Below are 57,671 nucleotides of genomic sequence, written 5' to 3'. Positions count from 1 at the left end.
AAACGGTAGAAATCTCCGCCGCAGACACAACTGGTCTTGTCAGATATTGGGAGATGATTGATGCGATCGCACCTGATAATACAGCAATAATTCCCGTCCCCCATAATAAAGATGTTTGATATTGTTTGAGGGTAATTTCCGCCTTTTGCCAATCTGCGGCGCTGGTTGACTTGGCTTGGTTAATTTGCTGAGTTATCGACTGGCTGCCAAAGTAACTAGCTGCCCCGATACCGAATACTGGTAGGATGGTCAGAGCGATCGCCCAACCCGTGACTTTAGATTTTAAACTCCAAGGCAAAAGCGACTGGGGACGGCGAGAAGAATTGTTGTAATTTGTACTGTAGCGATCAGCCTGATTGTGATAATTACTGGCTGTGGGGTTTTCAACTTCAGTAGTAGCAATATTATGATTGATTTTCTTGGTAGAAGGCTGAGTCATGGATAAAATTTTTCCTAGTATTGATGGGATCTGCCATATAAATTGGTGATGAAGTGGCAGGTATAGGAACCAACCCTGATTGAGAAAACAAGCTTACTGGGAATTCAGATGATACTGTTTTTGTCAATGAATAATTTTGCTAAATTTTTAAATATGGGAGTCAAATTTATCAGTTCAGTTAAACAACTTGCCTAATACTAAATTAAAAATTCTGTTTAAAATTGTACTTTTTTTACCTCTGAGTGATGGCTATCGTCAAATTAATAGGCTTAATGACTCAAAAAATTACCTAAAAACCCGATAAAGAAATGGCAATGCGAAAACCTAAAAGATTGCCACGACCATCTTGAGGATTCCAGCTACGATAAGCAGAGCGACATAACCGAGAAGAGCTTTTCCAAGAGCCGCCGCGAATCACGCGAGATTTACTATCATCATCAGATAGCCACACACTACCATCCACCGGTGCGCCTTGATAATTTTCGTGCCAGTGATCTCCGCACCATTCCCAAACATTACCGTGCATATCGTATAACCCAAAACCATTGGCGGGAAAACTACCAACTATGGTTGTTTGCCGATAATTTCCTGGTTCAGCGCCATACAGAGAACTGTTGTTATAGTTAGCCAAGCTAGGTATAAGTGTTTCACCAAAATAAAAAGGTGTAGTGGTTTTGGCGCGACAAGCATATTCCCACTCAGCTTCGCTTGGTAGGCGATATTTTCGCCCCGTTTTTTGACAAAGCCTAGCACAGAATTCTACTGCATCTTCCCAAGAAACTTGCTCAATTGGGCGATTTGCGCCTTTAACACTAGCTGGTGCAGGATCGAGGTGGCGGTTTATCAAGGGAAGTGTAGCCACTGCTTGCCATTGAGCTTGGGTAATAGGAAATTTACTGATAAAGAAGGGTGGAATTTTCACAAGATGCTGGGGACTCTCGGTATCAAATCGTTCTGGTTCATCATCTGGAGAACCCATGAGAAATTGTCCCCCAGGAATAGACACCATTGCCAAGGTAATTTCATGATTTAAATTTTCGATGTAGCATTGAGCCGAAGCAGAATGACGGTTAACTTCATAAGTCGGTTTGGCAACCAAGCCCCTTTTTTCCGAAATATGCGCTATTTCAAACTCAAATTGTTCTAGGGGTAAGAAGACTGTTTCTAATTCTGGTTCCAGACTTAATTGTGATTCTACTGGTGGGTTGGGGTTGCTTGATGCAGATAATACAGCCGGGAAGGGTAATTTTTGAATGGCGGTGAATGCTTGCAATGCTTCAGTTGCGGATGGATAGCGCGAAGTGTAGCGATCGCATATCATGGTTTCGAGAATATCTGCTAGGGAATCACTAACTTTTACATAGTCCCGCCAAAGAGTTTTTCCTGTATCGGCATCTTCTTGCAGCAGATGGGGAGAAATACCTGTCAAGGCTTCAATGGCCATCATCCCTAAAGCATAGATGTCGCTACATAATCGCGGTTTACCTTTAGCCTGTTCTGTGGGGATATAACCAGGAGTTCCAACCACCACGCTCGTGCGAATCATTTTATATATATCAATGGATATACTTCCTAGTTCCCTGACAGAGCCAAAATCAATCAAAACAATCTTACCGTCGTGTTTGCGGCGCATAACATTTTCTGGTTTGATATCCCGATGAATGACGTTATTTTGATGCACAAATACCAAAACTTCTAAAATGTCATGCAACAACTTCGTGACATCAACTTCTCTCATTTGCCTTTTCGGCACAATTTCTTTTCGTAGGGTATGTCCTTCCACATATTCTTGGATAATAAATAAATCATTATCAATAGCAAAATGAGCCAGCAAGCGGGGAATTTGGGGATGTTCCCCCAACTTTTCCAAAATTACTGCTTCTTGCTCAAACAATTCCATAACTCTAGGATGGGTGTGCTTTGGCTTCAGTCGCTTGACTACACATACAGGTTTGCTAGGGCGTTTATGATCCTTTGCTAAATAGGTTTCACCAAAGTTTCCTTCACCTAGTTTTTTGATAATTTTGTAGCGTTTATCTAGTAGTTCGCCGATGAAGTCCATACTTATTTGTCAAGCCCAGAGGGGAGTGAGGCATAACTAAACTCAAAAATTAGCTGATTTATAGAATATTGAGATATGTCTAATAAAATAAAATTGTTATGTTGTCAATTTCTATCTAATTGCATATTCCTGTGGTTAAAATCTTAGTTAACTTTTAACGCCCTGATTCTATCATTCTCTAAGCGAATAAGAGCATAACTTATTTATATAAATACTAGAACTATTTAACTGAACCACTGACACTCATAAATAACTAGTTTTGCAGATGATATAATTATAGTCAGAAATAGGGAACAGTCTGAAAAGTGCCTTGATGTATGTATTTGATGATTAGGTTATGTTTTTATTTGACTGGCAACTCGAAATAAATCGACACAAATTAACCTAGACATTTAAACAGAAAATATTTTTTTTAGCTCAAGGAATGTGGACTAGAAATTGAATCAGTCTCAGCAATTTGGATGCAGAAATTTTATGCACAGTACTCCAACATAAACTTTTCTGTAATTGTGTATAGATGTTCATTTAAATGAGATAGTGTTTGTTCGGCGATCGCTTTTGGTACGCCACGATAATATGCTTGGGCAATACCGCCGGTAATACAAGCAATGGTGTCACTGTCACCACCTACAGAAATAGCATTACGAATCGCATCTTCGTAATCGGTAGATTCTAAAAAAGCGATAATTGCTGGAGGGACGGAACCTTGACAAGAAACATCGAACTTGTAAGTCGGTCTAATTTGGTCAAGGGTGATTTCTAAATCGTAGCCACAAGTATTTTGAATATAAGATTTAATCGCAGGTTTATCATAGCCTGTACGACCCAGAAATATTGCTGCTGCTGTGGCTTGAGCGCCTTTGATACCTTCAGGATGATTATGGGTAACGGCGGCACAGTGTTGAGCGGCTTGGAGTACACTATCTAAGTCATTCAAAGCAAATCCTATGGCACTAACTCGCATAGCTGAACCATTACCCCAGCTATTGTATGGCTCATTGTCGTTAGAGTTTGCCCAAGTTCTAAAAGTACTACCATAACCAGCGTAGGGATAGCGGCGGAAATAAGACTTAAATTGGTCAATGTATTGACTGCTGTCTAGTAAGTCAGCACCATCTAGAATCATCTCTGCCACTGCCACTGTTAGCACAGTATCATCGGTGAAACGACATTGCCTGTCGAATAAGGGAAAATCTTTGGTTTTAATATTGTTGACCTCATATACCGAACCAATAATGTCACCTGCGATCGCTCCTAGCATACTGATCTTCTGGAATATTCTTTAATTTATGTTTTTCCAGCCTTACGACAGCATTGTAATCTGCTACTCCTTTTTGCGATCGCTTACTTTTATCAAGCAATACATTACCCTGTGGCCAATGGACTGGGAAATTTCCTCTCTGGATAGGTGCAATATAAATCTTTCCGGGGAACTTACCCAACTCATTTTGCAACAACCGCCCCCGGACATTGCAGAGATGGATACCATCTACCATCCCATCTTTCATTCTATTTGTGCCTACAGCGCCGCCATCATCCACACCCCAATTGAGGATATTCCCGACATAAGGTTTTGACTTAATTTTCAGCATTGCCCACCTGACTTTCAGAATAATCAAGTAGCTGGTGCAAGATGTAATGTATGGTAGGAAACTTAAACCCAGAAATGACTATTCACTGGTAATTAAATTATAACTTTTGATAGATGTTAATTAATTTACTCACTGGTAGACCTAATATTTAGAACTATAAGTGTTTGTCTCTTTTGATATATAGCTAATCAGCAAAAGTAAATATAAAATTTAATTATCGGCTAGAATCCTACTTAACTTACTATTACCCACGGATAAGCACTAGATATATTATCAGTGTTTATCTGCCTTTTTATAGATAATTTTCTTCTAATAAAAATAAACAATATTTGAGACCTGTCAAAAATAAGATTTTGCTGAGATAGTCAATTGTCAGAGCGATAAAATGTCAGAATGCTATCGTAAAAGCAAACTTATTTTCTCAAATTTGAGGAAAGTGCTATGACTACTACATTGACAGAGGCTAATTCTATCGAGTCAGTGTTGGGTAAAGAAGCAGAAGACCTGCTGAATTACAAAGCTAAAGTTACTCAAGATTTATTGCATTTACCAGGGCCAGACTTTATAGATCGAGTCTGGCTTAATAGCGATCGCAATCCTCAAGTTTTGCGTAATCTGCAACAACTTTATTCTACTGGTCGTTTGGCAAACACAGGCTATCTCTCAATTTTGCCTGTTGACCAAGGTATCGAACACTCGGCTGGTGCATCTTTTGCACCAAATCCCATATATTTTGACCCAGAAAATATTGTTAAATTAGCAATAGCTGGTGGTTGTAATGCTGTTGCAACAACTTTGGGAGTATTGGGTATTGTCTCACGCAAATATGCTCACAAAATTCCGTTTATTGCCAAAATCAACCATAACGAACTCTTAACCTTTCCCAATCAATTTGATCAAATATTATTTGCTAGTGTTGAGCAAGCTTGGAATTTAGGTGCAGTAGCAGTAGGCGCAACAATTTACTTTGGTTCTGAACAATCAACCAGACAAATTCAAGAAATTAGCCATGCTTTTGCACGCGCCCATGAATTAGGGATGGTGACAATTCTGTGGTGTTACTTGCGGAATAATGCTTTTAAACAAGATAAAGATTATCATCTTGCTGCTGACTTAACTGGACAAGCAAATCATTTAGGCGTAACCATTGAAGCCGACATTATTAAACAAAAATTACCTGAATTTAACAATGGTTATGGTGCAGTTGTGAAAGCCACTGGTCAAAGTTACGGCAAAACAGATGAGCGAGTTTATACAGAATTAACCACTGATCATCCTATAGATTTAGCTCGTTATCAAGTGCTAAATTGCTACGCTGGTAGAGCCGGATTAATTAATTCTGGTGGCGCATCTGGTAAAAATGATTTTGCTGAAGCAGTACGCACTGCTGTCATTAATAAACGGGCGGGTGGTACAGGATTAATTTCTGGACGTAAAGCTTTCCAACGCCCGTTTGCAGAAGGAGTGAAACTATTTCACACCATTCAAGATGTTTATTTATCACCAGATGTAACTATCGCTTAAAGTTACACAATTAGATCATAAATTAAGGAAGGTGATCAATATTCACCTTCCTTTTTATATATGCACAATTAACCTAGAGGAAGACGTTAGCTTAATAAGTATTTTTTACCATTTAGGAATTTGTTTCAGACATAGGAGAAAATTTTCCCATGTTAAACATTCAAAGCGTCCTTGTTCAATTAATTCGCAAAATAGCTGTGTTTATTTTAGCTGGGTTAGTTGTCCTGATGAGCTTACCTAGTAATTCTGTGCTGGCTGAGGGTTATTATTCTGCTCAAAATCATAGTGTAGAAAGAGTCCCACCTTATTACACTGCTAAAGACCGGAGAATAGCCATTACTGAGTCTAGTAAACCTTATTACGCTACTAAAGAACGTCCACAGAAACAAGCTACAAGAAATTACGAAGATTCTCTCAAAACTGGTAAGCGGGAACATGAAGTGCGGCTGAGAAATTTAGAACCTAAAAATCGGTAAATAAAGAAAATAGAGGCGTGAGTATTCACGTCTCTAGTAGAGAATTAGTTAAATTACCTAAAAACTTAAGATAGCTAAGTAAAAAGCACCAATAAATATAGCAGTCCGATTTAATTTTTGAAAAAATCTAAGTAGGGGAACATGAAGTACGATCGCCTATCACGTTCGTTCAAAAATAAAATATAATTACTATAGAATAAAATTATACTTCAAATTAGATTATTAATTAAGTGTAACAAAAATACCTGAATTGAATAATTCACCATATCTGTAGATGGATTTTGCCTAAAAATATTGGCAATATCATAAAGATAATTTGATAAATCCTTAACGCTTTCTCAATGGAAAAGAAATAGATGCAGGAACTTCTACAGTAACTAGTTAAGCTCCAAATTTGCAGTTAAGAAGTAATTTTATGCAAACCACTTCTTAACTATGTAATTTCCAGATATTACAACATAAGTAGTAACAAAAACATGGTCAGTACTTTGGCATTGTCAACAACATAAAAATTGAAATTTTCCTAACTTTTTGCTCTAATAAGGTTAAGATCAGTTCAACTATTACGTCAATTACTGCTTGTGATAGTGTTTCAGTTTATGGATGAGATAAATATAGGTGTCAGGGCGTTCGCCATGAAAAAGAGAAACGCTATACCGACGAATTTAATCTCTTAAAAGCTAGAAACACAAAGTATTTTGAGAGCTAATGCTGCTCGCTGCATTTACCTAGTCGTAGCTCAGAAATTTCCTAAGTAGACAAGAAAGACTTTTGGCAAAGTGATATCTTCTATGAATAAATATTGTCGTGATCAAGCTAGAGACGAACTTTGGTTAATGATGGGGGCTGGAGCAACAGCAGGAATTGCTAGTGGAGTTTCTATTATTGGTGCATTCACCTTTCAAGCTAGTTTAGCGGGTGTACAGGCGGCTGTGGTAACTCGAATTGCTCAAGTTTATGATGTTAATTTAATTCCTGCTAGTGGTGCTGGAGCAACAGCAGCTGCAATCATCGCAATGGGTGGAGGACAATTCCTCTTTGAGATGGGTGGTATGATAGCAGGATTGATTCCAGGTATTGGACAAGTTGTTCAACCTGCGATTGGGGCTACTGCGGTTAAGGTATTAGGTGAAGTTGCTATTACTTATTTTGAGAATATGTATCCTAACAAAATCTATAGCCAAAAAACCTTGTAAGCCCTCTGTTTTATCGAAACAGAATACATACGTTAGTTGCACAGAATTAAATTCTGAATTCTGACTCCTGAATTCTGTTTTGATAAATTATTTGCACGATAGTTGTTAACTTAAAGATGAATGACTAGTAAGCTAAATAAGCGATCGCATTTAGCTTCTTAAGACCAATGACACTTATCCTAGCCTTAGATTTTGGTGGTACTAAGTTAGCCGCCGCAGTGACTCAACTTGGTACGCGTGAATGGTTGCGTTATGAACGTCGTCTCTCGCCCATAGACGGTAATGCTACCACTGATTTAGCAATTATGCGATCGCTCATTCATAGTTTGCTGCAAGATACAACTCCCGATGTAATTGGGGTAAGCTTTGGTGGCCCTGTGGACTTTACTACCGGAACTGTGCGACTCTCTCATCACGTTCCTGGCTGGGAAAATCTACCTCTCAAGGACTTGCTAGAAAAAGAATTTGCTATATCTGCCATTGTAGATAACGATGCTAATATTGCGGCTTTGGGCGAACATCGTTTTGGCGCTGGTCAAGGATACGATAGCTTGTTTTACATCACCATCAGCACTGGTGTAGGCGGTGGTTGGATACTCAATAGTAAACCTTGGCGTGGGAACGCAGGTATGGCTGGTGAAATTGGACACATAGTTGTTAACCCTGCGGGGCCATTGTGTTTATGTGGTAAGCAAGGATGTGTAGAACGGTTAGCATCAGGCCCTTATATGGCTCAAGATGCTAAAGAATATTTATTAAAAGAAGCAAATCAATTACAAGGTAAACAATTACGCACCTTGGTCAATCACAATTTAGATTTGATCACTGGACAAATCATCAGCGAAGCAGCTACTCAAGGTGATGAGTTAGCAATCAATATTTTGCAAAGTGGTGCTAGAGCTTTAGGTGTGGGTATTGGTAATGTGGCGAATTTGATTAACCCACAACGATTTATTTTAGGTGGTAGTGTGACGAAAGCCGGAGAAATTTGGTGGAATACTGTACAAAAAACCGCTCGTGAAACAGCGTTACCAGAAATAGATTTTGAAATTGTTCCTGCTGCGTTGGGTGATGATGCACCACTGTGGGGCGCTGTGGCTTTGGCGGAATCAGTATTAATCTCTAAATAATTTTCTCACAATTCTCAAAGGATTTCCTAATAAAGAGAAAATATGACAAAAGCCAGGAAAAAATACTGGCTCAATTTCCACATCCGACATAATTCTTTCCAGTTCTCCATCACTCAGCGGTTCTTCCCATAATCCATGTTCTACAAGATTATTAGCATGAAAAATTATGCGATCGCGCAAAAAATTTAACTGCTCATCTCGTGGTGCTGCGGGAACTCGAATCGTCAAGGGAAAGTTGCCAAAAAAAACTACTACCTTGCCTACGTGATGTTTCTGCATATTATTTATTTTTTTTAACTATTTTATGATGTATTTTGCATAGTCACTATTTTCTTATAACTTTGTTGCATTGTCTTAGCCTCATCATAAATACTGATCAAGCTCTGAAGATAGTCATTTTAATTAATTGGTAAAAATTGCCACATTCTGATCCCTGAATTAGGGAAAAATCCAGGTTATCCAGAATTTATCGTTAATTCCTGCTGCTAACGGCTGAATTTAATTTAATAATCTTACAAGACAGATGATTTATTTTCTGTTTCTTGAATAAATGATTCAAACTGACCATTAGGTGTCCATTGAATAGCCCCATCTCGCCCTGTAAAAAAAACTTGTGTGGGGTTTTTACTCAGTTCTGAAATAATTTTCGGATCAAGGTTTGTAGAAGTAGCGATCGCTACTTTTGGTTGAAACAACTTGATTAAATCTTTCAAAGATTCTGGACTACACCACAATACTTGCGGACTAGGTAAACCTCCCACCTTAGCTAGTCTTTCAATTTCTTGAGGTTCAACATCACCTACTAATAGCCAAGTTTGATTTTGAATTTGTAAATATAAAACAGGTAATTGCTCTTTAATTAATTGAGCAACTGTTAAACCTGTAACTACTTGTTGTCCTGGTATAACAGTTTGATAGATACCTTGATGCTTTTGAATTTCTTGTTGAATTTCTTGACTAGCAAGACTAGTTTCTGGTTTGAGAGAGTATTTATAGAAATTCTTGATGGGGAGGCTTTGCATTACTTCCAACCAAGCATTATTCTCTCGATTATCAAAATCACTCGCGATCGCCCATTCAATTTTATTCACACCTTGCTGTTGCAAAAATGGGACAATTGTGTAACGTCCTGTACCCTCATCACCACTATTAATTAAGGTGACATTACCTTTATCTTGAATAACTACAACTGGTTCTGCACCAGCTTCTAAGACTGTTACTCGAAATAATGTATTTGCCGAATGCCAAGCTGGGACAAGTACTAAACCAAATATCATTAAACCAGCAAACCACCAGCGTTGTTGCCACCACTTAATTAAGCAAGTGAACAGAATCAAGGCGTAAACTGCTAACATTTGCCAAGTTGAGATACTCCCTACAACTAAGGAATTTCCTGGCAAGTTACTAAAAAATTCTACTAACTGAATTAGCCAATCACTAGGGTAGTTAAGTATGCCAGCTATTGTACTACCAACGCTAGAAGATGCTAATGCAGCGATTGCACTAATAATTCCCCCAATACTAATTACGGAAATAAATGGGGTAGTAATCATATTCAGCAGCAAACTGTAAGCAGGGACTACGCCAAACACCGAAAGTTGGATAGGTAAAGTCCAAATTGTCGCCGCTAAAGGTACAGCAATTAAAGATGCGATCGCAGGTGGTAGCCAATTCAGTTTTTCAGTTATCGCTGGTACAGTAACAATTAATCCTAATGTGGCTAAAAAACTCAGTTGAAACCCTAAATCCCAAATCCATAACGGGTTAAATAACAATAGTAATGTGGCGGCTAATAATAGCGACCCAAATTGTTTTACTTTCCGATCTAATAACAAACCAACTAAAGCTGCACTACCCATAATTACGGCTCGTAGTACCGCAGGTTGAAATCCTGATAAGCTGAGAAAAATAATTAAACCTAAAAAACCGCAAATAAATTGAGTGGCTTTATTTGTCCGTTTGGTTAACTGTAATATTACACCCAAAATTAACGAGGTTTGAAACCCAGATGCAGCCAAAGCATGAGCCATTCCAGCTTTGACAAATAAATCACGAATATCGTAGGATAAATCAACAGCTTTGCTACCTAAAACCATCGCACTTACAAGTGGCCCAGCGGGAATTCCTAAACTTTGGACTTGCGATTTCAAAATTCGCTCCCGAATTTTCCACCATCCCCATGTATTCTCATCATTGACAATATTTATTTGCCTTCCTATCAAACCAGCAAATGATCCTTCCTGCTTGAGATACTTTTGAAAATCGAAAGCGCCAGGGTTAGAAGCTGCTTTTGGTTTATATAAAATTCCAGTAACCGCAATTTCTTGTCCAGGATGTAACCCAGTCGCTTGCAGTAAAGGTAAAGTTACATACAACTTACCCGTAACTCCTTTCGTGACACTGGCTGGGCCATTACCATTTTTTACTTCATCTAACTGAGTTGCGGTTAACCAAAATTGTCCGCGTTGACTGCGAGTTAAGCGAGGACTACTTTCTACTTGGCCTCGAACAATAAATAATTGTTCTTGATTTGCCACGCTATCTGCTGGCACAAATTGACTAATATCTTTTACACTTGGTTGTGGCGATCGCCATTGCAAATACACAGTCGCCAGTAATCCTACCAAACCAGCAATCAGCCAGACTCGCGGATGGGGAAATGATTGCCAAATATTGGGTGTAGACTTACTTTTGCTTTCTTGTGGCTGAGGTGGTGTGGTGCGCTTTCTCAAAAAAACTGCTCCCAGTATCGCCACAATTAAAATCCAAACCCCACCCCAAGGAACTGCTGTCAACAACAACCCGAAAATATAACCAAGGCAAATAATCACACCACTCGTCTGAATCATAAGACAATTCAAATTCTCAACTGGGCAGCACTCAAGAAAAATCTTGATGCTTGTTGGTGAAGTATAGTTTATTAGATTCATACAAACAAAGCCCGCAAATGCAGGCTTTGTTTGTGTTACTAAGTATGATGGGTTAAAAATTACAACTACACTACAAATATATACTCAAGTTAAATCAGCCCTAATACAGCGTGAACAACCAAAAGCCCTAAGATTCCGCTACCTAAATAGGCGTGAGTAGTGCGTAAAGCAGGTTTACCACCAGCAAAGCCAGTAAACGAAATTACACTATTAATCAAGAGCAATATTAGTACAAGAGAGCCAGTCCAAAAATGAGGACTCTCAAAAATTGGGTGATTCTGCATCACTAAAGACAAAACTCCACCAGGATAACCAGCCGCTAAAAAGAAAAACATCCACGGTGCAAGTAGACGATGATTCATCCGGTTTTTAAAGGAATCATCTTTATCCTTCGCCAGCCTATATCGCCAACCAGTCCACCCGACGTAGCTACCCATGACAACCACAACAATTCCCATCATTACCGGATGTCCCCATTCCACAATAGGCTGAGGTATTCCCAGAGAACGAAACCAAGCAGCAAGAGGTTCTAAGGCTTCGCTAACGTTAATCATATATACTCAAATTTTTTTAAGGATTACAGTAACTTTTTTAGCACAATTTTAAGTATTGTAAATAATAATTAATTTTTTATAAGGAGGAGGGCGATCGCACTTTATCTAAACTTCAGTTGCGCTTGAAACTTTTGATAAGCTTCATTATACTTATGCACTTGTGGGCAAATCTAACTAGTCTTTCAAGTTAGCGATCCCCTGCATCTGGGCATTTTACTTAATTAGGACTTACGCAAAACATCTCTCAAACTCTCATTCCTCCGTGAACTCTGCGCCTCTGCGGTTCGTTCTTCCGCAGCCTGTGCGTAAGTCCTGTTCATCTCAATATTGATATAGTCATATCAATGATATTAGAAATTTTTCTCCGTCGTTTTTACTTACTTTGGAGCAATTATGCAACCAAAATATGCTGTAACTTTAAAAAATCAATAATATTGCTACGGTCTGGTTCTGTCCATGTTTCGAGAAGTACTTTGACAATCTCTCTTGTATCGTGAGTATCTGCTTCTAATAAGCCAGCAATACCTAAACAAGAAATGGAAACTGTACCAATTGTTATAGCAGTCCGGTTTTTAGAATCGGATATCTGCTTTACAACTATGGGAATAAGTTTTTTATTCTCACCAGAAAGCCGCGCAAGAATAAACAATGCACGTCCCCTTTCCAACAACAACCCATTTTCGAGTATTTCTAATAATTTCGTAGTAGGAAGTTGATAGAATTCATCATTATGTAAAAAACTTTTATCTTTCATTTACTAAATATCTTTAACGTCTCTGTATCATTAATCCAAGAATTTTTGATCCAGTTATAACTTATCAGGCAAGCACCTACAAATCTAATACCAATTCTATGTGAGGCTGCATTTAATCTTTTATATCTTCTTTCTTTGTGTTCTTTGCGCCCTTTGCGGTTCGTTCTTTAATTCAGTGCATCTTCATACAGAATTGGTATAAGGCTTAAAATATTTTTCTGACCTCATAAGTTATTAGAAAAAAATAAATGTAGGTTGGGTGGAACAAAGTGAAACCCAACAATGTCAAGATATTTTGATTTTGGATTTAGTTCCTCAACCCAACCTTGTATCTTAAGACAAGTAGAAGAAGTCAGTTAAGTATAGATTTATGGAAAGGCTATAAGAATTTACTGATGTAATTAATGCTCAAAATCAAGTAGTGGTAAGTAGATTTCAGGTCATAGCATCGCCATTTAAACTGCGGTAAATATCAATACTCAACTAATCTGGTAAAAAATCTTCATCTAAACATTCATCCGTAGTAAATGGAGATTCTATAGGAAAAGTATCAACAAATAAACCAGTTTCATCACTGGCTTGCTTTCTAGCATCTTGATAACAATCAGTAAGAACTTCCTGAAAATATGGTTTTAAACTAGGACTATCCTTAAAAGTCCTTGTCAATCTGCGGCGATGTTCCCTGATAGTTCCTTTCCAACTATTAGAGCGTTTTTCTGGCTGATATTTGTATTTTAATAGGTGCATTAATAGAACAACTAAATTACTCTCAAGTGCGTGTTTTTCACTTCTCCCCATGCTTTCAATTTCTTCGATAAGATTTTCTAAATCAACATCAGAAAATCTACCTTCTTTTAGTTGTTTAGTAGTTGTCTCTATCCACAAATAAAAATCTTGGTTGTAAAGACGCGAGTTGGTAAAAACTTTTGATTGAGGCGCAGTCATCAGATTTTTCAACCTCTATAGGTTAAGTTCATAAGCTGTAAAGGTATTGTAGTAAAAGGATTCCTTGATAAAACAAACTTTATATGACCTCTGTTGATTCTAACAAGCATACAAAAGCCAAAGCCTTAAAACCCGGTAGCCGTCGCCCTGCCAAAGAACTGTGCAGTGAATGTGGGTTGTGTGATACATACTATATTCACTATGTCAAGGAAGCCTGCGCTTTTATCACCCAGCAGATAGACACCCTCGAAACCCAAAGCCATAGCCGTTCTCGCAATCTGGACAACCCCGAAGAACTCTACTTTGGTGTCCATCAAGAAATGATGGCAGCAAAGAAACAGCAGCCCATCGAAGGCGCACAATGGACAGGCATAGTCAGCAGTATTGCCATAGAAATGCTGAATCGCGGCTTAGTTGAAGGCGTTGTCTGCGTCCAAAACACCAAAGAAGACCGCTTCCAACCCATGCCTGTGATTGCCCGTACCCCAGAAGAAATACTAGCAGCACGGGTAAATAAACCAACACTTTCCCCCAACCTTTCTATTTTGGAAGAAGTAGAAAAATCTGGGATGAAGCGACTATTAGTAATTGGTGTTGGTTGCCAAATTCAAGCACTCAGGGCAGTAGAAAAGCAACTCGGTCTAGAAAAGTTATACGTATTAGGTACACCTTGCGTAGATAACGTTACCCGCGCCGGACTGCAAAAATTCTTAGAAACCACCAGCCGATCGCCTGAGACAGTAGTACACTACGAATTCATGCAAGATTTCCGCATTCACTTCAAACACTCAGACGGCTCCATCGAGAAAGTCCCCTTCTTTGGCTTAAAAACCAACAAACTCAAAGATGTTTTCGCCCCCTCCTGTATGAGTTGCTTTGATTACGTCAACTCCCTAGCCGATTTAGTTGTGGGCTACATGGGCGCACCCTTCGGCTGGCAATGGATTTTAGTCAGAAATGATACAGGCAAAGAAATGCTGGACTTGGTGCAAGATCAGATAGACACCCAGCCAGTCATGTCTCAAGGGAACCGCCAAGAAGCAGTACAACAAGGGATTTCAGCTTATGACAAAGGCGTAACCTTACCGATGTGGGTAGCGAAAATGATGGGCGTAGTCATTGATAAAATCGGCCCCAAAGGTTTAGAGTATGCGCGGTTCTCGATTGATTCGCACTTTACCAGGAATTATCTGTATGTAAAGCGGAATCATCCTGAGAAGTTAGAGGCGCATGTGCCGGAGTTTGCTAAACGGATTGTTGAGCAGTATAAGTTACCGGATTAATGACTCACGCAGAGGCGCAGAGGCGCAGAGAGTTTTTTAGAGGTTGTTTACTACGCGGGAGATTCCGTCTTTAATGAGTGTGACGTTGAAGTTGATGAGTAATCCGACTCGTTTATCAGCAAGACGGAGATAAGTAAGTAGTTGCTTTTTGTGTACTGGATGAACAACTTCTACTGATTTGAGTTCAACAATCACCCGATCCTCGACTATCAAATCAGCACGGAAGCCTTCATCCAAACACACACCTTCATAAAATACCGGAATTGCTACCTGTCGGCTAACCTTTAACTTTTGTCTCCGTAACTCAAAATCCATAACCGATTCATACACAGATTCCAGCAAACCAGGCCCCAAAGTTGTGTGAACCTTGTAAGCAGCATCCACCACAGCACCAGTAATCTCATTCTCCATCATCACTCTTTGCCTCTCACTCTCCGCGCCTCCGCGTCTCTGCGTGAGACAATCCTAACTCATGTAACTTCAAGCACTTCCAACTGCTTCAATCGCCGCCTCTAGTGCGATCGCCACATGAGTCCAATGAGTCCCCCCTTGGCAATAAACTATATAAGGCTCACGCAAAGGCCCATCCGCCGAGAATTCCAACGTACTCCCCTCAATAAACGTCCCCCCAGCCATTACCACCTGACTCTCATACCCCGGCATAGCATCAGGTACAGGGTCGAGATAAGAACCCACCGGAGAATTTTGCTGTACAGCCTTACAAAAAGCAATTAACTTTTTGGCAGAACCCAGCTTAATTGCCTGAATCACATCACCACGCGGTGCAAGGGGCGCAGGATTGACCGGATAACCAAGCTTGTCAAAAACATAACCAGTTAGAAAAGTACCCTTCATCGCCTCACCTACCATCTGCGGCGATAAAAATAAGCCTTGGAATAACAAGCGATTTTGGTCAAAGGTTGCACCACCATAACTGCCAATCCCAGGGGCAGTGAGGCGACAGGCGGCGGCTTCTACCAAATCAGCCCGACCAGCTACATAACCGCCAGCGGTGACGATTGTACCCCCCGGATTTTTAATTAAGGAACCTGCCATTAAATCCGCACCGACATGGGTGGGTTCTTGAGTTTCGATAAATTCGCCGTAGCAGTTATCAACAAAGCAAACAGTATCAGGATTTTGCTGTTTGACTAGATGCACAATCTTGGCGATATCCGCAATCGATAAGCTAGGCCGCCAAGAATAGCCGCAGGAACGCTGGATTAACACTAAACGTGTTTTGTCATCTATAGCATGGCTTAAAGCTGCCCAGTCAATAGATCCTTCATCAGTTAACTCCAATTGGCGGTATTTTATGCCAAACTCAATAAGGGAGCCTTGTCCTTGTCCCCGCAAACCAATCACTTCTTCGAGCGTATCGTAGGGAGAGCCGACCACTGCTAACATTTCATCACCAGGACGAAGTACACCATATAGGGCGCAAGCGATCGCGTGAGTTCCCGATACAAACTGCACTCGCACCGCCGCAGATTCCGCGCCCATTACTTCCGCAAAAACTTTATCTAAAGTTTCTCGTCCTAAATCGTCATGACCATAGCCACTTACTCCAGCGAAGTGGTGCGCTCCTACGCGCTGATTACGAAAGGCATCCAGCACTCTTTTTAGATTATGCTTGACCTGAGCGTCAATTCCAGAAAAAATCTCTATCAGTGCCTGCTCTGCTTGCCGCAGCTGTTCCAAGCTGTTCATTAACTTCCTCATTAATAAAAAATTATAAATATGCGGATTTTGCGATCGCGCAGATTAGGCTAAACAATTTCAATACAGGTTACTGCATGACAATTGCTACTTCAACTAAACCTCAAATCAATTGGGTAAATACCCTATTTTTCGTTGGTCTACACATCGGCGCTTTATTTGCCCTTGTTCCTAGCAACTTTAGCTGGACAGCAGTTGGTGTGGGTTTCTTACTTTACTGGATAACTGGTGGTTTAGGCGTTACTCTAGGGTTTCACCGCCTGGTTACTCACCGCAGTTTTCAAGCTCCCAAGTGGTTGGAATATCTCTTAGTGCTTTTCGGAACACTATCCTGCCAAGGAGGGCCAATCGAGTGGGTCGGGACACACCGCATTCATCATTTGCATTCCGATACTGACCCAGATCCCCATGATTCTAATAAAGGCTTTTGGTGGAGCCACATGGGTTGGCTAATTCACAAATGCCCGGCTCATGCTGACGTTCCTCGCTTTACCAAAGATATTGCCGAAGACCCAGTTTATCAGTTTTTAGAAAAATATTTCATTCTCATCCAAGTTGCCCTAGGTTTACTATTGTTATTTTTGGGTGGCTGGCCGTTTGTTATTTGGGGTATTTTTGTTCGCATTGTCTGGGTTTACCACTGCACTTGGTTGGTAAACAGTGCTACCCATAAATTTGGCTATCGTAGCTATGAATCTGGCGATAACTCAACTAACTGCTGGTGGGTAGCCGTACTAGTTTTTGGTGAAGGCTGGCACAATAACCACCACGCTTTTCAATACTCCGCCCGTCACGGTTTGGAATGGTGGGAAATTGACCTCACTTGGATGACAATCCAATTTTTACAATTATTTGGTCTGGCTACAAATGTAAAACTTGCAGACAAAAAACAGTAATTCGTTTATCATTTGTCATTAGTCATTGGTCTTCCAATGATTAATGACAAAGGAATTTCTGAGTAATCAAAATATCCACTCGTCAGTTATAAAAATAGTCTCCAAAAGCTACTTTCAGGTATGCTGCGGTAGCTAAAGTTGCTATAATCCAGAGCGTTAATGTAAAGAAATTTTGCTGCAAGTTACCTTTGGGCAACTTGGTGGAGGAGTTTGTCGTTTTTCGGGTTTTCATGACTACATCAATAATCAAAACGCAAGACATAAACAAAGACCTTAGTAATTCCCAACTGAGGCTAAAAGATATTATCAAAACTTTGCCAAAAGAATGTTTTCAGCAGAATCGTCGTAAAGCTTGGACACAAGTTTTCACCAATGTTTTGATGGTAGGTTTAGGCTACTATAGTTTGGCAATTTCTCCCTGGTTTCTCTTGCCTATTGCCTGGATTTTTACAGGGACAGCTTTAACAGGTTTTTTTGTCATTGGTCATGACTGCGGTCATCGTTCATTTGCCAAACGACGGTGGGTTAATGATTTAGTTGGGCATATATTTATGATGCCGTTAATCTACCCTTTTCATAGTTGGCGAATTAAGCATAATCATCACCATAAACACACCAACAAGTTAGATGAGGATAACGCTTGGCATCCCATCCGACCAGAAGTTTTTGCAAGTTGGGATAAAACTCGTCAATCTGCTTTTCAATTATTTATGAGAAAGCGTCTTTGGTGGGTAGGTTCCGTTGGACATTGGGCGGTTGTGCATTTTGATTGGCGCAATTTTAAAGTTAAAGACCAAGGAAGTATTAAACTTTCGGTTGCTGTAGTGGCAATTTTCGCAGCAGTTGTATTTCCTACTCTCATCGCTACAACTGGTATTTGGGGATTTATCAAATTTTGGCTTTTGCCTTGGTTAATTTACCATTTCTGGATGAGTACCTTCACCATCGTTCACCACACGTTCCCAGATGTTCCTTTTGATGAAGCCAGCAAGTGGAATGAAGCAATGGCACAGTTATTTGGCACTATTCATTGTGATTATCCACGTTGGGTAGAGTTCCTTTGTCACGATATTAACGTCCACGTACCTCATCACCTTTCTACTGCTATTCCCTCTTATAATTTACGGTTAGCTTACAGCAGCATTAAAGATAATTGGGGGGATTCTTTGCATGATGAATTGCAGTTTTCTTGGCCTTTAATGAAACAAATTACAGACCAATGTCAACTGTATGTAACTGATGTTGGTTATAAAACTTTTAACGAATATTACGCAGGCAAATAAGCCAAAATGCAGCTAAAATTTCTCTGATTAAATCTAAGCTCAGATAGATAGAGCAATTAGATTATTAGTCTGCAAATTAAATAGCTTCTGGCAATTCTTTATTAATTATTGTTCAGTGAATTGCCAGAGATTTTTACCTTGCTTTGTCTAAAAGCATCGCAGGTATTTCAGGGGTGCATTAACACCTCAAACAAATTTCGACTTTAAATATTTCATCAAAGAATCAAGTGCAATCAACTACCATCCCTTTTGACAGTTCTCATGCCAGTGAAGGTTCTGAGAATACAACTAAGCTGCCCTTTAGTCTGCAAGATTTAAAAGCTGCTATCCCAGAGGAATGTTTTCAACCCAATGTCAGCCAATCACTGTTTTATTTCTTTCGTGATGTTGTGATTGTTGGTTCGCTTTATGCAGTAGCTCATTACCTTGATTCTTGGTATTTTTGGCCTGTTTTCTGGTTAATGCAAGGAACTATGTTTTGGGCTTTATTTGTCGTTGGGCATGACTGCGGACATCAATCATTTTCTAAGCACAAATGGCTGAATGATTTAATTGGGCATCTGTCTCACACACCAATATTAGTGCCTTATCACGGTTGGCGCATCAGCCATAGGACACATCATAAAAATACTGGTCATCTCGATAACGATGAAAGCTGGTATCCTGTGACGGAATCTCAGTATAAAGAAATGCCTTTGGCACAAAAAATAGGCCGATATTATTTATTTTTATTGGCTTATCCAGTGTATTTGTTTAAGCGTTCTCCCAATAAAGAAGGTTCTCACTTTTCACCTAATAGTTCACTCTTTAAAGCATCGGAGAAATGGGATGTAATTACTAGTACTATACTCTGGATAAGTATGGTAGGTTTGTTAGGTTTTCTCACCTATCAATGGGGTTGGATGTGGTTGTTGAAATACTACGCTGCACCCTATATTGTGTTTGTTGTTTGGTTGGATTTGGTGACTTTTCTGCATCACACCGAGTCTGATATTCCTTGGTATCGTGGCGAAGATTGGACTTTTCTTAAAGGTGCAATTTCTAGTATTGATCGCAATTATGGTTTGGTTAATCACATCCATCATGATATCGGTACTCACGTTGCCCACCACATCTTCCTGAATATCCCCCACTACAATTTGTTAAAGGCAACTGAAGCAATTAAACCTGTGATGGGTAAATATTACCGCAAGTCTGAAGAACCAATTGGGCAATCTTTATGGCGTTCTTGTGTTAGCTGTCATTTTGTTCCCGATACTGGCGGTAAGGTTTATTACACATCCAACCCTAAATAAATTAGCCGTCAATTTACCAGTTTGAAATTATCAAAAAAAGCCCGCCTAAGCGGGCTTTTTTTTAGCTTAATAGTATATTGCAAAGCAGCACTCGTTTTTTATAGACACTAAAAATTTAGGGTAATATGTCATTAAAGCGAAATATACCGAAAAAGTTGTATGACTCTCACTATTAAAGATGTAGAAAGACTACAACAAAACCTACAAGAAGAACAGCACGACTACCAAATAGAACTGCAAGAAGGAAATATTCTGGTTATGGGGCCGTCAGATATTGAATCTAGTGAGATTGGTGCTGAGTTGATTAGGCTATTAGGTAATTGGATAAAACCGCGACAGCTTGGACGGATATTTGATTCAAGTGGTGGCTTTATTATGCCCAATACAGATTTACGTGCCCCTGATGTTTCTTTTGTAGCAGCAGCAAGATTAAAACGTACTGTGAGAGATTTTGCTGAGTTAGTACCTGATTTAGTAGTAGAAATAAAATCAAAAACAGATAGAATTTCTAAGTTAGAAGAGAAAGTTAAATTATTTTTAGAATTAGGTGCCAGAATAGGAATATTAATTAATCCAGATGAATTAACTGTGAGTGTATATCGCCCCAGTGGTGATATAGAAGTTTTATCTGGTGAAGATAAATTGACAATTGTTGAGTTATTTCCTGGTTGGGAAGTGGCAATTTATGAGTTATGGCCGCCTGTATTTGAGTAATTTTAAAAAACAATTGTTACTCTAAGATGAGAGCGATCGCCTGACATTTTAAAACCTCCCATTCCCTTGAATAATATGCTTGACTGTCGTCAAGGTTTCCAAGCTAATAAATCCGCGACGGTGGCCTTTTTGGTTAGACATACCTAAGAATACTGAATCTCCCCGTGAAGGGTTACGGGAAAACCTGGGGGAAGTGTTGATGTAGGTAGAGGCGCTGTTCACTCCTAAAGCAAACTGCCGACTTTCTTGATAAGATTCCGTCACGATACAGTCAGCATGACCGCTACTGTGTTGATTAATCCAAGCGATCGCACCTTCTAAGCTATCCACTAGTTTAAAGGCTACAGTCCTAGTTAAATAGGGGTTGCCCCATTCGTTTTCTTTGGCTAGTTGCAATTGGGGAAAAGCTTCGACTAACTCTGCATCACCTTTGATTTCAAAGCCTTTTTCTTTCAGGCTATTCCACAGCACCGATAAAGATGATGGCATAGCTTGGCGATGAATTAATACCTTTTCGATGGCATTCACAGGGTCTGGTTCACTTTGGTGGCTATCGAGAATCATCCAGCGTACCATCTCTAAACTGCTATTTAACGACCAGTAAAGGTAACAGTTGCCCATTGCGGATTTTAATACTGGGCAAGTTGCTTGTCGCATGACTTGTTGCACCAGGCTGGAACGTCCGTAGGGAATTACTAAATTGAGGTACTGGTCTTGGGTAACTAAATCTCGCACAGAAGCACCATGTTCGGCGGTGACTAGTTCAACACAGCCTCGTGGTAGTCCAACCTCTTCAATGGCATTTTGCAGTACCTCTGCGATCGCTGCGTTAGAATGACTGGCTTCTGTACTACCTTTGAGAATGATACTATTACCTGTTTTAATACACAAACCTGCGGCGATCGCACCTAAATCTGGAAATGCCTCATAAATAAAACCAATTACTCCCAAAGCCATTAATTGCGAGTAACTCTGGGAGTCTTCTGGTTGATAGTCAGCGTTCCTCACCCGCCGCAGAGGATCTGAGAGTTCACCCAAGCGTCGGAGTATTTCTACTGTGATCTCTAGTCGTTTTGGAGTGAGTTTCAGCCAATCTAAGATTAACTCTGGCACTGCCATTTCTTTACTGGCTTCTAAATCCAGAGTGTTGGCTTCTAAAATATCATCAAAAGAACTTTCCAGAGCCTGTGCCATCGCCAACACAGCCCGGCTGCGGTCTACTCCCTTTGTCAACCCCAACTTCAGGGAAGCCTGATAAGCGCGTTTAGCGCTTTTCATTGGTTCAGGGTAATCATTTATAACTTCAACGGTCATTGAGTTAACGTCGGTAGGTAAGCCAGACCATAAGTGCTGGCAGGATAGCTAATACTACTGCCACTATTGCCCAAGCAATAATGCTGGAACCTTTGGCTAATTTCAATGCTAATGGTAGCCAAATAATCACTAGCACAAAAATAATCCCTAGGGCGATGGGTAGATAGCTTTCTCCCATGCGTGGATGGACAATATGCCAACTATTTCCCGTCCAGCGCCAAGCCCGCTTGTAGGGATAGGTGGTCGAAAGTTGTTCTAGGACATATCCATTATCTTGGACAACAAAGATTTGCTGACAGCGATCGCAGCCAAATGCTTCTGTAAGGGTAATCGGAACTAACCGTCCCCTACGGCGGCAGGGACAAGGATATTCCTGGTTAAAGTCAATTTTTTCAGGTTTTTGAGGATGCACAAGCGTTCTACTAACTTGAGCGTGTTTTTCATAAGTTGGAGATTTCCCTTCCTTGCTAAATGCATCAGGAGTTGGGTAATCTCACAATCAACTGTTTCTATACATAGCGAAGTCAGGCAAATACTGCCATCATTAACAACAGCAATCAATTACCAATTTTCTGAAAATAGGCAGATCTGTCTGCTGTCTTGTGCTGTAGCTGGTAATCTTGTTTAAGGATTTCCGGCTCTATATCTATGGATTTCCAGGTAATGTAGTTCAGTTTTTTGGGCATTTATTGTGCTTACATATCTAATACAATTCTAAGCTTACGTGCAACTACTCTGAACACAAACCATTTGAGAAGGCTGTGTTCATCAGCCAGTAATTTTCTGAGAACACTTCCTAAATTCTACCTACCAAGTATTAAACAGAAAGCAGGAGAATTTTTCACCTTATTTTCATGCACTTGATAATTACAGAATTTCTCAATTGAGTAAAGTAGATCTTGATTGAGGGAAAGAGTCTAGTAGCGCAAGGCCGAAGTCAAGCTGTCAAAAAGCTGATAATACAAACTTTTTGGCAATTTGCAATGGGTAATTTATTTACGCCGTATTGTGCTATGGATTAGGGACTAGAGGCTTGTGTCGTGTGCTTCATATCGATGAGAATGGCTCTTTCTTTGCTCAAAAAAATTGTGGCTAACTTCTATTGCCAAGAGATGCTGTTGACCTGAGCAAACTTCTATGCCACTAGCCACTTCTGAATCTAGTGTAATCTACCAAAAACATAATAAGTTGAAAATGACCAATAATTATTTAGATGGTAGTTAACCTGTTTTTTGGTTATGAAAAACTTAGTTTGTTTTTAAAGCGGGTAACGCGATTCGAACGCGCGACATCAACCTTGGCAAGGTTGCGCTCTACCACTGAGCTATACCCGCAAACTTCACATTTATTATGTTGCCAGATATATTTTGATTTGTCAAGCCCTAAATTTTAGTCAATAGTCATTTGTCCTTTGTCTGTTGACGATTGACTCTTGACCATTGACTAGTGACTACTGACTGTTGACGATTGACTCTTGACCTTGAGCAGCAGGCAAAGATTGGGGATTTAAAGAGTACGACTCTGTGAGGTTAGAACGTAATTTCCGCATCAAACTAGCCATTTCTAAGGCATTCATGGCATATTCCCAGCCATGATTAGCTTTAATCCCTGCCCGTTCTAGGGCTTGCTGCATGGTGTCTACTGTCAAAATACCAAAAATTACCGGAACCCCAGTTTGAAAGCTGGCTGCGGCAATGCCTTTGGCTACTTCCGAAGATACGTAATCAAAATGGGGCGTTTGTCCTCGAATAACTGCACCTAAACAGATGATCGCATCATAACGCTGGGAAAGTGCTAGTTGACGGGCAACAATTGGCACTTCAAAACTTCCCGGAACCCAAACATAATCTACTTGATTACCGTGAGGGTTGGGGTCTACACCATGACGTTTTAAGCAATCTTGACATCCTTCCACTAGCTTTGCAGTAACTAGGTCATTAAATCGACCAATCACCACTGCAAAACGCAAGGGTTCAGTTTGAGTAAAAGTTCCCTCAAAAACTGCCATGACTGCCTCTTAATCAACTATACTCTTGCCAATATACATTTCTTCTTTGCAGATGGTTGAGATGAAGCGCACAATTATCGGAAAGTGCTGAGTGCTGAGGAGAGAAGCAAGTTGATTTCAGCGATATCTGTCAAAAATTAGAAAAAAGGTAAATAAAACCATTTACCTTTTTCCTTTGTTATTCACTTTGTCTTATTTTCTGAGACTCTTGTCAAGAACCTAGACTACAAAAAAGTTTAATACACCAACCAAAAGTACTAGGGCAATCCAAACTCCAGAACCTAGCCACAATAATCTTTTTGATTCAACCCAACTTTGTGGGGTAGCGTAGGCAACAGGAACGCCAACAACCAATACAAAAGATGTCAAAACAAGAGCGACTAAAGCAAACTGGAATATTATGAACATTTTTCTTTCTCCCAAGAAAGCGTAAGACTAAAGATAGAATATCCTAAAGGGCGACACTGACAGTTTTTCCTTATTTTTTAACCTAGCAGAAATTGTTACACTTTGGTCAAGAGTCGAAGGTCAATAGTCCATAGTCTAAATGTTGACTCTTGACTTGCGACTCTTAACTTTTGACTCTTGACTATGGACTTAATTCTTTGCCACACAACGGCTGATTTTGATGCTCTAGGGGCTGCGGTTGGTCTGACTTGCTTGCTACCGGGAAGTAAGATTGTGCTAACAGGCGGCGCACATCCACCTGTGAGAGATTTTTTGGCGTTACATCGAGATGAGTATCCGCTGATTGAACGACGGGCAGTGAATCCGCAAACAATTCGTTCGATTACTGTAGTGGATACACAAAACCGCGATCGCCTGGGTAAAGCAGCTGAATGGTTAGATTTACCCACCGTGAAAGAAATTGTAGTTTATGACCATCACTTAGGGCAAGAGGGCGATATTCCGGCGACGCAGTTGCATATTGCCCCTGTGGGGGCTTGCACAACTTTAATGGTGGAGCAATTACAACAGCAGGAAATTTCCCTCACCCCGTCCCAAGCAACGGTGATGGCTTTGGGTATCCATGTGGATACAGGTTCATTAACTTATGACTTATCAACCGCTAGGGATGCTCTCGCTTTAGCTTGGTTAATGCAACAAGGAGCCAGTTTATCAGTTATTTCTACTTACCGCGATCCTGGTTTATCACCACAGTTGCAACAGCTATTAACAACGGCATTGCAAGAATTAGAATATCTCTGCTTACGGGGTTATACGATCGCTTGGGTGATTTTAAAAACAGATGCTTTTGTGCCTGGGTTATCAAGTTTAGCATCACAATTAGTAGAATTAAGCGAAATTGATGCTTTATTGTTAGTCAATGAATATCCATTAGGGGAAGATGAATCAAGATTAACTGTGATTGGGCGATCGCAGATTCCTGGTGTAAATCTTAACTTGTTATTTCAACCCTTCGGCGGTGGTGGACATTCTCAAGCTGCATCACTAAACTTGCGGGGAGTTGATACACAAGCAACCTTAGAACAACTTTTACAAGGTTTAAAAGCCTCCATTCCCCATCCCCTCACCGCCAGAGATTTGATGTCTTCCCCAGTCCGCACCATTCTTCCAGAAACTACTATTGAAGAAGCACAGCGAATTTTATTACGTTATGGGCATTCTGGTTTATCTGTAGTTGATGCCCAAGGACAGTTAGTCGGCGTTATTTCCCGGCGAGATTTAGATATTGCCTTTCACCACGGCTTTAGTCATGCGCCAGTCAAAGGCTACATGACGATTAATCTCAAAACCATCACCCCAGATACTACCCTGCCACAAATCGAGTCGCTGATGGTGACTTATGATATTGGGCGTTTACCAGTGTTAGCAGATGGGCAATTAGTTGGTATTGTCACCCGTACCGATGTCCTACGAGAGTTACATCAAAACAGTGAGGAGTTTCAAGATATAAGTCCTCAGCACATAGCACATAGCACACAGCACACAGCACTTAACATACAATCACGTCTTGCACCTCAACTATGGCAATTACTCACTAAAGCCTCCCAAGCAGCAGAAAAACGTGGTTGGCATCTTTACCTAGTTGGTGGTGCTGTGCGGGACTTGGTATTAGCAGAAACCGCAGACCAATTAATGATTAAAGATATTGATTTGGTCGTAGATGGCTTTCATAAATCAGCAGATGTTGGTGCTGGGGTGGACTTAGCAAAAGCATTGCAAGAACTTTACCCAGCCGCACGGTTAGAAATTCATGGTGCGTTTCAAACTGCGGCTTTGTTGTGGCACAAAGATGCAGAATTAGATTCATTGTGGGTGGATATTGCCACCGCTAGAACAGAATTTTACCCTTACCCAGCCGCGAATCCTGAAGTTGAGGCGAGTTCTATTCGCCAAGATTTGTACCGTCGAGATTTTACTATCAATGCACTGGCATTGCGGCTAACTTCTCCCCGTGCTGGCGAATTACTCGATTTTTTTGGTGGTTTATTAGATTTACAAGCCAAGCAAATTCGGGTTCTGCACGCCAATAGTTTTATTGAAGATCCTACGCGCATTTACCGCGGTGTGCGTTTTGCTGTGCGCTTTGGCTTTGATTTTGAACCGCGAACAGAAGAGTATATTCGTTATGCCATTAATAGTGGTGTTTACGATCGCACTGCTCAACACAATCGCAAAACTCCGGCTTTGCAAACTCGGCTGAAAACTGAACTTAAACATATCTTAGAAGCACCGTACTGGAAATCAGCTTTGCAATTACTCGATAACTTACAAGCTTTGCAGTGCATCCATTCCACCCTCAACTTAGATGCGGAACTTTTACGTCAACTGCGGTTATTAGAACGCTGTCTGCACAGATTTGACCCCCAACTCACCCTTATCCACTGGCAAATGCGCCTAGAAGCTTTAATTGCCCACCTCAAACCAGAATATCGGGAAAAAGTCACCAAAAATCTGCAATTACAAGAAGATAGCATTCATCGCTTGCAAAATTTAGCCCCAGCGCAAGCAGAGGTTAGGGAATTATTACCCCAGTTGCAACGTCCTAGTCAAATTGTGCAGTTACTGAAAAAATATGACTTACCAATGCTGATTTTAATCGCCTTACAAAGCCCGCGATCGCTCAGAAAAAAAATTTGGCATTACTTAACAGTATTGGCGCACATCCAACCTATTTTAAATGGTAACGACTTGAAGCAATTAGGCTACAAGCCTGGCCCCCAATATCGGCAAATTCTTGATGAAGTTCTTGCTGCTACGTTAGATAGAGTAATTACAAATAAAATAGAAGCAGAACAATTTTTAAGTACAAACTATCCCAAATAGACAGCTATTTTCCAGATGAAATTATGCAAATCCAAACACAAAAAGAACACTACACTCCAGAAGAATATCTCCAACTAGAAGAAACATCTGAATTTAAACATGAATACTACGATGGGGAAATTGTGCCAATGGCAGGCGGAACTACAAACCATAACGAAATAGCGGGTAATTTTTACGCTAATTTTAAACTGAAGATGCGGGGTAAGAATTACAAAATCTACATAGGCGATGTAAGATTGTGGATACCTCGTTACCGTATCTATACTTATCCCGATGCTATGGTGATTGAAGGAGAACCAATATATGAAGGTAATAGCACTACTACAGTTACAAATCCTGAAGTAATTATAGAAGTATTATCTAAATCAACACAGAGCCATGACAAAATTGATAAATTTAGATTTTACCGTTCTATTCCCACCTTCAAAGAATATATTATAGTTAACCAATATGAATACTTAATTGAGCATTACGCTAAAAATGCTAATAATCAATGGGTATTAACAGAATATGAATCACTAGATGCAGTTTTATCACTCCAAACAATAGATTTTGAAATTCCCTTGAGTGATATTTATGAAGGGGTGAATTTGCAACCAGCAGGAGAAGCAGAAATTTAAGTACTTTACAGCTTACCTTAAGTTAGCGCGATCGTATGATGACGAATGTGGTCAGCAATAAAACTAGCAATAAAATAGTAACTATGGTCATAACCATCTTGGTAACGTAAATTGAGGGGTTGATTTACAGATGCACAGGCTTGTTCAAATAATTCTGGTTTTAATTGTTCAGTTAAAAATTTATCTGCCGTGCCTTGGTCAATTAAAATGAGACTATGATAGCCTAATTGTTTAATTAATTCACTCGCATCATAAGCGCGCCAACTATCTTGATTACTACCTAAATAACCATTAAAAGCCTTTTGTCCCCAAGGACAATTCATCGGTGCAACGATAGGTGCAAAAGCTGACACTGATTTATATTGTTTGGGGTTACGTATAGCACAAACTAGCGCCCCATGTCCCCCCATTGAATGACCGAAAATACCTTGTTTATCGGGTTTTATTGGGAAATTCGCTGCAATGACAGCAGGTAATTCTTGGACGATATAACTATACATTTGATAGTGCGATCGCCAAGGTTCTGCGGTAGCACCAATATAAAATCCTGCACCTGTGCCGAAATCCCAAGCATCATCTTCACCAGGAATACCTGTATTGCGGGGGCTAGTATCTGGTGCTACCAACATTAAACCATGCTCGGCGGCGTAGCGTTGCGCCCCAGCTTTGACCATAAAATTTTCTTCTGTACAAGTCAAACCAGAGAGGAAGTAGAGAACTGGTACTGGTTTTTGTGCTGCTTGGGGAGGCTGATAAACAGCAAAGCGCATTTCACTGTTACAAGTTGCGGAAGCATGAGAGTAAAAGCCGAGTTTTCCGTCAAAGCATTGATATTCAGAGATAGTTTGTAGATGAGTCATGATTTGTATAGCGAATTTGTGGCGATCGCTATTATTCCATTAAATCATCACTTACAGGTTGACCAGGATAAAAGCTGGCGTTAAAAACTTCAGCGAAGATATATGAACATTGCTGAGGAAACGTTGAGAATGGAAGGTTAGTTTCTGCTGATGCTAAATCTCTCGCATTTTCATAAGCTTCCTGAATTGCTATTTCTAAATAAGAGTTTAAACTTGGATTTTCTTCTAGTAATTTGAGAATATCCCGCCGTTGGATGCGAATTGTTGCTAAACAACTGCGACTGTGTTTTGTCGGTTGATATTGCCATTTTAATAGATGTGCAATTAATATACTGAGGCGATTTCGTAATTCTTGGCGTTCCTTTCTCCCCAATGGTTCAATCTCCTCGATTAAATTGGACAAGTCAAGTTGATGCCATTGTTGGTGACGCAGTAAATTAGCTTGTTGCTGACTCCAAGCATAAAAATCAGTTTTATAGAGATTTGTTTGTTTACTTTGTTGTGTTTGCATATTTAAACTTAATTCAATTTTTAGGACATTAAATCATTGCTAATAGCTAAAGTACTGCTGGATTTGTGCTTGCAACATTTTCCGAAAAGCGCGTTTAGTTTGAGTTTCGCCTAGAGTTTTGCATTGGGCTAGAAAATCGTAAACTATTGATTTAGTTAATATCGCAAATGTGGCGCTAGTTTCCGATTCTTGGTATTCGCCTTGTTCCAAAATATAAATAGTTAATTTTGTTCCGTTGTAACGCCAAAATTCAGGAACTTTCATATCCTCATACATTTGTTTTTTATTGATATCTGTATGGGTGATATCTACTTCTAAGATTAAATCTGGAGGTGGGTCTACTGCTAAATTTACTGTTTTACCTCTGACAAGAGGCTCATTTTGGATGTAGTAACATTTATCTGGTTCTGGACTAGATTTTAGGATTGGAATCTTGAGTGTAGTTGAACCCATACTCTTGAGATTGAAATTGAGTTCTTCTGCTAGTAATTCAATCAATTGCCTAACTAAACTGTTAACACTTTCATGTTCTTCTAAAGGTGTCATAATCTCCAACATTCCCTGATAATATGTCAGTCGGGCTGCGCGATTATCACCCAAAGCATCAAGAATTTGCTCATAAGCAGACCAACTGATGTTATGCAGAGTCACGCGCTTTTCTGCGAGTGGTGTTTCTTGAGGATTACGGCTTATCATTTCACTGGTAGTAATCATTTGCATCTCCCAAGTTTGATAGCAGTTAAATTAATTAGTAGATAAGTAGTTGCACAAACTTAAATTCATTCGTGGAGATTGGGAACGGGGAACAGGGAAAAGAAAAAGAATGTGTGTCATTAATTCTGTGTTGGTACTTATGGGGCGTGGTTTCCCCGCCCTTCACAAACATTATTGAATCTAAAAAGTTATAACACTGCGAATAGACGCACCTTTGTGCATCAATTCTAAAGCATCATTAATTTGCTCAATTGGCATCACATGGGTAATTAAATCATCAATATTTATCTTGCCATCCATATACCAATCAACAATTTTCGGCACATCTGTCCGTCCTCTTGCACCACCAAAGGCTGAACCTTTCCACACTCTACCTGTGACTAATTGAAACGGACGTGTACTAATTTCTTGTCCTGCGCCAGCCACCCCAATAATGACGCTGACACCCCAACCTTTATGGCAGCATTCTAATGCTTGACGCATAATATTGACATTGCCAATACATTCAAATGTGTAGTCTGCACCGCCTTTAGTTAAATCAACCAAGTAACTAACTAAATCACCCTCGACTTCTTTAGGGTTGACAAAGTGCGTCATCCCAAATTTTTCGGCTAAGACGCGTTTGCTGGGATTAATATCTACTCCCACAATCATATCGGCTCCTACCATCCGCGCTCCTTGGATGACGTTTAAGCCAATACCACCCAACCCAAACACAATAACTTTTGCACCTGGTTCTACCTTGGCGGTATAAATCACTGCACCGATACCTGTGGTGACACCGCAGCCTATGTAACAAACCTTGTCAAAGGGTGCATCTTCTCGAATTTTGGCGACAGCAATTTCTGGTAATACGGTGTAGTTAGCAAAGGTAGATGTACCCATGTAGTGGTGAATCATTTCGCCACCGATACTAAAACGACTAGTACCATTGGGCATGACACCGCGTCCTTGTGTAGAGCGAATTGCTTGACAGAGATTGGTTTTGAGGCTGAGACAATATTCACACTGACGACACTCTGGGGTGTAAAGTGGGATGACATGATCTCCTGGTTTGACGCTGGTGACACCAGCCCCCACTTCTACGACTACACCAGCGCCCTCATGACCTAAAATTGCAGGAAATAAACCTTCAGGATCAGCACCAGACAGAGTATAAGCATCAGTGTGACAAACTCCCGAAGCTTTAATTTCTACTAAAACTTCTCCTGCTTGTGGCCCTGATAATTGCACAGTTTCAATAGTTAGCGGCTGACCCGCGCCGTAAGCTACTGCGGCTTTAACTTCCACGTGTTAGCCCTCCTAAATATAAGTTGTATTAATAAAATCTTATGGGTTTATATTGATCGATGCTGAGAAGAATCTTTTTTATCTAAAATTGCATTTTCTTGTGAGATTGGTACATTAGTTACAGGCGGCAAACTCGGAAGATGATATCTATCCGCCGCATGAATTTTATAATTTTGTCAACATCTCAGTTAATTCTAATTCTACAAAGCTTATGAACCCTGCCCTAACGAAAATTGGCGCTCAAATGTCCAACCTCACTGGTGTACGCGCGATTATGAAGGACATTGTAGAAACGTTGCAGGCGAGTCAGGGGCAGGAGTTAATTAATTTGAGTGCGGGAAATCCGTTAATTTTGCCAGAGGTGGAACAGTTGTGGCGGGATGCAACGGCAGAACTGTTGGCGAGTGCGGAATATGGAGAAGTGGTTTGTCGATATGGCGCAAGTCAAGGTTATGGGCCATTAATTGAGGCGATCGCTAATGACTTCAATAAACGCTATGGTTTAAACTTAACCTCTCGCAATATCTTAATTACTCCCGGTAGCCAAAGTCTTTATTTCTACGCTGCTAATGCCTTTGGTGGCTATGACATTGATGGTGGACTGCGACAAATTGTTTTACCACTGAGTCCCGACTATACAGGCTATGGCGGTGTGTGTTTGTATCCAGAAGCTTTAATTGCTTACAAACCAACACTAGATATAGACGCAGCGAATCACAAATTTAAATACCGCCCGGATTTCAGCCAATTGTCGGTGTCTGAACAAACTGGTTGTATTATCTTCTCTCGCCCATGCAACCCCACAGGTAACGTACTAACAGCCGATGAAGTGCATAAAATTACTGCTCTCGCTGCAACTCACAATGTACCTGTGTTGATTGATTCTGCTTACGCGCCTCCCTTCCCAGCTTTAAACTTCACAGAGATGGAGCCGATATTTGGGGAAAATATTATTCACTGCATGAGTTTATCCAAAGCCGGTTTACCAGGGGAACGTATTGGTGTAGCTATTGGGGATGAAAAGTTCATTCAAGTGCTGGAGTCTTTCCAGACAAACTTGTGTATTCATGCTTCTCGTTATGGACAAGCGATCGCTTCTCGTGCAATCAACTCCGGTAAACTAGTAGACATTGCTGCAACAGTTATTCGGCCTTTTTACCAAAACAAATTTGCAGTTTTAGAAACTACTCTAGATGCTGCTATGCCTAAAGATTTACCTTGGTTACTCCACCGTGGTGAAGGCGCAATCTTTGCATGGTTGTGGTTGAAAGATTTACCCATTACTGATTGGGAATTCTACCAACAACTCAAAAAAGTTGGGGTAATTGTGGTTCCTGGTAGTACCTTCTTCCCTGGTTTACAAGAAGAATGGTCACACAAACACCAATGTTTACGCATTAGTTTAACAGGCAGTGATGCTGAGATTGTACTTGGGATGCAGCGTCTTGCCAAAGTCGCAGAGCAAGTTTATCAGCAGGCGGCGGTGAGTGCGTAGGAAGTAGGGAAGAGGGCTACAGTGTATACACAAGGCGCAATTTGTGTATTGAAACCATATCCCGCCTAGAACTAAAGTTCCAGGCTCATAGCCAAAGTCCACAAAGCGTGGACTGAGTTTTTCTTTGAGTCCTCTTGAGAGGACTTGCGCTATGAGACTCGGAATTTATTCCGAGGCGGGACAGGCTTACTACACGAAGATTTGTTTGTACACGTAGACACTAGGAGAAGAATAATCACCCTATACACAAGGCGCAATTTGTGTATTGAAACCATATCCCGCCTAGAACTAAAGTTCCAGGCTCATAGCAAAAGTCCACGCTTTGTGGACTGAGTTTTTCTTTGAGTCCTCTTGAGAGGACTTGCGCTATGAGACTCGGAATTTATTCCGAGGCGGGACAGGCTTACTACACGAAGATTTGTTTGTACACCGTAGACACTAGGAGAAGAATAATCACCAATGACCAAAAAACAAAAGAATCAAAAAGCTGAAGAAAAATCGCCACTTTCTACACCCGATGTCCCACTCCCTAATTTAGATGATTGGTTGGCAATTGGGAAAATTGTTGCACCTCAAGGGTTGGCTGGGGAATTACGAGTTTATCCAGAAACGGATTTTCCCGAACGCTTTGAAGTACCGGGAACACGTTGGCTGTTGCGTCCTGGGCAAACAGAACCCCAACCAATAGAATTATTAGACGGTCGTTATGTGGATGGCAAAAATTTATACGTAATTAGTATAGCTGGTGTAGACAACCGCAACCAAGCCGAGGAATTGCGTGATTGTCGATTATTTGTCCCGGCAAGCGATCGCCCCGAATTAGGCGAAGATGAATATCATGTTGTGGATTTAATTGGTTTGGAAGTTTATCTGCAAGCATCCGGCGAATTGTTGGGAAAAGTGGTAGATGTCATCCCCGCTGGTAATGATTTACTCGAAGTGGAATTACTCAATCATGAAAAAGCCAACAAAACAGTTTTAATTCCCTTTGTGAAAGAAATTACACCAGTTGTAGATATTGCATCTCGAAGAGTGGAAATTTTACCGCCACCAGGTTTATTGGAAATCAATTAAAGATTGGCTTTCTTTTAACTGCTGAGTTGCACCACCCGGTTGCGAAAAAACTAACGTTGTTAACCCTACTGCTAACATTCCCAGCCCGGCTAAGGCTAACATCGCTGTGCGTTTTCTCAACTTCATTGCAGCTAGTAAAACTTCGATAACAGACGCATTACCTATAACTGGAATTGACCTGAGTGCTGTTAAAGCAACCACTGCATTGAGATAGCGGTCTTTCCAGTTAGGTTGTACAATCGTCCATAACCATGAACGAAAACTGGGATGAAGATGATTTTCTAGTTTGGGAAATTGTAAGCCGCTATCACCAATATTCACTGTTTGGGTATTTGTGAGTAAGCAAATCAATGTTGCCCCCACACTATATAAATCTGAAGCTTGTGTCAAAGTCTGACCCAACTGTTCTTCTGGGGGAATGAAACCAGGAGTACCAGCAGATAATGTAGTCAAAGCTATTTTGGCATTTTGTTGGCGAGCCAAACCAAAATCAACTAAATAAGCATTAAGTTGCTCATCAACTAAAACATTTTCTGGTTTAATATCCCGATGAATAATTGGGTCAACTTGCTGTTGCAAATAAACCAAGATTTCTAAAAGTGAGATGGCTATTTGCTTAACTTCAGTTGGAGAAAATTTGTGTTTTGTCCCCAAGGGAATAGCATTTTTATACTCTTGTACTAAATAAAAATTCTCTGCGGTTGCGAAAGAATCTATGTAGCGGGGAATACGCGGATGCTGAAGTTTTTGCAAGATGGCAATTTCATGTTCATAGGCTTTTACACCTGACCAATCAGCAGTTTCATTGGCACAAATGAATTCTTTAATTACTACTATTTGTTGAGATTTACAGTCATAGGCAAGGTAAACAATGCGTCTAGCTTCGTGATTACGCCCCAGTTCTCGAATCACTTGATAGCCTTGCAAAGAAAAATCTGGATGGTGACTGACGGGAATTGTCCCTTTATTACGCACATCAAGCTCCATTACACACCACCTGAGTTTGATTTTGTCAAGGTGCAATCAGAATAAAAGGTACTCACCCGTTAAATGAAGTGTGAAGGATGAAGTATGAAGTCTGAAATAGAAAGCAGAATTCAGAAGTAAAATCATCTTGATGTTGGACTGGAAAACCTAGATAGTTTACTTCACTTACTTGAAACTCTCTGTAAATACAGAAATTAACACTTTAGACTTCACACTTCATACTTCACACTTCAGATTTGTGTTAACCAATTAATCATTTGAGTGTTGACAATATCTGGAACTTCATCGTGAGGACAATGACCGGCGTTAGGAATGGGAACAATTTTGATATCTTTGCCATTCGCCCGCGCCTCTTCGTAAATCTTCGCCCCAGTAATTGGTGTCCAGGGATCGTCAGCACCCCAAATCACTAATAAGGGACGTTCAACTTTGGGTAAAAGTTCCTCTGGACTAGGGCCAGGAGGTGCAGTCAATATAGATGCAAAAACTTCTTGCGCGCCTGGATCACAAGAGGGTGTATAAAGTAAATCAACTAATTCATCAGTAACAGCAGCCCGGTTGCGGTAAACCTGATATAAGGTGCGGCGAATTTGGGCTTTTTGGCGAATGCGGTTAAAGACAAATTTACCAGTAATAGGCGATCGCACCACTTTATTAAAAGTCGCCATCACAATGCGTAATGGTGGGTTTAATTCATGGGGACGATGACTCAAGCCACCCGCTGAGTTAATCAAAACCCCAGCCGTACAAATTTCTGGATATTCTGTCAATACTATCAAGCTAATCAGTGCGCCAATGGAGTTACCAATAAACACCGCAGGTTCTTGAATATGCGCCGTCCAAAAATCTTTCAGTAGTTCTACCCAGATTTCCACAGAGTAATTCAGCGGCGGTTTATCAGAACCACCAAAACCCAACAAATCCACAGCATAAACTTTGTAACCAGCATCAGCTAACACCGGAATATTCTTACGCCAATGTCCGATGGAAGCCCCAAAACCATGCACCAAAACCAAAGGCTTACCTGTACCCATGACAGTGTATTGAATTTTATGCCCCTGCCAAGTCCAAATAAATTTTTCTAAATTGACTGAAGGTAGTTGCTGGGTAGTTAAGCTCATTATTAAGATTCCTAAACTATTACTTTCTATAGTAAAGTCTAAAGAATTTCGGGTAATGCGATCGCGGGTATGTGACTTTGGGAACTATTCAAGCAGGCGATCGCCATATTGTTAAGTAATCCAAATAAGCTGGAGAAATGTTCATTTCATCTTCACAAAGGGATTAATAAGTCAAGGGAATTCATATTCTCTTCACTTACTAGCCGATTGGTACGGTGTGAGATGAAACACATAAAAACTCGTTCTTTAGCTCATTTGAGTCAAGTGATTCTTGCTGCAACTTCTGTAGCAATTTTGTCACCAATCTTTTCCGCAGCCGCAGCGCCTCGGTTCTCAACCACCATTGCACAAACGCCTGTTAACTCCACAAGCCAACAACTGTTAGCTGATGAGTTAAGCAGCAATAGCTCAGACTTACCTGAATCGGTCAAAATTGCTGTTTTACAGGATATTTCCGAGCGCACAGGTGCAAAAACTTCCGCTTTACGTGTTGTTAAAGCCCAACAGCAAACTTGGTCTGATGGCTGTTTGGGTTTAAAAGCGGATGACAACTGCTCTCAAGCAATAGTACCTGGTTGGCACGTAGTGGTTGCCAACGTCAAGCAAGTTTGGGTATACCGGACTGATGAGTCGGGAAGTGTCACCAAACTAGATGAAGACTCTACCCAGAGCCTGACAGCATTGATTACTCGTCGAGAAACTAGCACTCGTCAAACCAGCAGTACAGCTATCAAACGCACGGTAATAGCCCAACGCAGTACGGAAGTCAGTGCTGCTAGTACCGCAGTCAAGGCGAAAAAGACAGGTTTTAGTCTTGCTATTTTGCAACCATCTGGTGACTTTTCCGAAGTAATTGCCCGCGTTTCCTTAAAATCTAAACGCCACAAGGGCTACTTAAAAGAGAGATTTCTCGGTGATTACAAATACAAACTTAAGCACAAGGCGAAATTCGTTAAAGGTATCAAAGCAGGCGATCGCGTAGTCGTCAGATTATACGATACTCAAAACCGCTTTATTGGCTACAGCGAATTTGAATGTTTGCAAGCATTCAGCAGTGTAAACTTAGTTTTGTCTGCTAATCCCAGTGAATATCAGGTTGTCCGCACTGTATATGGAGTTGATGCTGATGAAGACGGCACAATTGACTCTGGTAGTAGCACTTACGACTACTTCACCCAAGTTAGCGACCAAAGAGTGACTTTCCTTAGCAGTTCGCAAACTGTTAACGTTAGCCAGTTCCAAACAGAAAGTTTCTCTTCAGTGGCGACAAATAGTGTCTACCCCACTTCTTTTAGCAGTGGTCAATTCGCCCTAGTGCGTCAAACAATTAGCAGTTTTAGCTACAACTTGGCAGAAGCTTTAAAAGCTGAACCAGGCCGTTTAGTAGAACTCAATGAAGTCAGCGATGATGATAGTTCTATTTATGAAATCGGTCAGATGATGATGAGTTACCGTGCAATCGGCGTAGCCCAAGGTATTCAGGTTAAGTTTAACGATGTCTCAACTAACCACTGGGCTAACGATTTTATTGCAGAGTTGGCAGCTTTGCAAGTGATTCAGGGTTTTCCCGATGGGACTTTCCGCCCCGACGAACAGGTGACTCGCGCTCAATTTGCGGCGATGATCAGTCAAGCCTTTGAAAAGGTCAATATTCGTCAAGCAGTTAGTTTTAGAGATGTATCTACAAAATATTGGGCTTACAGTGCCATCCGTGAAGCTTACTCTACAGGCTTTTTAGGCATTTCTGGGAATAAATTTAACCCCACCCAAGCCTTATCTCGTTTGGAAGTACTGCTATCGTTAGCACGCGGGCTAAACTATACCTTTAGTGGTTCCACAGAATCAATTTTGGCAGCTTATTCTGACGCTGCAACTATTCGGAGTGACGTACGAAATGCGATCGCTGCACTGACAGAACGAGGTATTGTCGTTAATTACCCTAATGTTCAGACTCTCAATGCTGACAAGGTAGCAACGCGAGCCGAAGTTGTAGCTTTGATATATAAGGCGTTAGTTAGCACAGGCGAAGCTGCTGAAATTAACTCTCAGTACGCTGTTGAACAAACACAGCAGCAAGCCGAAGTTGAAGAAAACAGTGTAACTGAAGATAGAAAACTCCGCCGTCATTGTAACCAAGGAATTGGTAATGGTTCTGAAGGCTGTGATCCAGGTAACTCTCATCCTCATGGTGGTAGTAACGACGAAGGTGGTAGAACTCCTGGGAGAAGGTAAGATTCAAGTTTTGTAGAAACGCTCTTCATAGTTTCTACCAATGCACAGTAGGATAAAACTCAAAAGTAAAAGGTAAAAATTATTTTTTATTGTCTACCTTTTACTTTTTTTTTACCCAGATATTTGGCTACTACAGGAATCATATTTGATTTGGAGAAAAAAACTCATTACACCGCTGTTATAGCAAAGTGCTGAGTGCTGAGTGGAAACCCAGTATCATGAAGTCTTTAAGCTATCAAAACTGTCCTAACCTAAGTGACTACGGCTATACTTCTTTTTCTGCCCCCTGTTCCCTACCTACACAATTAATTTCAACAATCAAGTCGGATTCCTATAGCTTTAATTGACATTATTGTGAACATAAATATCACGAATGGGGAAGGGAATGGAAATTCCTAATTCTTGATAACGTTTGTGCAGCTTTTTAACAAATAAATGTTTACCCATTCTTTGATCAAAGTATTCACTTACTCGCATATAAAGAGTAAAATCTATACTAAAATCTCCAAAAGTATGAAATCTAATATATGGCTGATTTTGCATTAATTCTGGAGCAATTTCTTGCATTACCTCTTTGGCAACTTCGACAGTTACTTTTTCCACCTGCTCTAAATCACTCTCGTAACTTACCCCAACATTTATCGTTAAAGTGATTTCTTTCGCAGGTAAATGATAGTTAGTAAAAATTGCCGATGCTAATTTAGAATTAGGTACAATCACCACATTATTGGAAAGCTCTTTAATCGTAGTATTCCGCCAAGTAATATCTGTGACGTAACCTTCATGTCCAGCATCTAATTTGACATAATCTCCTGTTCTCACCTGTTTGGAAATAATTAGATAAAAACCGGAAAATAAATTTGCTAGAGTATCTTGCAGTGCTAAACCTACAGCAATACCACCAATTCCTAAAGTTGTAACTATCGGTGTTACTTGTACACCTACTGTTTGTAATATAATTAGCGCACCTAAAACTAAAACGGCGGTCTTTACAAGATTAGAAATTAGTGAGGTGGGAACTCCTTCGGTTTTGCGAATAAATAAATTGACAAAACCACCACTCAGTCTTGCTAAAACCAAAGTAACTGAACATAGAAAAATAATTGTAATAATTCTTTCGATGACAATCTTTAATTCGGTGCTTATGTTAGGAGAAGCCGCAACTAAAGCCGATGAAACCCCAGCCAATATAAACCAAATAAAAGTTACTCGATGTAAAGCTTGGAAAATTATCCTGCTTCCCGGAATTTGCTTCTGAATAATAATTTTTTTTAACTTGTGAAATAAAAATTTTTCACAAACAAATCCAGTCAGTAAGCTAACTAAAATAAGTGCGGCTGGTAAAATCCATTGCGTCATAGTTAATTTGATTTTTTAAGTTTAACAACAAAAATTAAAGAAATATTATAAAACAATTATTAGTGAAACGCATCTGGCAAATAAAGTACTTTCTTCACCTTTAGGTATATTTAACATCAGAAATATGATGAAAAATACATAATATGCACTTGCCGATAATTTATCACCCAAACTATGTTGCACCTTTACCGGAAGGGCATCGTTTCCCGATGTCTAAGTTTAGTAAATTGTATGAATTGTTACTAAATGATGGTGTAGCCCAAGCAGAACAGTTTCACATTCCACAACTCCCACCGCAAGATTTAATTGAGTTAGTGCATACACCAGACTATGTTCAAGCATATTGCCAGGGAACTTTAGATGCGAAAGCACAACGGCGGATTGGCTTGCCTTGGAGTCCTGCCTTAGTGAATCGTACCTGTGTAGCGGTTGGTGGTACGATACTGACAGCCCAGATGGCTTTAGCAAAGGGTTTAGCTTGCAATACGGCTGGTGGTACTCATCACGCCTTTCCCAGTTATGGATCTGGTTTTTGTATTTTCAATGATTTAGCGATCGCATCTCGTGTTTTGCAAAAACTGGGACTGGTGCAGAAAATCTTGATTATAGATTTGGATGTGCATCAAGGAGACGGTACTGCTTTTATTTTTGCTGATGATGAAAATGTGTTTACTTTTTCGATGCACTGTGAAGTCAATTTTCCCGGTACAAAACAACACAGCGATTTAGATGTTCCCCTCCCCATAGGAATGGAAGATGATGACTATTTGCAAACTTTGGCAAAATATTTGCCAGATTTGTTATCGGGTATTCAGCCAGATTTAGTATTTTACGATGCTGGTGTTGATCCCCATATATGCGATCGCTTGGGAAAATTAGCCTTAACGGATACTGGTCTTTTCCGCCGCGAAATGCAAGTTTTAACTACCTGTGTCAGTGCAGGTTATCCAGTCGCCTGTGTCATTGGTGGAGGCTACGCTGATGATATGAAATCTTTGGTATGGCGACATTCTCTGTTGCATCGTGCGGCAAGTGAAGTTTATCAGCAGTATAGACTTTAGGTTATAGGGGACAGGGGACAATACTTTTTACTCAGCACTCAAAACTCGGCACTCAGCATAGAGTAATCCGATATAATCACCTCAATGACTTTGATACATCGAATATTGTGATTGCTATCTATCCCGGCAGCTTTGACCCCATCACCTTAGGACACCTCGATATTATTCAACGCGGTAGTCGGCTGTTTGACCAAGTAATTGTAGCTGTACTGCGGAATCCGAATAAAGTGCCGTTATTCACTGTGCAGGAACGACTAGAACAAATTCGGATAGCTACGCAACATCTCCCAAATGTCGAAGCGGATAGTTTTGATGGCTTGACAGTGAATTATGCCCAACAGCGCCAAGCACAGGTGTTGTTACGAGGTTTACGGGCAATTTCTGACTTTGAAGTAGAATTACAGATGGCTCACACGAATAAAACTCTCTCTACTCAAATTGAAACAGTTTTTCTCGCAACATCAAATGAGTATAGTTTTTTAAGTAGTAGTGTGATAAAAGAGATCGCAAGATTTGGTGGTTCTGTCGATCATCTTGTTCCCCCGCACATTGCTTTAGATATACACAAATGTTACAACAACAACTATCCAATAGCGAACCCGACCACAACGGCAATTATCCCGCCCCTCCAGAGTATCCCAATGGAGTCGGCAACGGGGACAACTCCCGAACAGGAGTAGACATTCAGCAAGAACTCAACCGTTTAGAAGATTTGATTTTGTCTAGTTGGCGAGTTCCGCTGACGGGGCGCACATTAATAGACGAAGACAAATTATTTGAACAACTAGATTTTATTCGCGTTTCCTTGCCCTCGGTGTTTCAGGAAGCCTCTGCGATTCTGCAACACAAGCAAGAAGTGATGTTAGAAGCGGAAGAATATGGGCAGCAGATTGTCGAAGCAGCCCAAGCCAAAAGAGCGCAAATTTTGGCAGAAAGTGATATTCTTCGGCAGGCGGAACGAGAAGCAGAACAACTACGGCGCAAAACCCAGCAAGAATGCGAGGAAATGATGCAGGAAACCATCGCCGAAATTGACCGCAGGCGACAAGCTTGTATGGAAGAATTAGAACAAATGCGGCAAACTGCGATCGCTCAAGCCCAAGAAATTGAAGATGGTGCTGATCAATATGCCGATAGTGTCCTCGAAAATATCGAGCAAGATCTCAAAGACATGTTAAGAATTATTACCAATGGCAGACAACAATTACACCAAGAAAATCAATCTCAAGGTTATTCTTCTAAAAAGAAATAAAGGCAGAGGCGGGAAGCGGCACTCAGGAGGTAGGGGGCAGAAGCAGTATTAAATACTCAGCACTGAAAAACTTTAGCCGAGTATTCTATGAGGCGTTGATTGGGTGTGAATAAACTGTTTTGCTGTATTCTTGTCAAAGGCTACGATTTTGAAGTCACCCGCAATCCTTTGAATTTGTATATTAGTGATTCCCATTACGGTAGCTTAGGTAATAATGGCGATGATTGGGAGATTCTGCAAAGCAGATATGCTTTATGTTTGCTATTTAAATATCTTGCCACTTTGGGGATGATAAATATTGCCTACGTTCACCCAGGCAGTATTTGCCTTGATTACACCGATCTATGGGGAACAGATGACTTACATATTTCTCAGCCGGACGGTTGTGTTTGCAATTAACACCCTTGGGTGCATATTCTTTAGGTATCTAAAATGACTATACCCCGCCGCCGTTGGAAGTCAGGACAGTATTCCGAGTGCTGCCAAACTTAGAAATAGCGGCTACTGGCGAACCATTCACACCCGCGGATACTCTGGTGTTGGATGTTTACGCCCAAAAAATTTCTGATGCTTTGTGGCGGTTGGAAATAGCTAAGTTACTGAGTGCAATTGAAGAAGGCTAAAGCGTAGCCCAATTAAGAAAATTTCTCTAAGCCCTGAGTGGCCATGAATTACTAGAGACAGTAAATCAATTTTTGGTAGATATTGAAGCCAGAGGAAATAGTTTACGCGATCGCGGCCAAGCCCGATTGATAGAATGTGCTGATGTAGCTTTGGCAGTATTAATCGCTAATGATTCCCCCATGAACAAGCTATGTTTTTTAGCGAGAGAAAAACATTTAGTTATTCCTGGCGAATCAGAAACTAAATTCCGTAACGCTGTGAAAAAATTAGATTATGGCATTGCTTTGGGCGGATAAGATTCTTATCGCTCTTTTGTTACTCTGATGAGAAAAGCATCTAAATATTTTTATGCATCAGCTTTAGCACCTGGAAGCCATGCCTTTAGGCTTATCGCCACAGTATTTATGCAAATTACTTACTCACGAATTATACACTTAAGCCAGATTATTGATAGAAATATTCCTTTATGGCCGGGCGACCCACCAGTAGAATTTATGACTGTTGCGGATATCGCCGATGATGGCTACTATCTACGGAGTTTTTCTCTGGGGGAACATAGTGCTACTCATATCAACGCCCCTAACAGTTTTGTAACTACTGGTGTAGGAATTGATGACTATCCGGCGGAATCACTGGTTTTATCGGCGGTAGTGATAGATATCTGCGAAGTTGCAATTAATTATCCTGATTATGCTTTGAGTATTGCCGATATTTTAACTTGGGAGGAAAAATACGGTGAAATTGACAGCGGCAGTTTAGTGCTACTGTATACTGGCTGGCAGCATAAATGGACAGATAGAAACGCATTCTTTAACCAAGATGCCCAAGGAATTATGCACTTTCCAGGGTTTAGTCGTGATGCTACACAGTTTTTGCTCAAGGAACGGCACATTGCTGGTGTAGGAATTGATACTCATGGTGTTGACCCTGGACAGGATCAGAGTTTTACAACTAACCGCTTAGTTTTGGCACAGCAAGGCATTGTTTTGGAAAATTTGACTAACTTAGATCAACTGCCGCCTAAAGGTAGTACATTAGCGATCGCAATTCTCAGATTACGTGGTGGTTCTGGTTCTCCTGTGGGTGTGTTGGCTTTTGTGCCTTAACTTTTGTGTATAACTTTTTCGTCTTCTGCCCATTCTGGAAACTAGGCGTTAACTTAGAAAGCGAATCGAATCTATAGCAATTATCTAAAAGAAATTTTTAAATACTAATTATGACTTTGCTAACTTGTCGCAATTATATTGATGGTCAATGGGTGGATGCTACGACAGGAAATATTCTCGAAAGTTATAACCCTGCTTTGGTAAGCGAAGTTGTCGCCACCTTTCCCCGTTCTCAAGCTGAGGATGTTGATAAAGCTGTTACCGCCGCCCGCAAAGCTTACAGCAGTTGGCGGAAAGTTCCTGCCCCAGCTAGAGCCGAATATATTTTTCGTGTGGGAGAATTATTACTCCAGCATAAAGAAGAACTCGCTCAATTAATTAGTCGAGAAATGGGTAAACCCCTCACCGAAGCTAGGGGTGATGTGCAAGAAGGTATTGACTGTGCTTTTTATAGTGCTGGCGAAGGGCGGCGGTTGTTTGGGTTAACCACACCTTCCGAAATGCCAAATAAATTTGCCATGACGGTGCGAATGCCCATTGGTGTGTGTGCTTTAATTACCCCGTGGAACTTCCCTGTGGCTATTCCTTGCTGGAAAGCTATGCCGGCTTTGGTATGTGGTAATACTGTTATTCTCAAACCTGCTGAAGATACTCCAGCTTGTGCAACCAAACTCATAGAGATTTTCGCCGCCGCCGGTTTACCCGCAGGGGTAGTTAACTTGGTGCATGGTGTTGGTGAAGAAGTTGGTAAAGCTTTAGTCGAACATCCCCAGGTTGATTTAGTTTCTTTTACTGGTTCTTCGGAAACGGGTGCTTTTGTAGGTGCAACTTGCGGACGCACTCACAAACGTGTTTGTCTGGAGATGGGCGGTAAGAATGCCCAAGTAGTGATGGAAGATGCCGACTTAGGACTGGCTTTAGATGGTGCTGTATGGGGGGCTTTTGGGACAACTGGGCAACGCTGTACGGCTACGAGTCGGCTGATATTACACCGCGATATTAAAGAAAAGTTTACGGCAATGCTGTATGAACGTACCAGCAAGTTACGCCTGGGCGCTGGTTATAACCCAGATACAGAAATTGGGCCAATAATCAATCAAAGGCAATTGCAACGGGTGAATGAATATATGAACATCGCCCGTGAAGAAGGTGCAAAAATATTAATTGGTGGTGAAATTGCTAATGAGGGACAACTACAACAGGGTAATTTCTTTTTGCCAACTATTCTAGATAATGTTACGCCAGATATGCGCGTTGCCCGTGAAGAGATATTTGGCCCTGTGGTGGCATTAATTGAGGTTAATTCCTTTGAAGATGCGATCGCTATTCTCAATGATACTAATTACGGTCTGTCTTCTTCTATTTATACCCGCGATATCAACCGCGCGTTTACCGCAATGCGCGACATTGAAGCAGGTATCACCTATATTAACGGCCCGACTATTGGCGCGGAAGTACATTTACCTTTTGGTGGTGTTAAACAAACAGGTAACGGCCACCGAGAAGCCGGAACTACTGCTTTAGATGTGTTCACAGAATGGAAGAGTGTGTATGTTGACTTTTCTGGTAATTTACAACGCGCCCAAATAGATAATCGAAGTTAGTCCAGTAAAGTGCTGAGTGCTGAGATGTCGGTTGAGTGGAGGAACGGAAACCAACATTATCAAAACTTTGTTGGGTGACGCTATCGCTAAAACCAACCTACTATTCTGTCACCTGCTATATTTTTAATTTGCATTAGGTATCGTGGGAACGATGATGGGTTTTGATTTATCTTTGTGTAATTGATTCTCGGCTTGGTTACGTGCAGTTATCGCCTCTTGATAATCTGGCTTATATTTAATAGCTTGATTGTAAGATGCGATCGCCTCTTGATAGCGGTTTAAATTGAGTAAGGCATTGCCTCGGCTATACCAACTTTCGTAATGTTTTGGATTGTAGCGTAATGCTCGATTGTAAGCTGCGATCGCTTCTGGATATTTTTGCAAATTGTATTGAGAATTTCCCAAACTGTACCACAGTTGATAATCGTTGCGTTTAATACTAGCGGCTTTATTATAAGCTGTAATTGCGTCTTCGTAGCGTTGCAACTGGTGTTGTGACCAACCAATATTATACCATGCTTGATAGTTGTCAGAATCATTTTTAATTACTTGCTTAAATGATTCAATGGCTTCAGCATATCGTTTTAAAGTAATGAGAACATTTCCTCTCGATAACCACGCTTGGTAATAACTAGGTTGATATTGTACCGCCTTATCGTAAGCTGTAAACGCATCTTCGTAGCGATTTAAATTTACCAGAGAGTTGCCGCGATTATACCAAGCTTGATAGTAGTCAGATTTAATTTCTATGACTTTATCATAAGCTGCGATCGCTTCATCATAATTTTTTAAATTTTGCCATGCCAAGCCTTTACTATACCAAGCTTCAATATAATCAGATTTTAATTCAGTGGCTTTTTCATACGCTCTAATAGCATTATCATATTGCTTTAACTCAGTGAAAACTTCACCCTTAGCATTCCACACTTCTGGGTAATCATCGTGGAGTTGTAACGCTTTATCAAATGCGGCGATCGCTTCTGGATATCGTTGCAATTTCTGTAAGGTAAAACCTCTACCACTCCAAGCATCTAAATAATCTGGCTGAATTTGAATAGCTTTTTCATAAGCAGCTAAAGCATCATCATATTGCTTTAATTTAAATAATGTTTTACCTTGCCCATTCCACCCTTGAGCATAATCTGGTCTAATATTAACTGCTTGTTCATAAGCAGATAAAGCATCTTGATAACGTTGCAGTTCAAACAGCGTATTTCCTTGTTTCGATAATTCTGTAGCATTATTAGCATTAATTTTATTCAGCACAAATAAAGAGGCTATACCAGCAATACCTAATAAAAAAATAGCCCACAATAACTTGGCAAATAAACTTTTGTCATGCTTGCCTACTTTCAGCTTTTTGGGTAAAATTCCTGTAGAGATATTGATGGTGTGATTATCAGGCTGATTAATTTTTTTCAATGCTGCTAATGCGACTGTAGCTGAAGCATAACGTTGACGAAAATCATAACAGACCATTTTATTTAAAAATCTGGCGAAATCTGGCGAAACTTGTACTTGATTTTCCCAGATGATTTCATTCGTTTCGGCATCTTTTTCTAATTGTTCAGCAGGGATTCCCGTCAAAGCTTGAATTGCAATCATCCCCACTGCATAGATATCACTGCTATATTTTGGTGAACCTTGTGCTTGTTCGCTAGGTAGATAACCCGGAGTACCAATTGCCACGGTAGACTTAGTGTAACCTTCGGGTGTAATTACTTGGGTAGTGATTTGTTTGACTGCGCCAAAATCTATTAAAATCAACTTGTTATCAGCATCTCGTCGGAGTAGATTCCGGGGATTTACATCACGATGAATGACATTTTGTTGATGAACAAATTCTAAAATTTCTAATATTTCTTGTAAGATTAGTATAACTTTGTCTTGACTGCAAGTTTGACCAGAAACTAACTCTTTACTTAAATCATGACCGGGGATAAATTCTTGGACAAGATAAAATTCGGCATTCTCTTCAAAATAGGCTAACAATTGGGGAATGCGATCGTGTGTACCTAATTTATAAAGAACCTGCGCCTCTGTGTCAAATAACCGCCTAGCTATCTCTAAAGTTGCTGCATTGCTGGCTTGAGGCTTGAGTTTTTTGACAACACATTGGGGCGAACCTGGTAGCTGAGTATCGCAAGCTACAAAAGTTTCACCAAATCCCCCACCTCCCAAGTGGCTAATAATTTGGTATCTTCCAACAAGTGTGTTTCCCAGCATTTCGTTTGCCTAGTTAAATGCAACGCAGTCTGATTCCAATATTGACACAAGGAAAAGTATGCAGTGTGAAATTTTGGTAAGTATTCAGGAGTCAGAATACATCCGTCAGAAGGTTTAAAGAGTCAGGAGAAATATTTGATGAATTAATTTGCGAATCCTATAGATACTTCTAAATTCTGACAAATTTTGTCTTTTGATTATTGACTAATTCTCATGATTCCTATTAGCGATCGCCTGCATCATCGTAGCAAATCAATTACCCTTATTACTGATATATATTCCGCTAAAACTACCAGCAACTTTTTATCTCTTTTGGTGGTTTGGGCAGCACATTTTTTATGGTATTTGTAGTTTAGATATTTCCCCAGTCGGGGCAAACTCACCCAGCCTAGCTTATGGGATGCAGATTGTTGGATGATTGATGGGCGTGGCTTACATCAAATTAAAACGATAAATCATAAAACTGAGGCAGTAAAAGCTTTTCAACCCTGTAACCTGTAACCTGTAACCTATCCCCTACTATATCTTGCGGCTGAATCGATGATGTAACCAGCGAGAGATTGTATTTTCGCCCGAAAAAATTCATACTCGTTCACACTATTGGGTCTCTGCCGTTTCAATTGAGATTGTTTATTGCAAGTGGTTTTCAAAATGCCAGACCATGATCGAGATGAATTAGCAGCTTTACGGCAGCGTGTTGCAGAGTTAGAAAACTTAGAAATTCACTATCAGTGTCAGCAAGTTGCACTTGAGACACAGTTAATTGAACTACAAGTAAAACTCCAAACAGCAGGTATCAATCCTCATGGTCAAGCAGATATGGCATTAACGCTGCAACAACTCCAACAGGAAAAAGCCGAACGACAACAAGTTGAAGTCGCTTTGCAAGACAGCGAACAACTTCTGAGACTAGCAATAGATGCTGCTTGGATGGGTTTTTGGGACTGGGATATTTTTAGCGATAAATTAATTTGGTCAGAAAGTCATGAACTCCTGTTTGGCTTAACTCCCGGTAGCTTTGACAATACTTATGCAGCATTTTTAGCTTGTGTGCATCCTGAAGATAGACAATCTGTCACCACAAATATCACTGCTGCTTTGTCTAACAAAACTGATTACAACGAAGAATTTCGTGTTATCTGGCCTGACCAAAGCTTACATTGGATTTCTGCTCAGGGAAAATTTTACTATAACGAGCAAGGACAGGCAATGCGGATGTTCGGTGTATGTATGGATATTACTGCTCGTAAGCATACAGAAGAACATACCCGTCAATTAACTAGCCAAGTTCAAGAACAAGCAAATCTGTTAAATGCTATCCTGGCTACCTCTGTAGATCATATTTATATATTTGATCGCATCGGTCGCCATCAGTACGTAAGTCATGGTGGCGCTACTATACTAGGTTTCCAACCGCAGGATATTTTGGGTAAGACATTGCGAGACTTGAATTTACCCAATGATTTTGCTGAACAAGTAGAAACTCAGCAACAAGCCGTCATGCTATCTGGGGAATCAATTAAGGATGAATGTCAATTACTCACAATTGAGGGATTGCGTGACTATGAATATATTCTCACGCCTCTACGCAATCATGCCCAAAGCATTGAAGGTGTAATTGTCGTCTCTCGTGATATCACTGCACATAAAAAAGTAGAACAGTCATTACGAGAAAGTGAAGCCAGATTCCGCCGCTTGTTTGAGTCTAACTTAATAGGCGTGGCGTTTTGGAATATTGATGGCTTTATTACTGATGCCAACGATGCTTATTTACAGTTAGCTGGTTACACCCGTGATGAGTTTACTGTTTTCGGGAAAATTGATTGGCGAGAAATCACACCACCAGAGTATCAAGATTTAGACACTCGCGCCCTGCTAGAAGTACAAATAAAGGGAGTTTCGCAGATTTATGAGAAAGAATATGTCCACCGCAACGGTCAGCGAGTAGCGGTTGTTTTAGGGATAGCATTATTAAATGATTATCAAGATAGAGGTGTAGCTTTTGTTTTAGATATTAGCGATCGCCAACGCGCCGAACAAGAACGCGATCGATTATTACAAACAGAACGCATCGCCCGTCAAGAAGCAGAAATTGCTAACCGCATCAAAGATGAATTTCTGGCGGTTCTCTCTCATGAACTGCGGACTCCACTTAACCCAATTTTAGGTTGGGCGAAATTATTGCGAAATCGCCAGTTTGATACAAAAACTACCAAACAAGCTTTAGAAACTATTGAACGCAACGCCAAATTACAAACCCAATTAATTGAAGATTTATTAGATGTTTCCCGCATCCTCCAAGGGAAATTAAGTTTAAATGTTTGTCCCGTCAGTTTAGTCATGGTTGTGCAAGCAGCCTTAGAAACAGTACGCTTGGCAGCAGAAGCCAAATCTATCCAAATTCATACCGTGTTTGACCCCAATATCGGCCAAGTTATGGGTGATCCAAATCGCTTGCAACAAGTGGTGTGGAATTTACTTTCTAATGCCGTTAAGTTTACCCCAACCGCCGGACAGGTAGAAATTCAAGTTAAAGAAATTGCTGGTCAAGCGCAAATTCAAGTCAGCGATACTGGGAAAGGAATTACACCAGAATTTTTACCTTATGTCTTTGATTACTTTCGTCAAGCAGATGGTACCACAACCCGCAAATTTGGCGGTTTAGGTTTAGGATTGGCAATAGTCCGTCAGGTAGTAGAAATGCACGGTGGTACAGTCAAAGCAGACAGTCCCGGTGAAGGGTTAGGTGCTACCTTTACCGTCAGGATACCTTTGTTAGTGATCAACGAACCAATCAGACGACCAGAAAATGAATTTTTAACTTCTGAGTCTGAGTCTCCCAATCTTTCCGGTGTCAAAGTTTTAGTAGTGGATGATGAACCAGATATCCGCGACTTAATTACCTTTATTTTGCATGATTATGGTGTGAATGTTACCGCCGTTATCTCCGCAACCGCAGCCCTCGATGAAATGTCTCACTCAATACCTGATATCTTGATTAGTGATATTGGGATGCCTGAAGTAGATGGTTATATGCTAATTCGGCAATTACGCCAGCGATCGCCCCAACAAGGCGGAAACATCCCCGCGATCGCCCTTACAGCCTACGCTGGGGAAATTAACCAAAAGCAAGCACTCACCGCCGGATTTCAACTGCATATACCCAAACCAGTCGATCCCGAAGCATTAGTGAAAGCGATCGCTAGTTTGGTTAAGTGCTGAGTTAGGAGTGCTGAGTGCTGAATAATCACTCAAATCATCCTGTCTAGCCTCTAATTCTCTAGCTCTTTTCAATAAACACTTGCTTTTTCCAGCAGCAACATATATATTTCTACCCATCTTTTGCCGCTAAACTTTTGTATTCTCTGCGTAACCATGCGGTTTCGATATCTTTATCATGTCTAGCCAAAGCATAATTCAAAGTATATATACTGATGGCGCTTGTACTGGTAATCCTGGCCCTGGAGGTTGGGGTGTTGTAGTTTATTTCCACGATGGCTCAGTTCACGAAATGGGTGATGCTGCATCCCATACAACTAATAATAAAATGGAGATGCAAGCGGCGATCGCTGCCTTAAAATATTTCCATGCTTCTCAGCAATCTCAACCCATCACTCTTTACACAGATAGCGAATATCTCATCAATTGTGTTACCAAATGGGTCAAGAACTGGAAAAGAAAAGGCTGGAAAAAAGCTGACGGTAATCCTGTACAAAACCAAGACCTTTTGGAAGTTTTAGATGAACTAAATACTCGTCAGATTAGTTGGGAACACGTTCGAGGTCATGCTGGTAACATCGGGAACGAACGCTGTGATGTGATCGCCCGGAGTTTTGCATCGGGTAAAGTTCCATCACTCACAGAATTATCTTCTACCAATGCTCACAAAACTTTACCTACTTCTCATGAGCTAAATGTAGCGAAAGTTTCTCAAGATAAGGCACACTCGACAATAATTAGCAAAGTAAAATCGGAAACTATTACATCTGCATCAGATATAACCGTTATGGAACCATCCACCGCACAGACTGCGGCCGCAATTGACACAACAACACCTGGAATCAGGGTCGATCAACTCCGCAACTTGGTTGAAACTCTACGTATCGCTGATGAAATTGCTGAAAAAGGCTATCTAATTACTAGTTCTGAATTAGCAGACTTAATGGATGTCCACGCCAGCGCCGTCACTAGTCGGGGGGATCAATGGCGCTGGCGGAACTGGATTGTGTCACGAGTCCGCCGCGAAGGTAATCAAATTCTTTGGGAACTTGAACGAGGCGATCGCGTGGGAGGTGAGGAAGAATAGGGGTGTATGAGTTTAGGGGTGTAAGGGTGTATTAAAGACTCAGCACTCCCAACTCAGCACTCACATATCATACTTCCTACCTCGCCATTCCCGTGGGGTGTGGAACGCAGATAAGAAAATGCGTAATACTGCGATAGGATCAGCCAGCGGGGATAGCCAGAATAACCAGCCACCCTGAGCGATTTTGCGATCATAAGAAGGTGCGATCGCAAATAACATTCCCACGCGAATCAGCAACAGAAATCCATTCAAACCCAGCAATAAAAGTAGTGGTAATGAGAAAGGCGTGGGCAGAAAAATCAAGTAAGCAAGTATAATTACTAGGGGCAGACCTTGGACTGCTGAAAGTAGCCATAAGTCTCCCCAAATTTGCCCAGAAGTCGAAGCGTCTTTTAAGTCTAGACTACGCCCCCATTCTTTCCACGTTTCTAGCGCCCCCTCATACATCCGCACCTTTAGCACCTTGGCCCCATCTAAAAAGCCTACTTTATATCCTTGAGCCGCAATATACCGTGCTAAAGTAACATCATCACAAAAAGAACTTCTAGCGCTGGTATAACCGCCCACAGCCGCTAAAACAGCACGACGACATAAAAAACATTGCCCATTAGCCATCACTCTTTCTGCTTGCTCAGTTCTAATTCCTGCTGGGTCAAAGCGATATAGCAGAGTCATCAATAAAGCTGGTTGTAACAAACACTCTCCGGGATATTGAAGAATGAACTGGGGTGAGAGTGACACCAAATCATAGCCTTGTGCAGTTGCGGTTCGGACTAAACCCGCCACCAAACCCGGATGTGGTTGAGTGTCCGCATCCATCCCCAAAAACCACTGGCTTTCCTCAGCACTATATAAAAAACCATTATGTAACGCCCAAGGACGACCCACCCAATCAGTCGGTAAAGGATCATCTGTCATTACCCGAAAGCGGGGATCTTTTTGCTGTGCAGCTTTTACTAAGTCAGGAGTTCCATCTTGGGAATTACTATCTACAACGATAATTTCTCGAACTTCATAGCTTTGCTGACTCAAGCCAGATAATAAAGGAGCGATGCGGCGAGCTTCGTTTAACGTGGGAACAACAACGCTAACATTACCAAAAAGCTCCGGTGTTGGCTGTTGGGGTTGAATTGGCGGTAGTCTTCCCGGCCCTTTTAGCAGACGTGACAGCAAAATTGCCGTTGCGGGTATTTGAAGAAGTAGCAATATAAGCGGTATAACGCTTTCTACTGTCAAAGCGTTGTCCATAAATGTGTATTAGCTCTAGTAAGGCTCATCTGTAACTTGACACAGGTTGAAGTATAAATTTTATCACTTCACAAAGTGAGACAATTGTAAAATTTAGTTAAAATAATACACTTTTTTTCTTGCTCTTAACCTTCCGTTTACCTACACATCTCTCCTTTAGGATTATCGTAGAGGCGCTAACCTGGAAAGTTACTGAAAATTAACACCGATGCTCTCACGTCTACATGCAATTAAAAATAACCGTCTTGCCTCTTCAACAGCAGTGTTATTACTGAGCTTAAGTTTAGCTGCTTGTGGCGGACAGCAAGGCTCTGACAGTTCTGCTACCAAGGAAACGCCTACAGGTACAGCGCAAGATGCTACAGCGTCCAGTCCTGCTAAATTAGATCTTGGCGGCAACGTTGCCTTAACAGGTGCAGGAGCTTCTTTCCCTGCTCCACTATATGCAAGTTGGTTTACTGACTTAAACAAAAAATACCCCAACTTACAAGTAAACTATCAGTCTGTAGGTAGCGGTGCTGGAGTTGAGCAATTTGTCAAAGGTACTGTAGATTTTGGTGCCAGCGACGTTGCTATGAAGGATGAAGAAATTCAGAAAGTTCCCCAAGATAAAGGCGTAATTTTGTTGCCAGTAACGGCTGGTAGCATTGTGCTGGCTTACAACTTGCCAGATGTTCCAGAAATCAAGCTCCCAAGGGCAGTTTACACAGATATCTTATTAGGCAAAATTAAAACTTGGGACGACCCAAAAATCAAGGCGGCTAACCCAGATGCCAAACTTCCCAATCAACCAATCACAGTCGTCTATCGTTCTGATGGTAGTGGTACCACAGGTGTATTTACAAAACACATGAGCGCTATCAGTTCAGAATGGAAGAGTAAAGTAGGTGAAGGTAAAACTGTTAACTGGCCTGTAGGTGTTGGCGGTAAAGGTAATGAAGGCGTAACCGCCCAAATCCAACAAACTCAAGGCTCTATTGGCTACATTGAATATGGCTACGCTAAACAAAATAATCTTAAATTTGCTGCGCTGGAAAACAAAGCAGGCAAGTTTATTCAAGATACAGAACAGTCAGCATCTAAGACATTAGAAGCAGTAACCCTACCAGAAAATCTTCGCGCCTTTATTGCCGATCCAGAAGGTGCAGACTCTTATCCAATTGTTAGCTATACATGGATTTTGGCTTACAAAAAATATCCTGATGCTGCCAAAGCTAAAGCAATGGAAGCTATGATTGAGTATGCCTTAACTGAAGGTCAGAAATTAGCTCCAGAATTAGGTTATGTTCCTCTACCTCAAAATGTTATTCAGAAAGTAGCAGCTGCGGCTGACCAAATTAGCCCAGACTACAAAATTGCGTTTAGTGGTAGCAACACTAGTGCCAGCAAATAGTATTTAAAAATTACGAAAACTGAGTGAGGCATCTATAGTCAAAAATTACTTAAGTTAATAGTAAATGAAAAAATTATTGCTATTAAAAATGACTTGTTGATGCCTCAAATTCTCAAAATATTCTGTGCGTTGACTAAGTTGGTTCGCTCTCAGATTTTTCTCTGATTTAATCTATAAAGTCAGTATTCATGGCTACAAACTCTCAAAATTTGCCATCAGCAATTAAGAATCGCTCCGATCTCGATCAGTCTTTGGATCGGAGCTTCATTTTGCTGACTCGGATTTTTGCTCTAGCAGTTGCGGCAACTTTATTATGGATTGCTATACAAGTTGCTATTGGTGCTTGGCCTGCCATTCAAAAGTTTGGTCTGAGCTTTTTAGCACAAAGTACTTGGAACCCCGTTAAGGATGAATATGGGGTATTACCTCAAGTTTATGGAACTATAATTAGTTCTCTGATTGGGTTACTGATTGCTGTACCTATAGGCGTTGGTACGGCTGTTTTATTGAGTGAGAATTTTCTTCCAGCCAAAGTTAACCTAGTGTTGGTGTTCTTAGTAGAACTTCTGGCCGCTATACCCAGCGTTGTTTATGGAGTCTGGGGAATTTTTGTTTTAGTCCCAATTGTCAACAATTTGGGTAAATGGCTAAATCAATACTTTGGTTGGTTTCCGCTGTTTAGTACGCCTCCCACTGGACCAGGAATGTTACCTGCGGGGATTATCTTGGCAATTATGACTTTGCCAATTATTACAGCTATTTCTAGAGATGCCTTGATTTCTATTCCATCTAGTTTACGTCAAGCATCTATAGGCTTGGGTGCAACACGTTGGGAAACGATTTTTCAAGTCTTGATTCCAGCTGCCTTTTCTGGGATTGTTAGTGCTGTGATGTTAGCACTTGGTCGGGCAATGGGAGAAACAATGGCAGTGACAATGCTAATTGGTAACTCCAACAAAATTAGTGCTTCACTATTAGCGCCAGCCAATACAATTTCTTCTTTATTAGCGAATCAATTTGCCGAAGCTAGTGGTTTGCAAGTTGCAGCTTTAATGTACGCGGCTTTAGTGTTGTTTGTCCTGACATTAATAGTCAATATTTTGGCGGAGTTTATCGTTCTCCGAGTCAAGCGAGTGTAGCTTAGTTGTGGGTTAAATTTATGGTTTCTCATTATCCAGAAAGGAGTTTAACTAGTGCCTCTATGTCTCCTCGGACACTGTTTAATACAGTGATGACTGGGGTAGCAGTTCTCTGTGGAGTTTTAGCACTTATACCTTTGGTGGCAGTACTATCTTATGTTATAGTTAAAGGCTTTAGCAGTCTCAGCCTCGATATTTTCACTCAATTGCCACCTGCGCCTCTGAGAAAAGGAGGAGGTTTTGGTAATGCGATTGTTGGAACTTTGCTGATGGTGGGGATTGCGGCTTTAATTAGCATTCCGTTAGGTGTGATTGCAGCCATCTATTTAACAGAGTTTAGTCGTGGTAAAATAGCTAGGTGGGTACGTTTTGCGACTAATGTCTTGAGTGGAGTGCCTTCCATTATTGCTGGGGTATTCGCTTATGGAATTGTGGTTTTGACATTAGTAAAGTTGAACTTAGGATCATATTCAGCTATTGGTGGAGGATTTGCTTTGGCAATTTTGATGTTGCCAATCATTGTGAAAACGACTGATGAAGCTTTACAACTAGTATCACAAGATTTACGGCAAGCATCTGTAGGTTTAGGTGCGACTAACTTTCAAACTGTTACACAAGTTGTATTACCAGCGGCATTACCAGCAATTGTAACTGGTTCAACGTTAGCGATCGCCAGAGCATCTGGTGAAACTGCACCGTTACTATTTACTGCTTTGTTCTCCCAGTATTGGCTCTGTCCTAGCTTATTTTCATGTAGTCCAGATGTGTTGTTTAAACCTACACCTTCTCTGGCTGTTTTGGTTTTTAACTTTGCGATTTCTCCATTTCAAAATTGGCAGTCGTTAGCTTGGGCAGCATCTTTAATATTGGTATTAATGGTGTTAATTACGAGTATTTTTGCTCGTTGGGCAACTCGCCAAAAAGCCTAGCCACTTAATACTTCAACTATACAGCAAGTTGCATTACTATCCCAAAAACTTACATTAGACCTTTTATGGCTACTAACATTAGCACAGTGAATAGTACAGACACCGTATTACGCACAGAAAATCTGAATGTTTATTACGGCAAGTTTTTAGCTTTGCAGAATATTTGGCTAGAGATTCCCAAAAATAAGGTGACAGCTTTTATTGGGCCTTCTGGCTGCGGTAAAAGTACATTGCTAAGATGCTACAACCGTCTCAATGACTTAATTGATTCATTCAGAGCCGAAGGGCAGATTTTTTATTACGGGAAAAATTTATACGCATCTGATATTGACCCGGTAGAGGTGCGGCGCAGAATTGGGATGGTGTTTCAACGACCAAACCCATTTCCAAAGTCAATTTATGACAATATTACTTTTGGTGCCAAAATTAATGGTTACAAAGGTAACTTAGATGAATTAGTCGAACGGAGTTTGCGCCAAGCAGCTTTGTGGGATGAAGTCAAAGATAAACTCCGTCAAAGTGGCTCATCTTTGTCTGGTGGACAGCAACAAAGATTATGTATTGCAAGAGCGATCGCAGTTCAACCAGAAATTATCCTCATGGATGAACCTTGTGCAGCTTTAGACCCTATTTCTACGTTGCGAGTTGAAGAGTTAATTCATGAACTCAAAGAACAATACACAATCGTGATCGTTACCCACAATATGCAGCAAGCAGCGCGGGTTTCTGATAAAACAGCCTTTTTCAATGTACGTCCTACAGAAACAGGCGGTCGGATTGGCTATTTAGTTGAGTATGATGCTACAGAAGTAATTTTCAATAATCCTAAGCAAGAAGATACCCGCGATTACGTTAGCGGTAGATTTGGTTAAATATTACAACTGAATTAAATATTTTCCGAATTAAGAATTAGGTATGCGGCGCATATCTAATTTTATTTTTTATAGGCGTTGTTGATTGATGGATGGCAAAACAAGGGAATAACATCCTTAATAAATGTAGGATGGTTACTATAGCAATTCTTAGGCAGATGAAATACACCCCACCCGCGCTGTCGCGCACCCTCCCCTTGCCAAGGGGAGGGTTGGGGAGGGTTGGGGAGGGGTAATTTTTTA

At 40.7% G+C, this 57,671-nt stretch carries 53 protein-coding genes, 1 tRNA gene and 1 pseudogene (1 of these 55 running past the window's edge); 28 read left to right on the top strand and 27 right to left on the bottom strand.

Annotated features, from left to right (window positions below; genetic code table 11):
* The 4 genes and pseudogenes from IQ244_RS21145 to IQ244_RS21130 form a co-directional block, all read right to left on the bottom strand.
* Nucleotides 1-439, bottom strand: the start of a protein-coding gene (locus IQ244_RS21145; RefSeq protein ID WP_193897730.1) for a GAF domain-containing protein. The gene continues 2,549 nt to the left of window position 1, outside the view; the window shows 439 of its 2,988 coding nt (coding positions 1-439); the start codon lies at nt 437-439; its stop codon lies off the left edge, out of view.
* Nucleotides 440-728: 289 nt separating this feature from the next.
* On the bottom strand, nt 729-2,501 hold the full coding sequence (locus IQ244_RS21140) for a bifunctional serine/threonine-protein kinase/formylglycine-generating enzyme family protein (RefSeq protein WP_193897720.1): 1,773 nt from the start codon (nt 2,499-2,501) through the stop codon (nt 729-731).
* 472 nt (nt 2,502-2,973) lie between these two features.
* Entirely contained in the window at nt 2,974-3,762 is a 789-nt protein-coding gene (locus IQ244_RS21135; RefSeq protein WP_193897710.1) for an ADP-ribosylglycohydrolase family protein, read from the bottom strand.
* A pseudogene (locus IQ244_RS21130) lies at nt 3,740-3,958 on the bottom strand (hypothetical protein); the annotation flags it as partial. The pseudogene IQ244_RS21130 and the gene IQ244_RS21135, both read right to left, overlap by 23 nt.
* Before the next feature lie 576 nt (nt 3,959-4,534).
* On the opposite strand from IQ244_RS21130, the gene IQ244_RS21125 reads away from it, so the two are divergent.
* The 4 genes from IQ244_RS21125 (at nt 4,535) to IQ244_RS21110 (ending at nt 8,419) form a co-directional block, all read left to right on the top strand.
* Nucleotides 4,535-5,617: a class I fructose-bisphosphate aldolase gene (locus IQ244_RS21125; protein ID WP_193897707.1), complete on the top strand. Its 1,083-nt coding sequence runs from the start codon at nt 4,535-4,537 to the stop codon at nt 5,615-5,617.
* Nucleotides 5,618-5,766: 149 nt separating this feature from the next.
* Nucleotides 5,767-6,093, top strand: a complete 327-nt coding sequence (locus IQ244_RS21120; protein ID WP_193897705.1) for a hypothetical protein — start codon at nt 5,767-5,769, stop codon at nt 6,091-6,093.
* A 791-nt stretch (nt 6,094-6,884) separates the two neighbouring features.
* Nucleotides 6,885-7,289, top strand: coding sequence for a hypothetical protein (locus IQ244_RS21115; RefSeq protein WP_193897703.1), 405 nt, complete (start codon nt 6,885-6,887; stop codon nt 7,287-7,289).
* 167 nt (nt 7,290-7,456) lie between these two features.
* Nucleotides 7,457-8,419 carry an ROK family protein gene (locus IQ244_RS21110; RefSeq protein ID WP_193897701.1) on the top strand — a complete coding sequence of 321 codons (963 nt, stop codon included), beginning with the start codon at nt 7,457-7,459 and terminating at the stop codon, nt 8,417-8,419.
* Here IQ244_RS21110 and IQ244_RS21105 read toward each other — a convergent pair.
* The 5 genes from IQ244_RS21105 to IQ244_RS21085 all read right to left on the bottom strand — a co-directional run bounded on the left by IQ244_RS21105 (nt 8,405) and on the right by IQ244_RS21085 (nt 13,602).
* Nucleotides 8,405-8,698: a hypothetical protein gene (locus IQ244_RS21105; protein ID WP_193897699.1), complete on the bottom strand. Its 294-nt coding sequence runs from the start codon at nt 8,696-8,698 to the stop codon at nt 8,405-8,407. The two genes, IQ244_RS21110 and IQ244_RS21105, sit on opposite strands and share 15 nt — an antisense overlap.
* Before the next feature lie 233 nt (nt 8,699-8,931).
* Nucleotides 8,932-11,268: a ComEC/Rec2 family competence protein gene (locus IQ244_RS21100; RefSeq protein ID WP_193897697.1), complete on the bottom strand. Its 2,337-nt coding sequence runs from the start codon at nt 11,266-11,268 to the stop codon at nt 8,932-8,934.
* A 170-nt stretch (nt 11,269-11,438) separates the two neighbouring features.
* Nucleotides 11,439-11,903 (bottom strand): DUF4079 domain-containing protein, encoded by a 465-nt coding sequence (locus tag IQ244_RS21095; RefSeq protein ID WP_193897695.1) that lies wholly within the window; start codon nt 11,901-11,903, stop codon nt 11,439-11,441.
* A 391-nt stretch (nt 11,904-12,294) separates the two neighbouring features.
* On the bottom strand, nt 12,295-12,657 hold the full coding sequence (locus IQ244_RS21090; RefSeq protein ID WP_193897693.1) for a hypothetical protein: 363 nt from the start codon (nt 12,655-12,657) through the stop codon (nt 12,295-12,297).
* Nucleotides 12,658-13,140: 483 nt separating this feature from the next.
* Complete coding sequence (locus IQ244_RS21085; RefSeq protein WP_193897691.1) at nt 13,141-13,602, bottom strand: DUF29 domain-containing protein; 462 nt, start codon at nt 13,600-13,602, stop codon at nt 13,141-13,143.
* 83 nt (nt 13,603-13,685) lie between these two features.
* Here IQ244_RS21085 and IQ244_RS21080 point away from each other — a divergent pair, with 83 nt between their 5' ends.
* A complete protein-coding gene (locus IQ244_RS21080; protein ID WP_193897689.1) occupies nt 13,686-14,885 on the top strand; it encodes a Coenzyme F420 hydrogenase/dehydrogenase, beta subunit C-terminal domain in 1,200 nt (399 codons plus the stop codon).
* A gap of 36 nt (nt 14,886-14,921) precedes the next feature.
* On the opposite strand, the gene IQ244_RS21075 is transcribed toward IQ244_RS21080, so the two are convergent.
* A complete protein-coding gene (locus IQ244_RS21075; protein WP_193897687.1) occupies nt 14,922-15,299 on the bottom strand; it encodes a GxxExxY protein in 378 nt (125 codons plus the stop codon).
* Nucleotides 15,300-15,365: 66 nt separating this feature from the next.
* Nucleotides 15,366-16,595 (bottom strand): aminotransferase class I/II-fold pyridoxal phosphate-dependent enzyme, encoded by a 1,230-nt coding sequence (locus tag IQ244_RS21070; RefSeq protein WP_193897685.1) that lies wholly within the window; start codon nt 16,593-16,595, stop codon nt 15,366-15,368.
* 86 nt (nt 16,596-16,681) lie between these two features.
* On the opposite strand from IQ244_RS21070, the gene IQ244_RS21065 reads away from it, so the two are divergent.
* The 4 genes from IQ244_RS21065 (at nt 16,682) to IQ244_RS21050 (ending at nt 20,792) form a co-directional block, all read left to right on the top strand.
* Nucleotides 16,682-17,500: an acyl-CoA desaturase gene (locus tag IQ244_RS21065; RefSeq protein ID WP_193897683.1), complete on the top strand. Its 819-nt coding sequence runs from the start codon at nt 16,682-16,684 to the stop codon at nt 17,498-17,500.
* Nucleotides 17,501-17,730: 230 nt separating this feature from the next.
* Nucleotides 17,731-18,783 (top strand): fatty acid desaturase, encoded by a 1,053-nt coding sequence (locus IQ244_RS21060; RefSeq protein WP_193897681.1) that lies wholly within the window; start codon nt 17,731-17,733, stop codon nt 18,781-18,783.
* 227 nt (nt 18,784-19,010) lie between these two features.
* Nucleotides 19,011-20,078, top strand: coding sequence for a DUF3474 domain-containing protein (locus IQ244_RS21055; RefSeq protein ID WP_193897679.1), 1,068 nt, complete (start codon nt 19,011-19,013; stop codon nt 20,076-20,078).
* A 159-nt stretch (nt 20,079-20,237) separates the two neighbouring features.
* A complete protein-coding gene (locus IQ244_RS21050; RefSeq protein ID WP_193897677.1) occupies nt 20,238-20,792 on the top strand; it encodes a Uma2 family endonuclease in 555 nt (184 codons plus the stop codon).
* A 48-nt stretch (nt 20,793-20,840) separates the two neighbouring features.
* On the opposite strand, the gene IQ244_RS21045 is transcribed toward IQ244_RS21050, so the two are convergent.
* The 5 genes from IQ244_RS21045 to psbZ form a co-directional block, all read right to left on the bottom strand.
* Nucleotides 20,841-22,106 carry a glutamate-5-semialdehyde dehydrogenase gene (locus tag IQ244_RS21045; RefSeq protein ID WP_193897675.1) on the bottom strand — a complete coding sequence of 422 codons (1,266 nt, stop codon included), beginning with the start codon at nt 22,104-22,106 and terminating at the stop codon, nt 20,841-20,843.
* Between the two features lie 4 nt (nt 22,107-22,110).
* Nucleotides 22,111-22,518 (bottom strand): hypothetical protein, encoded by a 408-nt coding sequence (locus IQ244_RS21040; RefSeq protein ID WP_193897673.1) that lies wholly within the window; start codon nt 22,516-22,518, stop codon nt 22,111-22,113.
* An 850-nt stretch (nt 22,519-23,368) separates the two neighbouring features.
* Nucleotides 23,369-23,440, bottom strand: a tRNA-Gly gene (locus IQ244_RS21035).
* Between the two features lie 116 nt (nt 23,441-23,556).
* Entirely contained in the window at nt 23,557-24,114 is a 558-nt protein-coding gene (gene ribH / locus IQ244_RS21030) for a 6,7-dimethyl-8-ribityllumazine synthase (RefSeq protein WP_193897671.1), read from the bottom strand.
* A gap of 219 nt (nt 24,115-24,333) precedes the next feature.
* On the bottom strand, nt 24,334-24,522 hold the full coding sequence (psbZ, locus tag IQ244_RS21025; RefSeq protein WP_193897669.1) for a photosystem II reaction center protein PsbZ: 189 nt from the start codon (nt 24,520-24,522) through the stop codon (nt 24,334-24,336).
* 183 nt (nt 24,523-24,705) lie between these two features.
* On the opposite strand from psbZ, the gene IQ244_RS21020 reads away from it, so the two are divergent.
* Nucleotides 24,706-27,405 (top strand): CBS domain-containing protein, encoded by a 2,700-nt coding sequence (locus IQ244_RS21020; RefSeq protein WP_193897667.1) that lies wholly within the window; start codon nt 24,706-24,708, stop codon nt 27,403-27,405.
* Nucleotides 27,406-27,428: 23 nt separating this feature from the next.
* The gene (locus IQ244_RS21015; RefSeq protein WP_193897662.1) at nt 27,429-28,025 is read left to right on the top strand and encodes a Uma2 family endonuclease; all 597 of its coding nucleotides are present in this window, start codon (nt 27,429-27,431) and stop codon (nt 28,023-28,025) included.
* Between the two features lie 17 nt (nt 28,026-28,042).
* Here IQ244_RS21015 and fghA read toward each other — a convergent pair whose 3' ends face one another.
* The 4 genes from fghA to IQ244_RS20995 form a co-directional block, all read right to left on the bottom strand.
* A complete protein-coding gene (fghA, locus tag IQ244_RS21010) occupies nt 28,043-28,885 on the bottom strand; it encodes an S-formylglutathione hydrolase (RefSeq protein ID WP_193897661.1) in 843 nt (280 codons plus the stop codon).
* Nucleotides 28,886-28,916: 31 nt separating this feature from the next.
* The gene (locus tag IQ244_RS21005) at nt 28,917-29,396 is read right to left on the bottom strand and encodes a DUF29 domain-containing protein (protein ID WP_193897660.1); all 480 of its coding nucleotides are present in this window, start codon (nt 29,394-29,396) and stop codon (nt 28,917-28,919) included.
* A gap of 39 nt (nt 29,397-29,435) precedes the next feature.
* Nucleotides 29,436-30,110 carry a Uma2 family endonuclease gene (locus IQ244_RS21000; RefSeq protein ID WP_193897659.1) on the bottom strand — a complete coding sequence of 225 codons (675 nt, stop codon included), beginning with the start codon at nt 30,108-30,110 and terminating at the stop codon, nt 29,436-29,438.
* A gap of 180 nt (nt 30,111-30,290) precedes the next feature.
* Nucleotides 30,291-31,400 (bottom strand): S-(hydroxymethyl)glutathione dehydrogenase/class III alcohol dehydrogenase, encoded by a 1,110-nt coding sequence (locus tag IQ244_RS20995; protein WP_193897657.1) that lies wholly within the window; start codon nt 31,398-31,400, stop codon nt 30,291-30,293.
* 211 nt (nt 31,401-31,611) lie between these two features.
* Here IQ244_RS20995 and IQ244_RS20990 point away from each other — a divergent pair, with 211 nt between their 5' ends.
* Both IQ244_RS20990 and rimM read left to right on the top strand, forming a co-directional pair.
* On the top strand, nt 31,612-32,895 hold the full coding sequence (locus tag IQ244_RS20990; protein ID WP_193897655.1) for a valine--pyruvate transaminase: 1,284 nt from the start codon (nt 31,612-31,614) through the stop codon (nt 32,893-32,895).
* A gap of 459 nt (nt 32,896-33,354) precedes the next feature.
* A complete protein-coding gene (rimM, locus tag IQ244_RS20985; protein ID WP_193897653.1) occupies nt 33,355-33,969 on the top strand; it encodes a ribosome maturation factor RimM in 615 nt (204 codons plus the stop codon).
* Here rimM and IQ244_RS20980 read toward each other — a convergent pair.
* Both IQ244_RS20980 and IQ244_RS20975 read right to left on the bottom strand, forming a co-directional pair.
* Nucleotides 33,952-34,956 (bottom strand): serine/threonine protein kinase, encoded by a 1,005-nt coding sequence (locus IQ244_RS20980; protein ID WP_193897651.1) that lies wholly within the window; start codon nt 34,954-34,956, stop codon nt 33,952-33,954. The two genes, rimM and IQ244_RS20980, sit on opposite strands and share 18 nt — an antisense overlap.
* Nucleotides 34,957-35,186: 230 nt before the next feature.
* On the bottom strand, nt 35,187-36,077 hold the full coding sequence (locus IQ244_RS20975; RefSeq protein WP_193897649.1) for an alpha/beta fold hydrolase: 891 nt from the start codon (nt 36,075-36,077) through the stop codon (nt 35,187-35,189).
* Nucleotides 36,078-36,299: 222 nt separating this feature from the next.
* Between IQ244_RS20975 and IQ244_RS20970 the strand changes: the two genes are divergently transcribed.
* On the top strand, nt 36,300-38,309 hold the full coding sequence (locus IQ244_RS20970) for an S-layer homology domain-containing protein (protein ID WP_193897647.1): 2,010 nt from the start codon (nt 36,300-36,302) through the stop codon (nt 38,307-38,309).
* A gap of 339 nt (nt 38,310-38,648) precedes the next feature.
* On the opposite strand, the gene IQ244_RS20965 is transcribed toward IQ244_RS20970, so the two are convergent.
* On the bottom strand, nt 38,649-39,668 hold the full coding sequence (locus IQ244_RS20965) for a mechanosensitive ion channel family protein (protein WP_193897645.1): 1,020 nt from the start codon (nt 39,666-39,668) through the stop codon (nt 38,649-38,651).
* 143 nt (nt 39,669-39,811) lie between these two features.
* On the opposite strand from IQ244_RS20965, the gene IQ244_RS20960 reads away from it, so the two are divergent.
* The 8 genes from IQ244_RS20960 (at nt 39,812) to IQ244_RS20935 (ending at nt 45,315) form a co-directional block, all read left to right on the top strand.
* The gene (locus IQ244_RS20960) at nt 39,812-40,729 is read left to right on the top strand and encodes a histone deacetylase (protein WP_193897643.1); all 918 of its coding nucleotides are present in this window, start codon (nt 39,812-39,814) and stop codon (nt 40,727-40,729) included.
* 107 nt (nt 40,730-40,836) lie between these two features.
* Nucleotides 40,837-41,409: a pantetheine-phosphate adenylyltransferase gene (gene coaD / locus IQ244_RS20955; RefSeq protein WP_193897641.1), complete on the top strand. Its 573-nt coding sequence runs from the start codon at nt 40,837-40,839 to the stop codon at nt 41,407-41,409.
* Nucleotides 41,298-41,981 carry a DivIVA domain-containing protein gene (locus IQ244_RS20950; protein WP_193897639.1) on the top strand — a complete coding sequence of 228 codons (684 nt, stop codon included), beginning with the start codon at nt 41,298-41,300 and terminating at the stop codon, nt 41,979-41,981. Before coaD ends, IQ244_RS20950 begins: the two co-directional genes overlap by 112 nt.
* Before the next feature lie 105 nt (nt 41,982-42,086).
* Complete coding sequence (locus IQ244_RS32600) at nt 42,087-42,380, top strand: hypothetical protein (protein ID WP_228059050.1); 294 nt, start codon at nt 42,087-42,089, stop codon at nt 42,378-42,380.
* Between the two features lie 77 nt (nt 42,381-42,457).
* Complete coding sequence (locus IQ244_RS32595) at nt 42,458-42,604, top strand: hypothetical protein (protein WP_228059049.1); 147 nt, start codon at nt 42,458-42,460, stop codon at nt 42,602-42,604.
* Between the two features lie 72 nt (nt 42,605-42,676).
* On the top strand, nt 42,677-42,901 hold the full coding sequence (locus tag IQ244_RS32590; RefSeq protein ID WP_228059048.1) for a hypothetical protein: 225 nt from the start codon (nt 42,677-42,679) through the stop codon (nt 42,899-42,901).
* 108 nt (nt 42,902-43,009) lie between these two features.
* The gene (locus IQ244_RS20940; protein ID WP_193897637.1) at nt 43,010-43,711 is read left to right on the top strand and encodes a cyclase family protein; all 702 of its coding nucleotides are present in this window, start codon (nt 43,010-43,012) and stop codon (nt 43,709-43,711) included.
* A gap of 107 nt (nt 43,712-43,818) precedes the next feature.
* The gene (locus tag IQ244_RS20935; RefSeq protein ID WP_193897741.1) at nt 43,819-45,315 is read left to right on the top strand and encodes an aldehyde dehydrogenase family protein; all 1,497 of its coding nucleotides are present in this window, start codon (nt 43,819-43,821) and stop codon (nt 45,313-45,315) included.
* A gap of 123 nt (nt 45,316-45,438) precedes the next feature.
* Here the strand turns inward: IQ244_RS20935 and IQ244_RS20930 are convergent, their stop codons facing one another.
* The gene (locus tag IQ244_RS20930) at nt 45,439-47,541 is read right to left on the bottom strand and encodes a serine/threonine-protein kinase (protein ID WP_193897635.1); all 2,103 of its coding nucleotides are present in this window, start codon (nt 47,539-47,541) and stop codon (nt 45,439-45,441) included.
* 651 nt (nt 47,542-48,192) lie between these two features.
* Between IQ244_RS20930 and IQ244_RS20925 the strand changes: the two genes are divergently transcribed.
* On the top strand, nt 48,193-50,763 hold the full coding sequence (locus IQ244_RS20925) for a PAS domain S-box protein (RefSeq protein ID WP_193897633.1): 2,571 nt from the start codon (nt 48,193-48,195) through the stop codon (nt 50,761-50,763).
* On the opposite strand, the gene IQ244_RS20920 is transcribed toward IQ244_RS20925, so the two are convergent.
* Nucleotides 50,728-50,880 carry a hypothetical protein gene (locus IQ244_RS20920; protein WP_193897631.1) on the bottom strand — a complete coding sequence of 51 codons (153 nt, stop codon included), beginning with the start codon at nt 50,878-50,880 and terminating at the stop codon, nt 50,728-50,730. The two genes, IQ244_RS20925 and IQ244_RS20920, sit on opposite strands and share 36 nt — an antisense overlap.
* A 58-nt stretch (nt 50,881-50,938) precedes the next feature.
* Between IQ244_RS20920 and rnhA the strand changes: the two genes are divergently transcribed.
* Complete coding sequence (gene rnhA, locus IQ244_RS20915; RefSeq protein ID WP_193897629.1) at nt 50,939-51,847, top strand: ribonuclease HI; 909 nt, start codon at nt 50,939-50,941, stop codon at nt 51,845-51,847.
* A gap of 60 nt (nt 51,848-51,907) precedes the next feature.
* Here the strand turns inward: rnhA and cruG are convergent, their stop codons facing one another.
* On the bottom strand, nt 51,908-53,095 hold the full coding sequence (gene cruG, locus IQ244_RS20910; protein WP_193897627.1) for a 2'-O-glycosyltransferase CruG: 1,188 nt from the start codon (nt 53,093-53,095) through the stop codon (nt 51,908-51,910).
* Between the two features lie 208 nt (nt 53,096-53,303).
* On the opposite strand from cruG, the gene pstS reads away from it, so the two are divergent.
* From pstS to pstB, 4 genes are all read left to right on the top strand, one after another.
* Nucleotides 53,304-54,488, top strand: a complete 1,185-nt coding sequence (pstS, locus tag IQ244_RS20905; RefSeq protein WP_193897625.1) for a phosphate ABC transporter substrate-binding protein PstS — start codon at nt 53,304-53,306, stop codon at nt 54,486-54,488.
* A 188-nt stretch (nt 54,489-54,676) separates the two neighbouring features.
* Nucleotides 54,677-55,627: a phosphate ABC transporter permease subunit PstC gene (pstC, locus tag IQ244_RS20900; RefSeq protein WP_193897623.1), complete on the top strand. Its 951-nt coding sequence runs from the start codon at nt 54,677-54,679 to the stop codon at nt 55,625-55,627.
* Nucleotides 55,628-55,647: 20 nt separating this feature from the next.
* Complete coding sequence (gene pstA, locus IQ244_RS20895) at nt 55,648-56,556, top strand: phosphate ABC transporter permease PstA (RefSeq protein WP_193897621.1); 909 nt, start codon at nt 55,648-55,650, stop codon at nt 56,554-56,556.
* A gap of 65 nt (nt 56,557-56,621) precedes the next feature.
* The gene (gene pstB, locus IQ244_RS20890) at nt 56,622-57,428 is read left to right on the top strand and encodes a phosphate ABC transporter ATP-binding protein PstB (RefSeq protein WP_193897619.1); all 807 of its coding nucleotides are present in this window, start codon (nt 56,622-56,624) and stop codon (nt 57,426-57,428) included.
* Between the two features lie 62 nt (nt 57,429-57,490).
* Here the strand turns inward: pstB and IQ244_RS32585 are convergent.
* The coding region (locus IQ244_RS32585) for a hypothetical protein (RefSeq protein ID WP_228059046.1) at nt 57,491-57,671 on the bottom strand (181 nt) is incomplete at its 5' end.

The sequence above is a fragment of the Nostoc sp. LEGE 06077 genome, assembly GCF_015207705.1.
GTDB lineage: Bacteria > Cyanobacteriota > Cyanobacteriia > Cyanobacteriales > Nostocaceae > Nostoc_B.
The sequence above is the reverse complement of the archived record's forward strand: the minus strand, read 5'-3'. Positions and strand labels throughout refer to the sequence as shown.

Excerpts from the sequence above, each read along its gene's own strand:
- IQ244_RS21100 (WP_193897697.1), bottom strand. The coding sequence starts at position 11,268 with ATGATTCAGACGAGTGGTGTGATTATTTGCCTTGGTTATATTTTCGGG.
- IQ244_RS21135 (WP_193897710.1), bottom strand. The coding sequence starts at position 3,762 with ATGCTAGGAGCGATCGCAGGTGACATTATTGGTTCGGTATATGAGGTC.
- fghA (WP_193897661.1), bottom strand. The coding sequence starts at position 28,885 with ATGACTCATCTACAAACTATCTCTGAATATCAATGCTTTGACGGAAAA.
- IQ244_RS20980 (WP_193897651.1), bottom strand. The coding sequence starts at position 34,956 with ATGGAGCTTGATGTGCGTAATAAAGGGACAATTCCCGTCAGTCACCAT.
- cruG (WP_193897627.1), bottom strand. The coding sequence starts at position 53,095 with ATGGACAACGCTTTGACAGTAGAAAGCGTTATACCGCTTATATTGCTA.
- IQ244_RS21115 (WP_193897703.1), top strand. The coding sequence starts at position 6,885 with ATGAATAAATATTGTCGTGATCAAGCTAGAGACGAACTTTGGTTAATG.
- IQ244_RS21075 (WP_193897687.1), bottom strand. The coding sequence starts at position 15,299 with ATGATGGAGAATGAGATTACTGGTGCTGTGGTGGATGCTGCTTACAAG.
- IQ244_RS20940 (WP_193897637.1), top strand. The coding sequence starts at position 43,010 with ATGCAAATTACTTACTCACGAATTATACACTTAAGCCAGATTATTGAT.
- IQ244_RS21105 (WP_193897699.1), bottom strand. The coding sequence starts at position 8,698 with ATGCAGAAACATCACGTAGGCAAGGTAGTAGTTTTTTTTGGCAACTTT.
- IQ244_RS21110 (WP_193897701.1), top strand. The coding sequence starts at position 7,457 with ATGACACTTATCCTAGCCTTAGATTTTGGTGGTACTAAGTTAGCCGCC.
- IQ244_RS21080 (WP_193897689.1), top strand. The coding sequence starts at position 13,686 with ATGACCTCTGTTGATTCTAACAAGCATACAAAAGCCAAAGCCTTAAAA.
- IQ244_RS20975 (WP_193897649.1), bottom strand. The coding sequence starts at position 36,077 with ATGAGCTTAACTACCCAGCAACTACCTTCAGTCAATTTAGAAAAATTT.
- IQ244_RS21050 (WP_193897677.1), top strand. The coding sequence starts at position 20,238 with ATGACTCTCACTATTAAAGATGTAGAAAGACTACAACAAAACCTACAA.
- IQ244_RS21125 (WP_193897707.1), top strand. The coding sequence starts at position 4,535 with ATGACTACTACATTGACAGAGGCTAATTCTATCGAGTCAGTGTTGGGT.
- IQ244_RS21095 (WP_193897695.1), bottom strand. The coding sequence starts at position 11,903 with ATGATTAACGTTAGCGAAGCCTTAGAACCTCTTGCTGCTTGGTTTCGT.
- pstC (WP_193897623.1), top strand. The coding sequence starts at position 54,677 with ATGGCTACAAACTCTCAAAATTTGCCATCAGCAATTAAGAATCGCTCC.
- IQ244_RS21015 (WP_193897662.1), top strand. The coding sequence starts at position 27,429 with ATGCAAATCCAAACACAAAAAGAACACTACACTCCAGAAGAATATCTC.
- rnhA (WP_193897629.1), top strand. The coding sequence starts at position 50,939 with ATGTCTAGCCAAAGCATAATTCAAAGTATATATACTGATGGCGCTTGT.
- IQ244_RS20990 (WP_193897655.1), top strand. The coding sequence starts at position 31,612 with ATGAACCCTGCCCTAACGAAAATTGGCGCTCAAATGTCCAACCTCACT.
- pstS (WP_193897625.1), top strand. The coding sequence starts at position 53,304 with ATGCTCTCACGTCTACATGCAATTAAAAATAACCGTCTTGCCTCTTCA.
- IQ244_RS21070 (WP_193897685.1), bottom strand. The coding sequence starts at position 16,595 with ATGAACAGCTTGGAACAGCTGCGGCAAGCAGAGCAGGCACTGATAGAG.
- pstA (WP_193897621.1), top strand. The coding sequence starts at position 55,648 with ATGGTTTCTCATTATCCAGAAAGGAGTTTAACTAGTGCCTCTATGTCT.
- IQ244_RS21140 (WP_193897720.1), bottom strand. The coding sequence starts at position 2,501 with ATGGACTTCATCGGCGAACTACTAGATAAACGCTACAAAATTATCAAA.
- IQ244_RS21000 (WP_193897659.1), bottom strand. The coding sequence starts at position 30,110 with ATGATTACTACCAGTGAAATGATAAGCCGTAATCCTCAAGAAACACCA.
- IQ244_RS20970 (WP_193897647.1), top strand. The coding sequence starts at position 36,300 with ATGAAACACATAAAAACTCGTTCTTTAGCTCATTTGAGTCAAGTGATT.
- ribH (WP_193897671.1), bottom strand. The coding sequence starts at position 24,114 with ATGGCAGTTTTTGAGGGAACTTTTACTCAAACTGAACCCTTGCGTTTT.
- IQ244_RS21090 (WP_193897693.1), bottom strand. The coding sequence starts at position 12,657 with ATGAAAGATAAAAGTTTTTTACATAATGATGAATTCTATCAACTTCCT.
- rimM (WP_193897653.1), top strand. The coding sequence starts at position 33,355 with ATGACCAAAAAACAAAAGAATCAAAAAGCTGAAGAAAAATCGCCACTT.
- IQ244_RS20925 (WP_193897633.1), top strand. The coding sequence starts at position 48,193 with ATGCCAGACCATGATCGAGATGAATTAGCAGCTTTACGGCAGCGTGTT.
- IQ244_RS21065 (WP_193897683.1), top strand. The coding sequence starts at position 16,682 with ATGACAATTGCTACTTCAACTAAACCTCAAATCAATTGGGTAAATACC.
- IQ244_RS20920 (WP_193897631.1), bottom strand. The coding sequence starts at position 50,880 with ATGGGTAGAAATATATATGTTGCTGCTGGAAAAAGCAAGTGTTTATTG.
- IQ244_RS21020 (WP_193897667.1), top strand. The coding sequence starts at position 24,706 with ATGGACTTAATTCTTTGCCACACAACGGCTGATTTTGATGCTCTAGGG.
- psbZ (WP_193897669.1), bottom strand. The coding sequence starts at position 24,522 with ATGTTCATAATATTCCAGTTTGCTTTAGTCGCTCTTGTTTTGACATCT.
- IQ244_RS21045 (WP_193897675.1), bottom strand. The coding sequence starts at position 22,106 with ATGACCGTTGAAGTTATAAATGATTACCCTGAACCAATGAAAAGCGCT.
- IQ244_RS21005 (WP_193897660.1), bottom strand. The coding sequence starts at position 29,396 with ATGCAAACACAACAAAGTAAACAAACAAATCTCTATAAAACTGATTTT.
- IQ244_RS20965 (WP_193897645.1), bottom strand. The coding sequence starts at position 39,668 with ATGACGCAATGGATTTTACCAGCCGCACTTATTTTAGTTAGCTTACTG.
- IQ244_RS21060 (WP_193897681.1), top strand. The coding sequence starts at position 17,731 with ATGACTACATCAATAATCAAAACGCAAGACATAAACAAAGACCTTAGT.
- IQ244_RS20930 (WP_193897635.1), bottom strand. The coding sequence starts at position 47,541 with ATGCTGGGAAACACACTTGTTGGAAGATACCAAATTATTAGCCACTTG.
- IQ244_RS20950 (WP_193897639.1), top strand. The coding sequence starts at position 41,298 with ATGTTACAACAACAACTATCCAATAGCGAACCCGACCACAACGGCAAT.
- IQ244_RS20960 (WP_193897643.1), top strand. The coding sequence starts at position 39,812 with ATGCACTTGCCGATAATTTATCACCCAAACTATGTTGCACCTTTACCG.
- IQ244_RS21085 (WP_193897691.1), bottom strand. The coding sequence starts at position 13,602 with ATGACTGCGCCTCAATCAAAAGTTTTTACCAACTCGCGTCTTTACAAC.
- IQ244_RS21120 (WP_193897705.1), top strand. The coding sequence starts at position 5,767 with ATGTTAAACATTCAAAGCGTCCTTGTTCAATTAATTCGCAAAATAGCT.
- pstB (WP_193897619.1), top strand. The coding sequence starts at position 56,622 with ATGGCTACTAACATTAGCACAGTGAATAGTACAGACACCGTATTACGC.